Consider the following 43,942-nt stretch of genomic DNA (forward strand, 5'->3'; position numbering starts at 1 on the left):
GCCTGTGACGGGTACGAACAGCATGAAGAAGTGCAACCAACGTTTGTTGGAGAACGCAATTCCGAAGATTTGCGACCAAAAACGGTTAGCTGTAACCATTGAATAGGTTTCTTCGGACTGAGTTGGGTTAAAAGCTGGGAAAGTGTTAGCACCTTCGCCATCTTCAAACAGGGTGTTTTCCACGGTGGCACCGTGGATAGCGCACAGCAGCGCACCGCCCAAGATGCCTGCAACGCCCATCATGTGGAAGGGGTTGAGCGTCCAGTTGTGGAAGCCTTGCAGGAATAGCAGGAAGCGGAAAATTGCTGCGACGCCGAAGCTGGGTGCGAAGAACCAGCCTGATTGACCCAAGGGGTAGAGCAGGAACACCGACACAAACACGGCGATGGGGCCTGTGAATGCGAGGGCGTTGTAGGGACGGATGCCGACTAAACGGGCGATTTCGATCTGACGCAGGCAGAAGCCGATCAGTGCGAAGGCGCCGTGGAGGGCGACAAATGCCCACAGGCCACCGAGTTGGAACCAGCGGGTGAAGTCCCACTGTGCTTCGGGGCCCCACAGGAACAGCAGGGAGTGTCCGAGGCTGTTGGCTGGGGTGGAGACTGCTACGGTGAGGAAGTTGGCTCCTTCGAGGTAGGAACTTGCCAAACCGTGGGTGTACCAAGAGGTAACGAAGGTGGTGCCGGTTAACCAGCCACCGATTGCCATGTAAGCGCAGGGGAATAGCAGGATGCCAGACCAGCCTACGAAGACGAAACGATCGCGCTTGAGCCAGTCGTCGAGTACATCAAAGATGCCTCTTTCGTTCTCGGCGCGTCCGACTGCGATTGTCATTACGCTAATCTCCAAATAGATATAATTACGACGGATTTGTCTCTAGTCATTATTGCCCAAATGTTGATCTGCTTAACAGAAAATGGGTTGAATTATGAACAGAGTTTACTTTTCTTTACCGTATTTAAGATTATAGGGGTAATTCTTTACAATGGCAAGCATTTCTTCAAGAAGTTCGGGATCTTGACTGGTTCGGGAAGTCCTCTAAGTTCTCGAATAAACCCGGAATCCTTGCCGGCACGGGGACAGCGCCCTTACAGCAAGCGATGTTTTTTACCGCAATACTTTGTTACAGCCCGTCGGAAAAGTAAAAAACCGGGTTTTTTGAGTCTTGATGCGTAAGTCCTGTCCTAAGTCCTGTCCTATATATATACTGAGGGTAGAGTTCCAAACTTAGGTTTTTAAGACTATATGTTCAGCATTGACATGATTGTGAAGAACACGCCCGTCTCGCTGTCGGTGCAGCGGAAATCGGTGGAGGACGCTGAGGCTGTTTACCAGCAGGTTTTAGAGGCAATGCGTAACTCCCAACCGCAAATTTTGGAACTTACTTGTGAGAAAAATACTGAGAAAAAGGTAGCTGTTCTCAGCAGCGAGATTTCTGGGGTGGTGATTTCTCAGAAATCGGGAAGTGCTTCTACGGGAAGAGCACCGGGTTTTGTTTCGATGACTTTGGCAGAATGAGGGCTGGGGGTGTGGGCGCCGATATGAGCCAGTCAGCGGTTGCTGTGCGGGATTTGGGTTTTTGCTGGCCGTCGGGCGATCGAGTTTTGCAAGGTTGCTCTCTGGATGTACCCAAGGGTGAGTTTTGGATGCTTTTGGGTACTAACGGTAGCGGCAAATCTACGCTGCTGAGGCTGATGGCTGGGCTGCTGCACCCCCAATCGGGCGAAATTGATCTGGGCGGGCGCGTGGGTTTTGTGTTCCAAAATCCCGATCACCAGTTGGTAATGCCGACGGTGGGTGCGGATGTGGCTTTTGGTTTGGTTGAGGAAAGGCTTTCTAATCTTCAGGTGCGCCAGAGGGTGGCTGAGGCTTTGGAGGCGGTGAATTTGCTGGATTTACAACGGCGGCCGATTTATGCTTTGAGTGGGGGCCAGAAGCAGCGGATTGCTTTGGCTGGGGCGATCGCCCGTCATTGCGAAATTTTGCTGTTGGATGAACCTACGGCTTTGTTAGATCCTGATTCTCAGTTGGATTTGGTGGCGGCGGTGCAGCGGTTGGTGAAAAATCGCGGGATTACGGCTTTGTGGGTGACTCACCGTTTGGATGAGTTGAATTATTGTGATGGGGCTTTTTTGTTGGAAAAAGGCCAAGTTGTCGATCGGGGAGATCCGGCGCGTTTGAAGCAGCGGTTGATGCAAAGCCAAGATGTTTAGCGATCGAGCAATTTTAGAATATGGTGTCATTAGAATATGGTGTCATTGTTCTTGAAAATATGTTGTCATTGCGAGCGTCTTAGCGAAGCAATCTCTGGGCTCTGCGATTGCTTCGCTAAGAGCTCGCAATGACATTCAAGGACTCGCAATGATATTCAAGGACTCGCAATGACATTCATCGCAATCCTCGATCGCGCAACCAAGCGTCAGCCCAAATTGTATCAGCCTCTGACAGCGCTGGTATGACTTCCCAGTTACGATAATCTATCTTGAGATCGTAACTTGCTACGTCGTAAATTTCAGTGAATAACTCCTGTAAATTGATTACAGGTTCCGTATCACCCGATCGCAGTGGCAAAGGAAAAGCTGGCATCGGGTTCTGCACGTTAAAAGCGTACAAATCTGCTCTGGGGCGGCGATTTCCCCGACACACCAAAACGCTATAGTGACTTTCAATGTCATTACCAATAACTGGCATTTTTTCACCGCGCCGCAATAAATCTATTTCAATTAAATGAGTGCGGCTACCTAAAATCTCTTCTCGCTTTTTTTCGTACATTTGTCGTCCTTTTCCTGTGCGTTTATTGCTAGGCGAGAGAATTTCAATGAGGGTGATTAATTCTTGGTTTCCCCTTTCTCTAATTTCTAAATAGCCTTCCCGAACCTGGTATGGCATGGGAATATTCACTGTTAATGGTTGTGTTGGTGGATCTGCAACGGCTACGTTTGATGTTATTAATTCGGTTGTGGTTCTTGGCTGAATTACGTTTACATCAGGAATGCCAATTGATAAATTGTCGTCAGCGGTTTCATACATTCTCACTTCTACAGACACTAAATACTTAGGACGTAGTTGTGGAGATAACAATCTGGCAATTTCAATAATTAGCCAGTGGTGTAGGGCAGGCCAGAGTTCTGGATGCTCTAAATACGGATCCATACCGGGAAAGGGAGATGGCATTGATTTGACTCCTTGACTTAAGTCTATTTATAGTTTAGCAAGCTTTTTTGGGGCGCCAATGCTGTAAAAGATTAATCGATCGCACATCTGGCATTTATTGCAGTCCACCGGGAGTTTAAATCTCTGTCTCATGGTTAAAGTCCGTCGGGGGTTTAAACCCCCGTCTCATAGCTAAAGTCGTCCGTCGCCGACTGAAAATGCAAGAAATCGCAACTTCAATCTTTTTTTCAATCCTTTCTTTCTTTAGTCCACAAAGCGTGGACTTTAGCTATGAGGCAGAGGTTTAAACCCCTGCCGGAATATTGCAGCAACAAGTGCCGGAATGTGCCAACAAACGCCATATATAAGTTCGATCGTCCTAACGTTCGATCGACGACAATTGCATCGGAATTGGCACGCTGGTTTCATTTGCCGACAGCGCATTCACAAACACAATTGTATGGGAGACAGCGGGCATTAAGCGGCGGAGTGCATTAAGATAAGATTCCGCATCGGGGCGGCGGGCGAAACGGGCGACTGTTAACCGCTGACACTTGGGGAGGTGGCGAATTATGCACCAAGGTTGAAGTCGATCGCGATATGTGGGTTCTTTTGGTATCATAGGAAAATCCTTCCCACTTTTGTGGGTGGTGAATGAAAAGCGATCGCTCTAGATTTCTCAGGTCACGGGGCGATCGCTGTTAACTATTTATTTAAAGCTATGAGCATAGCTGCTGTCAAGCATAAATGGGATTAATTCGGTTGCGAGTTCGAGAATTCGCTGAGGAGAAGGGTTGGACGCTCAAAGAAGTCTCTGACAGAACGGGAATTCCCTACAGCACTGTTAAAAAATACGCCCAAGCTCCCAAAATGGCAACGGTGGACTATACGGCTTTGCAGAAACTGGCTGAAGTCTTCGATGTGATGGTGGAAGACTTGGTTGAGGTTTTGGAACGGTAAACTGATTTGTCAAGTGCAAGATGGGTCTAATTCGATTGCGGGTTCGAGAATTTGCTCAAGAGAAGGGTTGGACGTTGAAAGAAGTTTCTGAGCGATCGGGCATTCCTTACAGTACCGTTAGAAGCTATGCTCATTCTCCCAAACTGGCAACGGTAGACTATACGGCTTTAAACAAAATGGCTCGGGTGTTCGATATTGCGATCGAGGATTTGGTTGAGATATTAGAACAGTAAACTAATTTTTAGGTGGCAACGTGGAATTAATTCCGTTGCCAGTTATATAATTTGCTCAAGATAACTGTTCAATCTCCGATTCTTCAACTAAATTGATATTGTTTTATTCAGAATCAACACATTTTCCCTCTTCCCTCTGGGTGCATCTCAATGCAAGCGAATATATCCGTAGGGGCGAAGCATGACCGCAGTCAATATGGGATTATAACTAATAACTTATATGCGGTCATGCTTCTTCAGGCTTCAAAAACCAGATGCACCCTTCCCTCTCTTTAACCAAAACTTTTTCGGTTAACTATTTAATTTTTAATTTTTCTCTATCTCATTCAGCTTTTGGGCGACTAGCTTCCTGACTTATGTAAATATTTTCTGCAATTGGCATAGCATCTCTAGTCCATAGAGGTTGCATGATTTTTTATTGCAGACTAGGATAATGCAATAATGCGCGAATAGCTTCCAGTAGCACTTACGCACCATAGCCAGGTGTAAGTCAACGACAGCGGATTGCCCCTTATTTCACCCTATATGTAGGGGCTGTGCCTAAGTCCTGTTCAAGGAGATATTTAATGAATCGTAATAATTGGCGACTACCTGTAACTGGGCTGCGGTTTTTACTTTTTGTGCTGTTGGTGATGGGCATATTTTTTAGAGTTGTCAATATCGATCGCAAATTCTACTGGTTTGATGAAACTTACACTTCCTTGCGAGTGTCTGGCTACTCAGGGAAATCTGTTCAGGAGCAAGTATTCAATGGGCCAGCAGTCACTAGCCAAGATTTATTTAAATATCAGAGCATTAATAATAAAAATAACGAAATCGATACTATTAAGGGTTTAGCAGCAGAAGAAGGTCAACTGCCACCACTCTATTTTCTGATAGCGCGATTTTGGGCTAAATTGTTTGGAACTAGCGTTACAGCCATGAGAAGCTTGCCTGCTGCGATTAGTTTACTACAGTTTCCCTGCGCTTATTGGCTCTGCCTGGAATTGTTTGAGTCTCCCATGGTGGGATGGGTAGCAATGGCATTGATATCGGTTTCGCCCATCCACGTGCTGTACGCTCAGGAAGCACGACCCTATTCTTTGTTGACTGTGTTAACTTTACTATCCAGTGCGGTTTTGCTGCGGGCTATGCGACTTAAAACTAACCTGCAATGGGGAATTTATACAGCAATTACAGTAGTCAGCATTTACACTCATCTTTATGGTTTACTTGTTTTGATAGCACATGGAATCTATCTACTTATAATTGAAAAAGTGAGATTGAGTAAAACCACTTTTTCTTATGCTATCGCCTTTGCAGTCACGCTAATCGCAGGTTTAATCTGGTATTTGACCATCATTTATTGCCGACCTCTGCACGCTAATCCAAGCCTGCTGCAACCAGAACCTAAAATAGCGTTGACATCTTTAATGGCAAGGTGGATCGGGAATAGTAGCAGGATTTTTTTTGATATAAATATTGATGCGATGAGCTCATTCAAAAAGATGCTGCCTGCGATTCCTGTGATTGTATTTTTATTAATTTTAGTGGCATATTCGATTTATTTTGTCTGCCGCCACACTTCCCAACCGATTTACGCTTTCATCTTGGCTTTGATTATTTTTACATCCGTGCCTCTGATGATGGGAGATTTAATTTTAGGTGGACGGCGGCTCTCAGGCTACGCTCGATATCTAATTCCTACTTATCTGGGTTTGCAGTTGGCTGTGGCTTATTTGCTGACTGCGAAAATTACTTCTTCTACTGTTAATACCTGGCGGCAGAAGTTTTGGCAGTTGGTTGCAATAGGAGTGTTTTCGGCTGGAGTCCTGTCTTGCACCCTGAGTTCTCAAGCAGAAGTTTGGTGGAATAAAGGTCTGGATCAAGGCAAATTCACTATTCCTATAGCGCGCATCGTAAATCAAGCTAATTCTCCGCTGTTGATTACTGATACTGCGATCGGTGAACTCATTCCTTTGAGCCGTCGGCTCGATCCGAAAGTGAAAATTCTGTGGGGAGATCGACTTAAGCTTGCTCAGCATCCTAAAAATTACAGCAATTTGTTTGCATTTCTTCCCAGTAAGGAACTCCAAGAGAGGCTTAAAAAAGAATATAAATACAAGTTAAAGCCTGTTTTTCTTAATTCAGAGGTGACTTACGATACGCGGCTTTGGGAACTTATTGATAAGTGAGTGGCTATGGCGCATCTAAGTGCAGTAATCTCAAATGCTGACTTTTTTCATGGGAATTCTCAGGGTATGGCAACTGTAGATTATACGGCTTTGGACAAGATGGCTCGTGGGTTTGAATTTGCGATCGACAATTTAGTCGAAATTCTGGAACAGTAAACTAATTTGTCGATCGCACATTTTGCACTTATTCCAACAGTCCGTCGGGGGTTTAAACCCCCACCGGAATCTGGCAACAAATGCAAGATATCAGTTCGATCGCATTAAACTTCGATCGGCAATTGCATCGGAATTGGCACGCTGTTTTCATCTAACACAGACACCGCATTCACGAAAACAATTGTATGCGGGACTGCGGGCATTAAGCGGCGCAGTGCGTTTAGGTAAGATTCGGCATCGCGGCGACGGGCGAAGCGGGCGACTGTTAACCGCTGACACTTGGGGAGGTGGCGAATTAGATGCCAAGGTTGAAGTCGATCGCGATATGTCGGTTGTTTTGGTATCATAGGAGTATCCTTCCCACTTTTGTGGGTGGTGAATGAAAGGCGATCGCTCTTGATTTATCAGGTCTGAGGGCGATCGCTATTGACTGTATATTCATACAATTACGACTACTCGTAATTGTCAAGGGCCAAATGGGACGAATTAGACTGCGAGTTCGAGAACTTGCTCAAGAAAGGGGTTGGACTCTCAGGGAAGTCTCCAACAGAACAGGCATTCCATATACTACGATCGCCACCTATGCCAGTTCTCCGGGTATGGCAACTGTAGACTACACGGCATTGGACAAATTAGTCCGTGTATTTGAGATTCCGATCGAGGATTTAGTAGAAATTTTGGAATATTAAACTGATTTGTTAGCGGGAAAATGGGGTTAATTCGGTTGCGGGTTCGAGAACTAGCCCAAGAGAAGGGTTGGACGCTTAAAGAGGTTTCTGAGCGATCGGGCATTCCTTACAGTACCGTTAGAAGTTATGCCCATTCTCCCAAGTTGGCAACTGTCGATTATACGGCTTTGAACAAATTGGCCCGTGCGTTCGATATTGCGATCGAAGATTTGGTTGAGATTTTGGAGGAATAAACTGATTTGTCAGCGGGAATATGGGACGAATTAGGCTGCGAGTTCGGGAATTTGCTCAAGAAAAGGGTTGGAATCTGACAGAAGTCTCCAAAAGAACAGGTATTCCCTATAAAAACCCGCTATGGGAAGACCGTAACTTGCAATATAATTCAATCAACAGACTGAACAGAATTTTCTTCCAACCACTTCGCTAACGTATCCTGGGTTTCCCCATCAGATGCTAAGCGTTCCATTATACCCACAACTTCCATCTCAGGAACCTCAAGAGAATATCCATTTACTTCCAGGAAAGTTGCCATCACAGCAAACGCTGTTCTTTTATTTCCGTCAATAAAGGGGTGATTCTTTGTCAAGCCATAGCCATAGGCTGCTGCTAAATCAAACAAAGTCGGTTCACCATAGCCAAATAGATGCCTCGGTCTGGCTAAACTACCTGAGAGAAGATTGTCGTCTCTAATTCCCGGACTACCCCCATGCTGAGCAATTTGATCTGCATGAATGATTGTTGCTATTTCTTCTCCCATCCAAAATGGTTCGCTCATTTAGCAAGTTCCCGCAGCGCATTTTTATACTTTTCGCTGACTTTCCTATAAGCTTTCATTGCTTTATCGATTTGAGGATTGCAGGTAGTGAGTTGAATTCCATCAGGAGTTTCTGTGAGGAAAAGATTATCTCCCTCACCGATTTTGAGTTGTTGCAATACTTCTTCAGGCAGAGTTATGACTAAAGACTCTCCAACTTTTTGAATTTTGACCGCGTACATAGCATTACCTAAAAAGATTACTTACCTAATATAAACCTATTCGATCGCCCTCATTCCCAGAAACCGGGTTTTTTCCAGCATATTCGCCGCAGTGCAAAGACTCAGAAAAAACCCGGTTTCTCTGCCGCAACGCGTAAGTGTCGATCGCACTTAATTCCGCAAATCCTCAAAATCTCCAAAATCCTCAATTCCGGCACGAATTGCCAAAAGTGCGTGAAGCGTAGCTATCCCGCAGGGAATCGACCCTGCCAATCTTGATGAAAACCCGCTAGTTGATGCTAAAAATTGGGCGATCGCACTTATCAGAGCCTCAATTTCTTTTTCTAAGTTTTCCTGCAACTTCTGTTCCACTTCTAATTCAATTTGCGATCGAAGTTTAGCCTCAATTTCCCGTTCTAATGTTTGGCGTAATCGATATTCCTGTGCTTTTTCCCGTTGTTGTTGTTTTTCGCGATCGATTTCAACTCTTTGCTTAATTGCTTCCTCAGCGATGCGAATATTTTCTTCAATGGGTAAACCTTCAGGAGTAGTCATCGGCCCGTACCATGTCGCTTTTGAATCTGGGGGATTGCGACGACCAAAAAATATCCGAATCGCTTCATCATCATCCCGATGCGATAGGACATAAGCTTTTAATTCGGATCTGCTCATTTCATCAAAGTTCGGTTTCATCCAAAAACCTCCAAAATCCATTACTAGATACGATTACTTGCAGCTCATCACTTACGAAAATATATACTTCTCTGGTTCGAGCATTAAAACGGAATAGTTGAATATCTCGGTAGTAGCTAGAGAACATCTGGCAGACGCGCAGACAGGCTTGGGCTTGTTCGTCAGTAGGATTAATCGATCGTTCCTCAATTGTGACACAAACTTTAGAATATAATATAACTTACGCATAGGAACCCAGAAACCGGGTTTTTACGAGACTAATTCGCGACAGTGCAAAGACTCGGTAAAAACCCGGTTTCTTTGTCGGAGTGCATAAGTCCATGTGAAATAGTAGGTTACGCAACCTCTTCTAACTCAGGAATATGTTCAGCTTCATAGTTTTCAATTAAGACACTAATAACGTCCATCATCGAAGCAAGGGGATGGCTTTCATCCTCGCCGATTCGATCGATTAGACTATCTAGAAGCTCGACTAAATGCTCGTATTCTTCTTCCGTGCAAGGGACAAAAACCGTTTTAGCAATAGATGACCAAGCAGCAATTGTTCGATCGATATCAAGATTTTGCATCATTCTTTCCACCTCTCTTCATCATATTCTGCATGAGTTAATACAGCCCGAATGTAGACTTTGTTCCGATTGTAATGAATAGCAGCAATGAGTCGAACTTTATTTCCTCCTAGGTTGAATACAGTTAATTTCCCTACTCGATCGGCAGACGGAAATAGTTCGCGGAGTTCAACGAAGGTCGCAAATTCATTTTGTTTGACAAGTTTGTACCACTGAACCAAGGCATTTTGTGTATCTGGATGAAGTTTAGCAAACTCATTAAGCCGTTTGCGGGTAATTACGTGCATATTAATTTGCTCATGCCTCCTCCTCTTTAATTCTTGGCGTTTTACTCAGCATGACATATACGCTTTGTGTAATTCCAGTTTATCAAATTCCAGAAAAAAAGGGAGAAATTCTCACTCTCCCCTTCTCCCCGCGCCGGATACGGCATTGCCGTTTCCCTACTTCATCTCATATCCAAACAAATTCGGATCGACTTCACCCAAATTCAAATCAGCCAAACCATACTCAGCCCAACGCCGCTGAACCATCGCCGCCATATCCGGATCGGATTCCAAAGGTTTACCCCATTCGTGCTCGGTTTCTGGCGGCATCTTCGTAGTAGCATCAATCCCCATTCTGCCTCCCAAACCAAGTTTTTCACTAGCAAAATCTAACGTGTCAAAAGGCGTATTCGGCAAGATAAATACATCTCGAACTGGATCGACTTTAGAACTAATTGCCCATACTACTTGACGCGGGTCGCGAATGTTGATACTTTTATCGACAACAATCACAAACTTGGTGTAAGTAAACTGCGGCAATGCACTCCAAAATGCTAAAGCAGCTCTTCGCGCTTGACCGGGATAAGCTTTATCGATCGAGATAATTGCAGCTTTATAACTCAGCGCTTCCATTGGTAGGAAGAAATCGACAATTTCCGATACTTGTTGCCGCAAAATAGGAGTGTAAATGCGATTCAGCGCGATCGCCATCATAGCCTCTTCTTTCGGTGGCCGCCCGCTAAATGTCGTTAAATAAATCGGATCTTTGCGGTGCGTCATGCAGTTAAAGCGAACCAGCGGCGAATCTTCCACACCGCCGTAATAACCCATGTGGTCGCCAAAAGGCCCGTCGGGTAACACTTCCCCCGGTGTAATCGTTCCTTCTAACACGATTTCCGAGTCTGCGGGTACTTCCAAATCTACGGTTTTGCACTTCGCTAAACTTACGCCGGAACCGCCGTAAAGTCCGGCAAATAACCATTCGGATAAATCTACAGGAATCGGTGTTGCTGCTGCGAGGATGATTAAAGGATCGACTCCCAGGGCGATCGCAACTTCCAACTTTTTACCAGCTTGTGCAGCTTTCCGCAAGTGCCGCGCCCCGCCACGGACAGATAACCAGTGTACAGTCATCGTGTTTTTTGACTGCAACTGCAACCGATAAACGCCCACATTCGGCGTACCGGTTTCGCAATCCTTGGTAATTACCAAACCGAGGGTGATAATTTTGCCCGCATCTCCCGGATAGGGGCGAATCATCGGGATTTTGTTCAAATCGACGCCTTCTCCCTCAAATACCACTTGCTGACAAGCTGGGAAGAAGTCGCGGCCTGGTTTGGCTTTCACTACGTCGAACAGCACTTTGCCAAATTCGATCGCCTGGGAAATCTTTTTCGGCGGTTTGGGCTGTTGTAGCATACCTAATTTTTTGCCGAGTTCTTCAAGTTCGATCGGCTTTTCCATGTTCATCGCCCAGCAAACCCGTTCTTCCGTGCCCAACAGGTTAATGGCGACGGGGAATTCTGCCCCTTTGACGTTCTCAAACAGCAATCCGGGGCCGCCTTTGACTAGCATTTGATTGGAAATTTCGGCAATTTCGAGGTCGGAATCGACTAAAGCGCTGATCCGGCGCAGTTGTCCTCTGTCTTCTAGCAGTTTGAGGAAGCCTCGCAAGTCTCTAGCCATTTTTTTTAAGATTTGTTAACGTTATTTATTTATTATGATGGCCGTCGGGCTGTTTGGGATCGAGTCGCAAATGCGCGGAAAGTACGCACGGTGTCCCCAAACGGTAGCTATCCCGTCAGGAATTGTCCAAAGGTATGTAGTTGCGCTTCAGCGCTCTTTGATATAGAAAAGAGCGCTGAAGCGCAACTACATACCTAAAAATTAACCCGTATCAGAATGCCAGTTGCGTCCAGGATGGTCGAAATTTCAAATTTTGTGACATTGAACTGCGATCGACACCTAAGGTTAAGAAAATAATAAGGGCGATCGAAGAGCGATCCTCTTCCATGGCTTCGCTAACGCTACTTCCTAATCTTTTTAATCTAATGTTAACCAGAGATTAAGGAAAGATTATTGTTATTGCTCTCATTTTTGAATCATAAAAAGCTTAACCTAACTTTAATCATAATTTAAAACAAGCTTATTATAGTAGCTGTTTTTACTGGGAAATTCAGTCTATCCTAGGTCATAGATTTGCAAAGTCTGCTATCTAATTATTTAAGGACGAGGAGTTATGGTTTTCTTCACTAAAGGCTGGCGACGTGGCTTTATCGTTACCCTAGCAGTAGCAACATTTTCCCTAAGTTTGATTACTTCCGCTGTAGCTGCGGTAACATTAAACGGTTCGGGAGCAACTTTCCCTAAACCTTTGTACGATCGCTACTTCTCTCAGATGAGAAGCGCCAATCAAATTACTGTCAACTATGAAGGAACAGGCAGTGGTGCTGGTATCAAAGCGTTGATTGCTGGTAATGTTGACTTCGCAGGTAGCGACGCGCTGATGACTTCTGCACAAATCTCTCAGGTAAAGCGTGGCGTCATGGCAATTCCGACAGCCGGCGGCGCGGTTGCAGTTGTCTACAACTTGCCCGGAGTTAGCAATGTCAAGCTGAGTGCCGATGCGATGAAAGGCATCTTTGAAGGCAAAATTACCCGCTGGAATGATGCGAAAATCGCAGGGATTTCTGGACAAGCTAAAAATTTGCCAAATACTGCAATTCGAGTAGTTGTGCGGGCAGACAGCAGCGGTACAACCTTTATTTTTGCTAATCACTTGCAGGCGATCGGCAGCAGCATCAAAGCAGCAGCTCAACCGAGTTGGCCTGGTAGCCCCCTCAGCGGCCCAGGCAATCCCGGCGTAGCAGGTTTGGTTAAACAAACACCCGGTGCAATTGGCTACGTTCAAGATACTTACGCTCGCCAAAACAATCTGCAAACAGCGTTTATTCAAAATAAAGCTGGCAGATTTGTAGACGCTAACTTGGCAGAAGCCGAAAAAGCTTTAGCAGGGGAAACATACCCGGCAGACTTCCGCTTGGTTGAAGGAAATCCTAATGATGGATATCCGATTGTTGGCTTGACTTGGTTGTTAATCTACAAACAGTATCCTGCTGCGAAAGCAGATGCTATTAAAAAGATGGTTAATTGGGTGATGACTACAGGTCAAGGTTTGAACAAACAATTAGAGTTTACCTCGATTCCGCAAGCTACAGCTCAAAAGGTGATTCAAGCAGTGAATCAGAGTGTGGTTGCTAAAGGTTAATTAAAATATTTTCAGGGAGTTATGAGTTTTGAGTTAATTGTATGGCTCAAAACTCATACATTGCATTTATTAAGGTGCAGGCACTATGCTATCTATTTCATTAATCAAAGATTTCGCTGTTTACGCCATAACTTGGGTATGACCAATTATTCAAAGAAATCGAAAAAATCAACTCGGAAGTCTGCTGGAATCACCACCCACGTAGACTTGACTGATACGAAGGGTGAAGGTTTATGGCTGGAGTCGGGATTTACAGGATTTGTATGGGCTTTTGCTATAGCCACGGCGGGTACGCTCTTCTGGATGAGCGAGATAATTTTTAAGGATGCTTGGCCGGCTATTAGCAAATTTGGACTGGAGTTTTTGTGGAATCCCAAATGGGATATCGGTGAGTTGCAGTTTGGGGCTCTGCCGTTTATTTACGGTACGGTAGTTAGTTCTGCGATCGCCATTATCATAGCAATTCCTCTAGGACTTGCAGTCGCGATCGTTACCAGCGAGAACTTTTTGCCTGCTTGGGTGCGATCGCCCTTAGGATTCATGGTTGAATTAATCTCAGCCATTCCCAGCGTCATCGTTGGCCTGTGGGGCATCTTCGTCTTAATTCCCTTCCTGCTGCCTTTACAGCAGTCGCTGTTCAACAATTTTAGCTGGTTTCCCCTATTCAGCAGCGAACCTTTTGGGCCGGGAATGCTGCCCGCCGGCATACTTTTATCGATTATGATTTTGCCGACAGTCGCCGCCATCAGCCGCGATGTCTTGATGGCAGTTCCCGTAGATTTGCGAAGTGCTTCAATGTCACTGGGCGCTACCCGCTGGGAAACCATATTTAAGCTGTTATTACCAGCAGCAAGTTCGGGAATTATCGGAGCGACTATCTTAGCATTGGGACGCGCATTGGGCGAAACCATGGCAGTCACAATGGTAATCGGCAACTCGATTCAAATCAACCAATCTATATTAGCTCCCGGCTACTCAATCCCCGCTGTTTTAGCAAGTCAATTTCGGGAAGCTCAAGAAGAACTGCACATCGGCTCTTTAATGTATTTAGCCCTAATTCTATTTGTGATTACCCTATTGGTGAACGCAGTCGCAGTATTGCTGGTGCAGCTAATCGGCGTTAAGGGAGCTAAGAATTAACCATGACTCAAACACAAAAGTCCCACAATATTCTAGATGTAGAAATCAACAATTCGCTGTCGCTGAGCCGAAATTTGTTCAGCCGGGGAATGACAGTTATAGCATTCTCTCTCACAGGTCTGGCTCTGCTGCCTTTGTTCGCTATTTTGTACAAAATCTTGGGCGAGGGACTGACACATTTGAGTTGGGAAGTGCTAGTGTCTCTACCCGCACCCGTCGGAGTTGAAGACCAGCCCAACGGCTTTGCAAATGCGATTCTTGGTACAGCTTTAATGGTAGGAATTGCCACATTATTGAGCGTGCCAATCGGCGTAATGACCGGAATATTTCTGTCAGAGTTTGGCAGAGACAATAAAGCTATAGCAAATACTATCCGCTTTATCACCGTCATTCTAAGTAGCGTTCCCTCAATTGTTGTCGGCGTGTTTGCTTACGCTTTAATTGTTGTGACAACTAAGTCATTCTCAGGATTGGCCGGCGGTTTCGCGCTGGGGATTATCATGCTGCCGGTTGTAGCGCTGACAACAGAACAAGCATTAAAATTAGTGCCTGCTTCTTACCGCCTCGCTTCTGCTGGTTTGGGAGGCGGACGCTTTCAAACAATGTTTCGGATTATTATTCCCTCAGCACTTCCAACTATTACCACAGGCATTTTACTCGCAGCTTCCCGCGCCGCCGGCGAAACTGCACCGCTAATCGTAACTGCCTTGTCCAGCCAATTTTGGCCTCCTTTAGTTGAGAAATTGGGCGAGATAGTTCAGTCTCCCGTCGGCGCAGAAACCATGGCAAAAATCCAAGAAATTCCCGAGACACTGCTAACTCCGACTCCTTCTATGTCTGTATTAATATACAGTTACGCCAGCTCTCCTTACAAGGAGCAGAACGAATTGGCGTGGACTGCTGCTTCTGTCCTTTTGGGTATGGTTTTGCTCACCAGCTTAGCTTCTCGTGCCGTCACTCGCAAACGCTTGCAAAATCGGTAAATTGCTTGAGAAGGAAGTTCGGCAACCGTATGGGATGTAATGTATTTAACGGATTAATGTTAGACAAGATTGCATTCATTCTCTTTCCTCTCTTCAAAATATCTGCGTTTATCTCTGTTTATCTGCCTTAAATCTGCGGTTTATGTATCAATATATCCGTGATTTACGAAACAAGTGCATAGATAGAACACCTAACTAAATAAAGCCATCAGGCCATATTCTGCATCTACTAAAAATCTACTGCTCACACTAGAAAAACTCCAAATAATGAAATCCAAAAGTAACTTAAAAGCTGAAAAATATAGCGACCAATTCCTCGAAGATACGACTCCTGAAATCGACCCCAATGCTATGCCAGCATTGCGGGTTCAGGACTTGAGCTTTTACTACGGCACTCACAAAGTTCTCGAAAATCTATCGATGAATATCCCTCACCCGCAAGTGACGGCGATTATCGGCCCTTCAGGTTGTGGCAAATCAACTTTTCTGAAAGCTCTCAACCGCATCGGCGAATTGGAGGGAAAAGTTCAAATCAAAGGCAGGGTTGAGTTTTTTGGACAGGATATTTACAGTCCTAAGGTAAATATTAATAGTTTGCGCCGCCAAATTGGCATGGTGTTTCAAAGACCGAATCCTTTTCCGCTGAGCATTTACGATAACATTGCTTACGGAGTCCGCATTTTTGGTCGAAAAAGCAAAGCAGAGTTAGACGAAATTGTGGAATCTGCCCTGAAAAGTGCGGCGCTTTGGGATGAGGTGAAAGATAATTTGAAGAAGTCGGCTCAGGGAATTTCGGGCGGACAGCAACAGCGACTTTGTATTGCTCGCGCTTTGGCTGTTAAACCGAAAATTTTACTGATGGATGAGCCTTGTTCTGCTCTCGATCCGATTTCTACTATGAAGATTGAGGAGTTGTTTCAAACTCTGCGGGAACAGTTAACTGTGGTGATTGTAACGCACAATATGCAGCAGGCGGCTCGGGTTTCTGATTATACGGCTTTCTTTAATACTGATGAAAGTCGCATCGGCCGCTTGGTGGAATTTGGGCCGACAAGCCGGATTTTCACTTCTGCCAGTAATTCTAGTACGAGGGATTACATTCAAGGTCGCTTCGGTTGATACTTAAATTGGAGCATCTCTGTTTTGGATGGGAGCATCTCATTTTTGTAAAAAGCATTTTTTATTATAGTGCTGTCCCCGCTCGCGTAGTGTAAAATACGCGAGCGGGGACAGCACTATAATAAATGCAAAACTGAGATGCTTCCGTTTTGCATTTTATAGTGCGAGTTCGCAATTTTTCGCTTGCTTTTATTATCTGGCAAGCATTTGCGAACTCACACTAAAAGAAAAAATACTTTTTGCAAAAGTGAGATGCAGTATACCCCTATTCTGGAAGCACTCCCGAAAAACAACAGGTTTCTCGGTACTTGTGCGGATATTCAACTAGCTGTAAATAGCTACAATTGATGTTATTGAAGCTCTCACTTCTCCTCGCTACTCCAAGACAACAGTAACCAATGGCCAGCTTGGTCGAGCAATTTAATTAGATTTTCAAACCTCCATTTACTTGTTGGACAACCAAACCTTAGCGCCACGGGCGGCATTTGCCACATCGCGGACTAAGGGTACGTAGTCATACCAGGCACTCGCATTGATGTCGCTGCGAGAACTGCGTTGCCAGCCTAAATTTGGTTCTGCAATCAGCGTCGTGATATCTGGGTTTTGGGCACGGAAGGTCGAATAGGCGCCGTCTACGTGCATGGGCCCGCCATCGGGATGTCCGCTGGGACGCTGTTGCACTTGTTCTAGAAAAGCTATCAGCCGATCGAGAATTTGTCCGTTTACACCATAGAAATGGGTGGTTTGAATCGCCCGAGTGTATGGTTTTAACAGCACTGCTGCTTCGGACGATCGCCCATTCGGATCTACCTTGGGTAAATTACTATCCGTCAAATAATGCCCCAAGTAGACCATCCCCCAATCCTGCCCTTGCAGTTGTTCGATTAACGCCGATTGCTGAGCGATTAGGGTTGGAGAAATTGCTAAATCATCTTCCATGACCAAAACGTTGGACAAGTTTTGCTGTCTGGCGTGTTTCAAAATGCTCAAGTGGCTCAGGAAGCAGCCCCACGCTCCGATACTAGGGAATTCACCCGCCGTCTCTGGACGACTCGCTGGGAAAATCTCAACACTATTAGTTGCCAAGGAAATCCCCACATTGGCAAGTTCCTTGGTAATGTCACGGCGGCGATCCTGGCGCTCTGGCAAATTCACCACGTAAGTCCGTTCAAAAAAATCCGTCAGTTTCATAAATTATGATTCTGTTAACCGTTACTATGATGTCGGACATCTTTACATATCCTAAACGCTAAGTACAAAATATCTTGTTCACCACAAGCGATCAACGGTGATTTCCTACATGATTCCCAAGTAAAATCACCACGACAATGCTGGAATGATGAGCTATTTTATACCAAGAATTAGGACGTTTAAAAGTTTTGCAGCCACCCAAATTGTTCGCAAGGCTTACAGATAACTATTAAGTTTGGTAACGAGCTATCCAGAAAGAAACTCGGTTTCCGAACCCCGCAGGAAAGTCCTGAACAATAAGCATGATGGTGTCTCCAGGCACATATTTGTATTAAACTAACCCTAGTGTAATTATGTCTCCCTCTCTGTTAAAGCGAGAATTAGGTGTTTTCGGTGCAACTCTCATGGGCCTCGGCTCGATTGTGGGCACGGGAGTATTTGTGAGTATCGGGATAGCTACGGAAATTGCGGGGCCGGGAGTGATTTGGGCTGTGACTGTTGCTGCTTTAGTTGCTGTTTGCAATGGTCTTAACAGCGCTCAGTTGGCGGCGAATCATCCTGTTAGCGGCGGTACTTATGAATATGGTTACAAATATCTCAATCCTTGGCTGGGTTTTACTGCCGGCTGGATGTTTCTTGTAGCTAAAACGGCTTCGGCTGCTACTGCTGCTTTGGGTTTTGCGGGGTATTTTTTAAGTGCACTTGGTGTAGCCGATCGCACTTATCTCATCCTAACGGCATTAATTGCCCTGGCCGCCCTAACTTTAATTGTCTTGACCGGCATCAGGCGATCGAATATCGCGAATACTGCCATAGTCTCAGTTACACTTTTATCTCTGACTGTCTTTATTGCTGCGGGTTTGCCAGAGGTCAGGTGGGAAATGCCGACGCTACAGAACGATAGCGCGATCGGCTCCATCCTCCACGCCACGGCCCTGATGTTTGTCGCCTACACCGGTTACGGTCGCATCGCCACCATGGGCGAGGAAGTGCGGGAACCGAGCAAAACCATTCCCAAAGCCATAATTTTCAGTTTAGTGCTGACAATGGTGCTTTACGTGGCGGTAGCGGTAGTTGTTGCAGGTGCGGGGGGAGCCGATAAATTGTCCCTGCAAGCAGCAACCACTGCTGCACCCTTGGAAGTCATCGCCCGCAGTTTTCCAATTCCCGGAGTTTCCCAACTGCTAGCCGTCGGCGCCATTACTGCCATGCTAGGAGTCTTGTTGAACTTAATTTTAGGCTTGTCGCGCGTGTGGCTGGCGATGGGGCGACGGTTGGATATGCCGAGAGTCCTGGCGCGTCTCAATCCTGCGGGGACAACTCCCTATGTGGCTGTCGTGGTTGTCGAAATTACGATCGCACTTTTAATCCTCATCGGCGATGTCAAAACCACTTGGTCGTTCAGTGCCTTTAGCGTTTTGATCTACTACGCTATCACCAACGCAGCCGCGCTACAACTGTCCCCCGCCGAAAGGCTTTACCCGCAATGGTTGGCTTGGGTGGGCTTGGCTTCATGTCTGTTTCTAGCTTTCTGGGTGGAGAGGCAAATTTGGTTGACAGGCTTGGGTTTAATTATCGCCGGTTTAATTTGGCGGGCGATCGTCCGGCTCCTAGCGAGAAACTAACACTATGATAGATTGAGACACCATCCCGCATTGTAGAGGGCCATGCCCGATCGAACTCCCTTGCTGGCGACTCAAGAATCAGTCGCAGTCAGCGCCATCAGTCGTTATATCGCTCAAACACTAATATCCATCCAGGAAAAGCATCCCGAATGGATAGCTGAAAAATACAGGAAAACCCCCTGGGCCAAACCTGCTTTTCAGTCAGTTTTGATTGGAAAATTAACAAAAAATTTTAAAGTAGCCAGCGATACAGATTTGCTGCTGCTGACGGCAAAAAAATATCTCCAAATTCTGCTGGTTCCCGAATTCATCAATTCACCTCAATTCAGCAAATTATTTGCCAAAATTCAGCAGCTAGCCGTACCCCAAACACCACCAGCCCAATCACAAAACTCAGTTTCAGCAAAACCTCCAACTCCCACCGCCCACCAAACAAATTCGCTTCCTGTCGGCATTGCTATCTTGCTGCTAGATGTCGAAAACTTGCAACTCAACATCGAAACCGAAAAATTCCTCGAAGGAATTTCTCACTATCCCATCCAAATCAAAGTAGCCTTTGCCAACTGGCGCAGCATGGGCAAAAAAGATGCCGAATTTCACCAGCGCGGCTATCAACTGATTCACGTTCCCCCCGGCAAAGACAGCGCCGACTTGAAAATGGCAACAGTAGGCGCCTCAATTTTCGTACATTATCCCACAGCCAAGGAGATTTTTGTCTGTTCGTCCGATCGCGCCCTCACCCACCTCAGCAACACACTGCAAGCCCACGGACTAACCGTCTTTCAAGTCCGCAAGCAAATAGATAAAATCATAATTTTAAACAGCAAAACCGGACAAATGGAAACCTATTCCCTCGTAACAGTACCGGAAATTACACCTGTAGAACAATTAGTTATTCAGCTAAAAGAATTAATTAAAAAAGAGCAACAACGTACCTCATCTCAGTGGATAAAAATTTCTACACTTTCAGCTTTGTATCGGGAAAATTACGGCTTAGTCCTCAATCAAGTTGTTGCCAATCATTCCTTAGGTACTAAAACTAGGGATATATTTCTCAAATATCCCACAGATTTCGTTCTCCACAAACCCTCAGAAGCATCTCAAACTTATGTCACTCTTTTTGAAGTTAAATTATCGCCCCCACCCCCAATACTCAACAAAGAAAATCTCAATCACAACCAAGCAGCATCAGCAAGTTTGACAGATATCAATTCCTTAGAAGATTTGGAAAAAGCTCTGGTCAAAATAGTTGGCGACTTAACCGACAACTCTCCTCACAATTCTGTATTTCTCTCAAATGTTGGCAGCGAATTTCACAAACAATACGGCAAACAAATCACCCAAATAATTAAAGAGTTTAATCTCGGTAGAAAGTTTCCTAAATTTTTACAATCCTGCACTTCTCTCGAATTAAAAAAAACCGAAAAAGGTTGGCAAGTTTCCCTAAATTAATTATTGGTTATTGGTTATTGGTTATTGGTTATTGGTTATTTGTTTTCCATGCCCAATTGCCAATTGCCAATTGCCAATTGCCAATTCCCAATTGCCAATTCCCAATTCCCCATTCCCAATTCCCCATTCCCAATTCCCAATTCCCAATTCCCAATTCCCCATGCCCCATGCCCCATGCCCCATTCCCCATCCCTCCGCTTCGCTTCGCCCAATTCCCATAACTTGAGTTATCATACAATCTGGACGTAAAGAAATGTAAAGGGATATGCAGGACAAAGTTGTAGTTGTGGTGGGTGCGACTGGCGGCATCGGTTCAGCAGTAGCCCGAAAACTCGCCGACGCGGGTGCGACGCTAGTGCTCGCCGCCAGAGACAGCACCAAATTAGACGCTTTAGCCAGCGAAATTTCGACAACAGAGGTACTGTGTGTACCGACAGATATCACCGATTTGTCGCAAGTCGAGACGCTGATGCAGAAAGCTGCGGGGCATTTCGGGCAAATTGATGCCCTCGTAAACGCTGCCGGTGCGGGAATTCTCAAGCAGTGGAACAAGTTAGAACCCGCTGATTTAGATGCGATGCTTGACTTGAACTTGAAAGGCAGTTTTTACACATCTCAAGCAGCCGCAAATGTGATGAAAGACCGCAAATCCGGTCACATCTGCAATGTCATCGGGATTTTGGGCAAGCATTCGATGGCGATGGGAACGGCCTATTGTGCTTCAAAGTTTGGGGTAGTTGGTTTTAGCAAGTGCATGGCAGATGAGCTGCGACGCTACGGCATTAAGTTTACGCTATTCTATTTTGGTGGGGTGGATTCTCCGTTTTGGGATAATGTGAGTTTGAAGGTAGATAGGTCAAAAATGCTGAGTACCGAAACCGCTGCCAATGCAATTATGTTTGCTCTTGCTTCTGACCCGCAAGCTGTGCCACTAGAAATTAATATTCAGCCAGAAAGTCATTTGTTCTTTTAGTAATTTGTTTGGTGTTCCACACGCAAAAAATGAGTTTGTATGGTGCTTTCATAGCACTGATTTACCCAACTCGATACTTCCCAGATTTTAGAAAAAAGTTCAATCTTCGAGATTTATCTGTGGAGTAAATCTCATGGCTGATTCCTTCTAGTATCCCACAGACGATTTACCAGAAATAATTGGTTGAAAGCCTCTGGGTTTGGCGTAAAAATTAAAATTAGAGGATTCATTACTCCAATCTTCAGACTTTCATGTAGAGGTTGCCCTCTGGCTGTCCCAGGTCAACTGTCAACTGTCAACTGTCAACTGAATGAAGTAGTAGGGTGCGTCAGTCACTTCTGGTTCCCCACCTGAAAATTAGACTAATCGCTGACGCACCCTACAATATCGCAAGCGATCGCTCGTACTGTCAACTGTCAACTGTCAACTGTCAACTGTCAAAGTCATCCCAAACACCGTCTTTCTTTTAAGTGCCGATGTATTTCTGCCTTCAGAGGGAGCTAAGATATTCAATTTTTGGGTTATTATTAAGCGATTAGACAAAAAAACAATGAAAAATCTCCATTTCTCAGTCTCTCCCTTGCCATTTAACCGTGAAAATCAGCCGATTTTCAACTTTTCACGTTCCATTTTCAATTATTGATTATGGAGTTTGACCGCATTCAGTTTTACGTTGAAAATGCTCGAGTATCCCGCGACTGGTTTGTCAGCCACTTAGGCTTTCAATCAATAGCAGGTTATGCCAACAGCGACACTCGCACTGAGGTTGTCAGCAGCGGCAATATATGTTTTGTTTTATCTTCGCCTCTGACACCCGCTAGTCCCGCTGCTACTTGGTTGGAGTTTCATCCTCCGGGGATTGCCGATGTGGGCTTTCGGGTTAAAAATATCGAATTAGCGATCGCTAGAGCGCAGGTGGCAGGTGCTAAAATCCTGAAACCGATTCAAGAAGATCTAAAGGCAGGAGGCGGTTTTAAACTCGCACAAATCTCTGGCTGGGGAGATTTAAGCCACACGCTTGTTGAGCGAATTGGCGAGAATTCACTGCTGCGTGCTTCTTCTGGGCCGCCACTGTTGACTCTGATCGATCATGTAGTGTTAAATGTTGAATCTGGCGATTTGTCAAGTGCGGTTAGTTGGTATCAAAAAATATTAGGTTTTGAGCCGCAGCAAAATTTTGATATTCAGACTGAGAAGTCTGCTTTGCGAAGCCAAGTTATGGTACACGCTGAAGGTGGGGTGCAATTCCCGATTAATGAACCGGCATCATCTAATTCTCAAATTCAAGAGTTTTTGAGTGCAAATCGAGGGCCGGGAATTCAGCACATGGCTTTGCAAACGGATCGCATTGTGCAGGTTGTTGCCGATTTGCGATCGCGCGGTTTGCCTTTTTTGCCAGTTCCTCCAACATATTACTCGCAATTGCGGCGGCGGCAAAACTATTTGCCCGCAGATTGGCAAGCAATTGCAGCTTCCGAAGTTTTGGCAGATTGGCAAGAAGATACTCCCGCTGCGATGCTGCTGCAAATCTTTACCCAGCCAATTTTTGCCGAACCGACTTTCTTTTTCGAGATTATTGAGCGTCGAGTTACTTTAGTTAATGACAAACTGGTGCAAGCTGGAGGTTTTGGGGCGGGTAATTTTAGAGCTTTGTTTGAGGCAATTGAACGGGAACAAATGAAGCGGGGAAGCTTGATCGATGATTGATAAAACTTCCACTTTTGAGTTCATGCAGCCTTGTCGAGCAGCAGTGCAATATCCGTCCACCCGTAAGCAATTTCTTTGACTAAAACTCCAGCTCTACTTGTCTGTTGTTCCTCCACTTTTTTGCCTCCTAAAAATTCATAAAACCTGCAAGCAGAATTGTCTCCCAGTACCCAAGCCAGCATCGAGTTCAAACTTAATTCTGCCAATTTTGTGGCAACCGATCGCACGAGTTGTCGCCCAATTCCTTGACGCTGATATTCCTCCAAAATATAGATGGCAAATAATTCTCCTCGATAAACATATTTGCCCGTGCGCTCGCAACCGCCGGCAGCAAAACCTACAACTTGTCCCGAGTTATTTTCAGCAACGCAGACATAATCGCCAGTATTTTTGACGTTTGACAGGATTTCTTGCCAATTGTTTTCTCGTTTTTCATAGGACAGCTTGGCGAGGTAATCTGCCGGTATGATGTTTCGGTAAGCTGTCCGCCAAGTGTCGAGATTAACCTGTGCAATTGCAGGTGCATCAGCGATTTTAGCTTCTCTCACAATCATCAGAAAAAACTCCTTTCTCGCCCTGGCATCGTATTTGAGAATCTACGCAAACAATCCGATCGCGCCCTTCTAGTTTAGCTCGATACAGCGCGCGATCGGCCTCCCCAATCAACCACTCCAAAGATTGTTCAGCAGCGGGCACAGCACTAGCTGCGCCCATACTCGCCGTCACAGACTCACTTACCTTTGAAGCTTCGTGGGGAATTGCCATAGCATTCAAATCGCTGCGAATTGATTCAGCTACCCGCATTGCTCCCTTAGCATCAGTCCCGGACAAAATTACTGCAAATTCTTCCCCACCGTAGCGAGCCGCTAAATCACCTCCCCGGTGAGCGTTTCTGTCTAAAATTTCAGCAACTTTTTTGAGACATTCATCGCCTCCTTGATGCCCGTAGCGATCGTTGTAAAGCTTAAAAAAATCTAAATCGATCAAAATTAAAGACACTGGCTGTTTCTCTCTAGTCATCCGCTGCCATTCTGATTGCAATGTTTTGTCAAAACAGCGACGGTTAGCAATCTGAGTCAAGCCGTCCACAGATGCGAGTCTGTGCAATGCCTGATTAGCAGATTCTAATTCTAATTTAGCCTGTTCTAATGCTACATTTTGCTGAGCCAATTTTTCACTTTGCTGTTTTTCTTGCTCGTACAAAAACCGGATGGAAGCTTCAGCTTCTTGCAATTCTTGCTCCGCATATTTGCGCTTGACAAACTGTCCTAATTGGGAACCTATTGCCGCCATCATTTGCAGTAAGTCTTCATCCGACGGCTGTTTTTCCCGGCAGAAAAAAGTCATTACCCCTACAACTTGACCGCTAGCACGAATTGGGAAACCGAAGGCCGATCGCAATCCTGCTTTAGCAGCTAAGTGCGATCGCATAAAATTGCCATCCTTAAGAAGATCCGTAATCCATTGCGGATAACCGGTGTTCCACACTATTCCCGGTAAACCCGTACCAGGCTCTAGGGTAATCTGCTGGCAATTTTCCACAAACTCCCCAACTTCACTTCCCCGCCGCCAAACTCCCACTCGAAGCAAAAAAGGGAGAATATCTTCAACGTTACTATCTGGTGCAGCAAACAAAAATGGTATTCGATCGTGCGTATCTTCGGCATCAAACTTAGTATGTTTTTCATCCACAGGCGTCCAAAGTTCACCGATATCCCACCCCAAACTTTCACAAATAGCTTGCATAATTTTCGGAGTGGCGCTCTCTAAAGAACCAGATTCTGACATGATGCGAGCTACTGCATATTGTGCTGCTTGACGCTTTTTTGTCCGTTGTTGCTCGGTGATATCTCTGCCCACATAGACAAAATCTTGTATAGTTTTGTTGTCTGAGTGCTTGCTTTCTATACTTGTCTCAATAGTAGAGCAGGAAAATGCAACTGTCAGCTTTGAACCTTTTTTAGTTGTACAAGCTACTTTTACTTGATGCCAAGATTCATTTTTTAGTTCAAGAGGTAGCTGACTGACTTGACGCAATAATTCCTCGTCCGCCGTAATCATCGAGATTGGTTGACCGATTAATTGTGATTCGGTATATCCAAACAATAGTTGGGTGGATTGATTGACCTTTTTGATTTCTCCCGCTTGCGTTGTCACCAATAAAATATCATTTATGGAGTTAAGAATTTTATCAATATAGTCGCGAGCGTTAGCCAAGTAATCGACTTTAATACTGTTTTCGTTGGCTGCTTGAACCATACTTTGCTGAAGAGCAGCAGTGTCTGTTACATCTTCGCAGAAAATAATTAATCTCTCAGGATTGAGCTGCTCTTTCTGACCAAAAATATACAAATCTAGATAAAAATAAGAGCCATCATTTAAAACTCTGGTAACAGATTTTAATTGGAAACTTGGCTGTCGTTGTTCTAGAATATCGTCTAGCAGTTCTTCAATTCCGATCAGTTCGGGAAAACTATCGCGCACATCTTTGCCTTGTTCCAATTCATCAGGAATTTGGGCAAAATCTTGTACGTTCAAGGATGTTTCTTGAATCTTCAGTTCCCGATCGACTGCAAGGTATTCAATGCGACGCAAGGATAACAATTTGTCAAGCAGATTGTTAATGTTTTGGGAGCTAATCTGTAAACTTAATTTGGGAAGCATCTCGTTATTATAAACCATCAGACTCTAGGGTTAGCAGATAAAATTAGTTGTTGTTTTGGTGCTTGCTATTTCTCATAGAAATTTTGATTCTGCTGGATGCCAGCAACTATTCTCGCTGGCTAATTTATCGACACAATAAATTTGGGATTCTCCAAGCTTTTTTTTATTTAAAATTATTACTTAGACCAACTTTTTTGTGAGCAAGCGCAGTCAAAATCAGCCTCTATTGAGGTTTGGATTTATTAACAATACCTAGCGGTTGGCCGTATTTGTACAGCAAATTTTAAATTGTAGATTCCCTGATAATAGGGAGCATCTCATTTTGGCAAAAAGCTTTTTTTTGTTGTAGTGAGAGCTTAAGAGCTCGCTTTGTTTTAACAGCAAGCGAGCGGGGACAGCACTACAAAATCAAAACTGAGATGCTCCCTGATAATATTTGTTACAACCGCTACAGTTGATGATTGGCACAGTTGAATTAAACTATTGCCTTTAATTAGCACCATTCCTATAGACACTACCTCCCCTGGGTATTTGTGTCAAGTTTTGTAAAGGATCTGTGACATTAAAGTGATATAATCTCTAACAATTTGTATAAAATTTTCAAAATACTCTGCTCAATGCTGAGACTTATCACCGACTTTGACGGCCCGATTATGGACGTGTCCGATCGCTATTACGGAGTTTACCAGCAGTGTCTGGCCGAGACTCAGCGTGAGGGCCAAACAGTGCACGAACTCCCAAAAGCCGAGTTTTGGGACATGAAGCGGGCGCGGGTTCCCGAAACCGAAATCGGCATTCTCTCAGGATTAGACGCAGCCCAAGCCCTCGAATTTGCCCAGAAACGGCGTCAAACTGTCCACACGCTGCCGTTCCTGATTTACGATAAACCAGCCCCTGGAGCCGTGGAAACCCTGGAAAAGGTGCAGCGCGCTGGAATAGACTTGGCGGTGATGACTATGCGTCGCGTCAGGGAACTAGACGAGGCTTTCAACCGCTGCAATTTAGGGCATTTTTTCCCAGAAAACCGTCGCTATTGCCTCCCCAACGATTACGTCAAAACCGGGGATGTCAAAGATAAGCCCCTGCTGATGGCAAAAGCTCTCGCTGAACTGCCGCCTGCTTCTGAGCTTTGGATGGTGGGGGATACGGAGGCGGATATTATAGCAGCAAAAACTCACGGTGTCAAGGTAATTGGTGTTTTGTGCGGCATTCGCGATCGCACCCAACTAGAAATGCACCAACCGGATTTAATTGCTAACAATTTGAGCGAAGCTGTTGAGATTATTTTAGGATAGTTATTAGTCAGTTGTCAGTTGTCAACAGTTATCAATCATTAGTCAACAGTCAATAGTCATTAGTTATTGTTAATTAGTAATTGGTAATTGGTAATTGGTAATTGGTAATTGGTAATTGGTAATTGGTAATTGGTAATTGGTAATTGGTAACAATCAACTAACTACTAACACCTAAGAGCTACGAACCAACCAATAACAATTAACCAATAACAATAATTAACAACTGCCAACTGTCAACTGCCAATTGTCAACTGTCAACTGACAACCGACTATCGCAGAAAACTGCTGACCAGCCAAAGAATTAAAAACGTAAACAAAGCGATAAATTTCTCTGTTGTGATAAATGCCGTACTGAGCAAAGGGCCCATAAGACCTCCCAGCACCAAGCCTATAACCAAGCCAGCCACAGTCAGCAGCACAGCCCGACCAAATTTTTGTTCCTTGCGATTAAGAAAATAAAGACAAGAGCCGACCCCAAGAGCCAGAGTCAACTGTAGTAAAGAATCGTTAGCCGCTGGATAAATACTCAGTCCGCCCAATCCCACATAAACTCCAGCCGGCCACAAAATATCGGCTCGACTAGGAGTATCGATCAGGCGCTGCAACCAAGCTGGGCTGCCGGACGGAGCAGATGGAGTAAAGCTGGCGGGTGGGGGAGCCACTCGTTCGGGAAAGCGGATGCGTTCGGGTACTTTTATTTTCCCTTCCTGTCGCTGGCGGAGGCGATCCATGAGGATCGCGTCGTAAGCAACTTCGATCGATTCCAAACGTTTCTTGTCGCCGCTGTGCTGCTCGGCTAGACGGGTGCGGGCCTCTTGCACTTCATCAAAGGAAGCATCTTCATCGACTTCAAGCAGTTGATAGGGAGTTTGCTCACTCATAAAAACACTCGGTAAGTGGGAAACTCAGCGACTTTAGTCCTGAGAGGGAAACGGCTCGGCGATTTCAATCGCCTTAAATCTTTCTTTATCCATTACCGCCTTGGAGTTGCTCGACTTGGTGTACTTTTGTAATGTACTTTCGATGGGACAATTACCATCTCAAATTTTACAACCCTGTACGCATAATGTTTGCTCTTTTGGAGCCTCCCTTACGGGGTAATGTTCGTGCAGACCTGGTTATAAAGGCTTGTTAGACCTGCAACACTGTAAAGCGTGACTTTAAAACTGTTTAATTGCAGATGACAGAGCCCGTCTGGTCAGAACAGCTTGCAATTTCTTACAAGCGAGCGTGGCGTTGACTCCCTGAGTTCCTGACAAAACTTTTTGGTATGCGGAAAACTCAGCGTCTTGAGACCTGAGAGGGCTGCAACGAAACGAGGCTAGAAGGTAGAAGGCATTCGGCATTCCGAAATAAAAATTTGTCAATCCAAAGATTGTTATTTAGATTGTGATTTTTTAAGCCGGCAATCTTAAATTTTACCTTGTGCCGAATGCTTTTAGCAGGAACTTGTGTTAGATGTGCTGACAATTCCCGACCACTGGATTTTTTTTAGTCGATCGCGGCGGTAGGAAAAAAAGCGAGCCGAGTCAGAATAAGTACAGAAAGGAGCGATCGCCACTTGAGAAGAATTAATTCCCAACTGCTGCAATTGCAGAGCATTGCAGAGGCGAACATCCAACCGTACCTTTCCCGGTTCTGGATCGGTCAACACAGGTGATTCGGGTAGTTGGTGTAAAAATTCCAGAATGCCGTCGGCTGTTGCACCAACTGCATTCTGAGGAGTAATCGTGGCTCCCAATTGGGCTGCCACTTCCACAGATACCTGGTAAACCTCTCCACCGATCGCCGGCCCGAGAGCAATCTTCAGATTTTCTAATTGACTGCCTTGTGCCACAAGTTGAGCGATCGCCTCTGGTAATATCTTAGCAGCAGTCCCGCGCCAACCAGCGTGAACGGCGGCCGCGAGTCCCGTGCCGCTATCAGCAATTAGCGCCGGTACGCAGTCAGCCGAGCAAACCCACAGCGCCTCAAAATCTCGCGATGCTACCAAGCCATCGGCCTGGGCATAGGTGGGGGTAGCTGTTTCCGGGTCTAGAGCCACAACTGGGGGCAATAGATCGGTTTTGAGTACGACATTGCCGTGTACCTGTTGGAGACGGTAAACGGGAGATCCTGGTGCTAAAACTTCCGTGAGATCGATCGGGCCGCGCGGCGAGAAATCGCGAGTAAAAAAGCCGTGAGACCATCGATCGAGCAAGCTGCAAGTCAGATAGGGCAAGCCTTCGGCACTCTGCTGCCACTGCCAGCTAATACCGTCAGGTTGTCCGGTACGTTCAGAGTCAGGAAAATTTGTCAAGCGATCGCCAGCTAAAGCCATGAAACTTATCCTTCCCCAAGTGAGTCATTTCCTTTGTATTTTAGACAATTAACAATTTTGCTACTTAGTTTAAATGGGCGATCGGCAAAAATTGGGGGAGATGGGGAGATGGGGAGATGGGGAGATGGGGAGATGGGGAGATGGGGAGATGGGGAGATGGGGAGATGGGGAGATGGGGGAGCTTAATTCACAGACACGAACGCCAAAGCGCTATTATCAATGTGGCCGTCACAGGCTAGTTGGCAGTGCAATGATTGGGATCGGAAAAACCAGGGTATCGATCGCGAATCGACACAGCATTCGAGCTGTTCGACGCGAAAAAAAATTGCCTTAAGCCCGTTCAATAGTTGACAGTTGACAGTTGACAGTTGACAGTTTGAGAGCGACCTCTACCTAGAAGAAAGAGGATTGGAGTAATGAATAGTCTGATTTTCATTTCTCCCGAGCAGGGTTCCGGCTTTCAACCAATTACTTCTGGTAAAATCAGTTAAGTCTGTATAAAGATAAGGATTGCCATACACTTCGATCCAGACCCTGCCAAAAAACAGATACTTGCTTTCCGACTCCTGTCGCCAGCAGCCCAAAACTTTAGACTAAGATTCCTCCTCCCAGAATTCAAAGCTGCGAGTAAATCTAAAATCTAAAATCTAAAATCTAAAATCGACTAATCTTCTTGCGCCCCCCTGTTGAGTTGGGAAAAAAAAATCGTGAAACCAGTTCCAGACAAGCAAATAACAGCCCAGTTGAACACCAAACAGCAAAAAAATCACCCCACAGGCGCCCGGACTCGATCGCGCCTTTTGTCCGAACGCTCAATGCTGGTGGGACTAGGTTGCCTTGCCAGTCTGGGACTGCTGAGCAAAGGCATAGTTTGGGCCCAAACTGAAACTCCGCCAGCAGAACAAGCCGTCCCCGGCGCAGCAGAACTTCAGCCACTATTTGAAGCACCTCTGGCGCCCCCGGAACCCGAAGCCCAAGTGCAGCGAGAACCAGATCCCGAACCCCAGGCAGAAGTTCGGGCCCCATCGCCAGATTACGTCACCGAACAACCTCCGGCCCAATATTATCTACCGGAACCCGCACTGATTCCCTTGCCAGAAGCGACGGCCCAGGAACCTCCTTTTGAAGCACCAGTTAACCCAGAAGCCCGCGCTGCCACCGACCAAACAGACTACAGTGTTGGCGCTACCAGCCAATACGAAGCGCCTACAACGATCGAGTTTGCAGAAAGATCGACAGGCTGCGAAGGTTCCGTGTCAGCAGGACAAGGAGTTGGCGGTTTGTGCGGGCCTGCCGCTGTTCCCGAACCCGTGACAGCAGAAGCAGCCCCTCCCAGTTACAGCCCAGAAAGGCCGATCGCCGGAGGGCCCAACTACAACCCGCAAACTCCCAGCACAATTGGCCCTTATATTGCCACCCCTCCTTCTCGAAATCTGCCACAAAGCCCCGGGACTGTTCCGAACCTTCCGGGCAATGTTCGGGGAACTGTCGCCGGAAATAATAGCGGAAATCCTATCAGTAAAGTAGGTCAGGCCGCTCAACAAGTAGGCAACCAGCTTTGGGGACAGGGCAACCAGTCGGAATCTGCTTACACACCTCCGGGCTACTCAGCAGACAGCGGATACCCAGCTAACCCCGGATACTCAGCAGATGCTGGATACTCGATTAACACGGCAGCCTACGCCGCTGGCCCACCCGAACCCAGCATGGGACTAGGGCCAGTGCAAGTCGGCGCGATTAGTGTCAGCAGCGGCAGCAATACAGGTTTTGCTTACTACAATCTCACGCCGCGTCCCTTGGGCCGGCCTGGAAATGGCAACACCAGCCTGCTGTTTCCGCTATCGATTGCTGCGGAAATTACTTCACCCTTTGGGTGGCGGACTCATCCGGTTATGGGCTACGGTAGGTTTCACACCGGAACGGACTTGGGAGCCCCGATGGGAACGCCCGTACTGGCCGCTTATGCGGGTCAAGTGGCGATCGCCGATTGGTTGGGCGGCTACGGTTTGACGGTGGTTCTCAACCACAGCAAACAGTCTCAGGAAACTCTCTACGGACACCTTTCAGAACTGTTTGTCAAACCAGGAGAGTGGGTGAAACAGGGTGATACGATCGGGCGTGTCGGCAGTACAGGAATGTCTACAGGGCCTCACCTCCACTTCGAGGTTCGGCAAATGACTGCTCAGGGTTGGGTGGCGATCGACCCCGGTGCTCAGCTAGAATTCGCTGTAGCAAAAATGATCGGCACTTTGGAAACCGCCAAAATACCCCAAATGCCAAAATTTGTGGAAACACAAAGCGCTAGTGCACTCAAGGATTTGGAAAACGATCTGCCCCAGCTTCCACCTCTGCCGCTGGGAATGGACATCGAAGTTCACAACCTCCAGCCGCCATTCCCAGAATTGTTAAAAACTGACACTTCTGCATCCAAGGATAAAGAAGCCTCCAAACCCAAAATTCAGAAGCAAGCTAGCAGATAGGTTTTTTATCAGGCAATACGCTTGAGTTAACACTGTTTCTTGCCCGGAGATCCCCCTAAATCCCCCTTAAGAAGGGGGACTTTGATCGAGTTCTTGTCCCCCCCCTTTTTTAGGGGGGTTAGGGTGGATCAGCCTTAACCCAAGCGTATTGTTTTATAAGCACTCAAAGTACACACTACAAACAATCAAATAGGTTCGTAGTGAGGACTTTAGTCCGCATCCATAGAAGGACTAAAGTCCTCACTACAAACAATCAGCAAGAGCCTCCCATAAAAATTGGTAAATAGTAGCTTATGCTAATAGCGCAGTATTTGTGGGAATTAATTTTATTTCTGATTATTATAGTCGGGCCGATTCCCCTAAGCTTGTCTCTGGCCTTCGAGAATCACAAGGAAAACAGTAACTATTCATTTCCTCATTTTCTCCTCGTACTTTTGACGGGATGGAGTCTTGCACAAATTTGTATAGGTTTGATTTTAGGAAGTGCCGATCGCCTAAATCTTGCTGCGGTCATTATAGCAGAAATGCTGATTTGTGCGATCGGCTTAATTCTGATTTATGCCAAAAACCAGAAATCTTTTAGCTTCTCGCAGTGGCAGATTCCCCAACTCAAGCAACCTCTGATCCCATCCGAACTCCTAATCATTGGTGCCACCGCATTTGCAGGATTTGTGTTGTGGGAAACCCTAGCAACTAAACCCACAACAAATTATGACTCATTGTGGTTTCACCTACCTGTAATTGCCAGATGGTATCAAACCCACTCATTTACATTCTTAGATGCCGCCGGAAATTGGATTTTTGAACACGAGCAAGCCCGAGTATATCCCTACAATTGGCACGTCTTGTCTGCTTTGTGCGTACTCCCCTTCAAAGAAGATTTTCTCACAGCTTTTCCCATGCTAATTGCCTGGGTACTTGAAGGAATTGCAGTCTATCTATTGAGTATAAAATTTGGAGCAACGAGATTTTATGGCATGGCAGCAGCATCTTTAGTATTGACAGTACCGATGATGCTCAACCAAGTTAACACCATTCACCCAGACTTACCGCTAGCTGCGATATTTACAGTTGCTTTATATTTAGGTTTATCCTATCACAGCAGCCGATCGCAATCCGAGCTATCCCTATTTTTGGCATCTGTAGGAATGATAGCCGGAATTAAAATCACTGCCCTAGTCTATGCAGCCTCACTTTTAGGAGGATTAGCAATATTAGAAATTAAAAGATTCATCGTTAATAAAAATTCTACACGAACTAATTTTAGAATTCGCCACATCAAACCAGTCTTGGTGTGCGGCATACTTTGCTGCTTGTTTTTAGGAGGTTTTTGGTATGCGAGAAACTTGCTGCATATCAATTATCCTGTTGGTGATTCCCGCGAGATTAACATTCCCTTACAGCCTGTTGCCCCACCGTCTCCAGTAGCATCCCCAAAACCTCCAGTAGCATCCCCAAAACCTCCGGTAGCGTCTCCAAAACCTCCGGTACCTGGGCCAAAACCTCCGGTAGCGTCACCAAAACCTCCCGTACAGCAGCCAACACCTACCATACCTGCGCCTTCAGCTTCGCCACTTTTGAAGATTTGGCAAAGCACTTTAGCCGCTCAATTTAATCCCAGTAATATTTCCCACTGGCAAATGTTCGGCTTGCAAGTCCTCATTAGATTGCAACTGCCATTTCTGGCGATCGCACTTCAGGTATTAGCAGCACCTCTGGCTGCGATCCAAGGTAAAACCAGAATAATCAATCAAAACAATATCATTTTAACCGTAGTTCTCGCCAGCACCGGAATTCTGTACGTCATTACACCTTACACCTCCGGGACTGCCGGAGAGGCGATCGGTCAACTCAGTCCTTTACTCGGTTTTAATCTCAGATACGGCTTTCCCTTTTTAAGCTTACTGGCGATCGCAGCAGCAGCAACCGCAACTCTGCTCAAAACTCGCAAGCAAGTAATTGTAGCAGTTGTTTTAATTAGCAGTATTTCCGGCATTATTAGCAACACAATTTTTGACCTAATTAAAAATGCTTCTTTTACCGGAAAGAGTATTGTTTGGGGAAGTTGGTTGATTGACAGATTTAAATCTCATTTTGCCGAAGCCATCAATCTGGTAATAAAAATATTAGCGCCCCGTTGGCCAGATTTAGGAATATACCCATTGATTTATGTTGGATTACTGCTACTAGCTGGGATTCTATTTAAGCGCAATCCTAGTTTAATTGGCTTGAAAAATCTACTCGCTAGCTTGAAAAAATCAAGTTACATAATGATAATTTGTGTCTGCATAGCATTGATGGTAAGTGCTACTTGGGTGGCGAGGGAAAAGCGAGATGTTGCTCGCGCCGAACTGTATCGCGGCATTTACGAATATATTGACAAAAATACAGTACCCAATGAAAAAATCGGCTTCTTTTTAAGTTACCGCAGCTACCTGTTTTACGGGAAAAATTTGGACAGACAAGTTTTATATGTGCCGTTTAGAGCCGATCGACTTCCGGCATGGATGGACAACCTCCACAAAAATAACATTAAGATGGTAGGATTCGGGCCCCTGACTGAGATGGACGAATACACCAAACTAGCTTTATCTTGGCTGACAAGTCCCGAGGGCCCGCTGCAACCAGTTTTCGGCAAAGATTTTAATACTGAGTCGGTACTGTATCGCTTAAAATATTAAAATATATGAGTTAGAATGAACACAACTAAAACTCTATTTTCAATTATAGTTCCGACTTACAATCGCCCCGAGAAATTAGCGCAGTGTCTTCAGTCTTTTGTGGAACTAGAATATCCGCGCGATAAGTTTCAGGTGATTGTCGTCAACGACAGCACCGAAATATCTGTAGAAAATACAATATCCCCTTTTCAAAATGGGTTAAATCTCACACTTTTGACACAACCCAACTCAGGCCCCGCAACGGCGCGAAATACTGGGGCTTTTGCAGCCGAGGGTAAATTTTTAGTGTTTACAGACGATGACTGTACTGTGGCGGCAGATTGGCTGCAAAATCTAGAAAAGCGATTTGTGGAAACACCAGACTGTTTGATCGGAGGTCGAACTGTCAACGCGCTGCCGGATAATATCTATTCTACTGCCAGCCAGCAACTGATCGATTACCTTTACAGTTATTACAATGCTATTGGCGATCGCGCGCAATTTTTCACTTCTAACAATTTTGCCCTTCCCGCTGAGGCTTTCCAGAAAATTGGCGGGTTTGACACGACTTTTTCGCTAGCGGCTGGAGAAGATAGGGAATTTTGCTTTCGCTGGCTCAATTTGGGAGGCCGCGCGGTCTATGCTCCCGAAGTTACAGTCTATCATTCCCACGCACTAACTCTGCGGAAATTTTGGCGGCAGCAATTCAATTACGGTAGAGGTGCTTTTTTGTTTGGGGAAATTATCTCGAAAAGTGGGGCTAAGGGGAAACGGCAACATCCGTCATTTTATCTGAATTTGCTAACTTATCCATTTTCCCAGGGATCGGGTATTCAAAAGCTATTAATTGCTGCTTTGTTTTTGGTTTCTCAGGCGGGAATTGCGGCGGGGTTGTTTTGGGAGAAAAATGTTTTTGTTGAGAAAGAGTTTGTCGATAGGGGGCGTCAGTTTTGAGCAGATGCAGACGGCGGTTGAAACCGCTTTTGACCTCTTACTCGTAGGCGAAGCCAGCGCGAAGCGCTTATGTGGCGAAGCGCCCGTCATCCGAGTAAGAGGTCAAACTACAAAAACGTAGGCGTTAGCCTTCCCGAAGGATAGTCTGCCTCCGCAGACTAAAGAGAATAACATAATGTTCGCCGCTCGTTCTTCAACCTGCGGAGGCAGGTTTTGTTTTTATAGACGCGGTTTCAACCGCCGGGTATTTTATGATTAAATACTCCGCGTACACCCGAAGATTACATAAATCCGTGTTCTGCTAAGAATTCAGGTGTAATTGTTCCCAAACTGTTCATGGCGGGGGTTTCTTCCCAGGGTTCGGGATGGGCTTCCCGGCCGCCGCTGCGGAGAAATTTGGCTACATATTTGCCGAGTATATCTGCTTCTAAATTGACTAAACTTCCCGGCTGCAAATAGCTGAGGTTTGTCTCGGAAAAACTGTGCGGAATTACGGCAACTTCAAACCAATTTCCGTCTGCATCGCAATCTGCTACGGTGAGGCTGATGCCGTTGACGGCGATGCTGCCCTTGGAAACGATGTATGGCGCAATTTGACGCTGCCATCCCGAATTGGCTGTTGGTGGGGCTGTAAACCTCATCTCCCAAGCGTTGGCGGTTTGGGTGGATGTCGCTAAGGTGCCGATCGCATCTACGTGTCCCGTCACAAAATGTCCGCCCAATTTGCTACCGGCGCGCAGCGAGGTTTCTAGGTTCACCCAAGCATCGGGGAATGCTCCCAAATTAGTGCGGCGCAAGGTTTCTGGGGAAGCGATGGCGACAAAACCTTGGGGCAGAACTTCCACCACTGTCAAACAAACTCCATCCACTGCTACGCTGTCGCCAATGGCTAAATCTTGTAAAATCTGATAGGAGTTGCTTGAGGTGCAGGAAATTTGGAAGTAATCGTTGCCTAGCGATTTCAGCTTTCCGAGAGATTGAATTAGTCCTGTAAACATAGTTATTTTTTGGTAGTCGATCGCTTATTTAAATCAAACCACAGTCACAAACCAGACGGAGGAGCTTTTGCCATCCCCTCTATCCCTATTGTCAATGGAAAATCTAAAATCTAAAATCGACAGTCCCAGATCGGTTGCAGATTCAGGCGAAGATCGAGTCATACTGGATTTAGGTGATCTTTATGTCCAAATTCTCCACCGCCTTGCAGTTTCTTAATTCTATGAGGCCGATCGAATGATTGAAATGAAAGTCGCTGGAATTGCCTTAGATGCAGCCACGCGCAGCCCTATTGTCCTATTGAGAGACGCTACTGAGCGTCGCGCTTTGCCTATTTATATCGGTCAGGAGCAAGCAAAGGCTATTATTAGTGCTCTGGAAGGCCACAAGCCTCCTCGACCTTTAACTCACGATTTGATGGTCAATTTCCTAGAGGCCTGGAGTCTTACCTTGGAGCGGATAGTGATTCACTCGCTGCAAGATAACACGTTCTATGCCGTGCTGATTGTCCGTCAGGGTGAAGTGAAAAAAGAGATCGATGCCCGTCCCAGCGACGCGATCGCCATAGCTCTGCGGACGAATAGCCCCATCTGGGTGATGGAAGAAGTCGTCGCCGATGCTTCTATACCGGTCGATCGAGATGCTGATGAGGCCGAACGCCGGGCCTTTCGCGAATTTATCTCAAACCTCCGCCCGGAGGATTTGATCAAGAGAAGCGGCTTGGGCCAAAGCGAAACTTCCTCCTAACAGATATGCGCTATCGACGGTTTGGCAAAACTAACTTGCACCTGTCCGTATTTTCCTTGGGAACCATGCGTTATTTGGCTTCTGAGGAAATTGCCTTTCAGACTGTACAACAAGCTGTATCTCAGGGAATCAATCACCTGGAAACGGCGGCGGGTTACGGTTGCAGCGAGGAATATCTAGGCGCGGCCCTCGCATCTGGTTTGTCTGTCGATCGATCGCGCTTCCACGTCACCACGAAAATCCCCCCAACGGACGATGCTGCTGCCACGGAACGCTGCATCGACTCGTCTCTCAAACGTCTAAATCTAGACTATATCGATTGTCTGGCAATTCATGGTTTGAATGCTTGGGAACATTTGGCTTGGGTGCGATCGCCCACAGGCTGCATGGAAGCTGTACGCAAAGCCTTGGCTGATGGCCGAATTCGGCACGTCGGTTTCTCGACTCACGGGCCTCTGGATCTGATTTTGGCTGCTATAAATACAGATTTATTTGAATTTGTCAATCTGCATTATTACTATTTTTTTCAGCGCAACGCCCCGGCAGTTGAACTCGCCAAGCACAAAGATATGGGCGTTTTCATCATTTCTCCGGCAGACAAAGGAGGGCAACTCTACACGCCCCCAGAAACTCTCGCACAATTGTGCTCGCCTTTCTCGCCTTTGGAGTTGAACTATCGGTTTTTACTGAGCGATACTAGAATTGGAACTCTGAGTGTGGGGCCTGCAAATCCGACAGAATTAGAGCAACCTCTAAAATATGCCGATCGCGACTTTCCCCTCACCCAGGCCGAAATTGCTGCGTTTGTGAGGATTGAATCGGTGATTGCCGATCGTTTGAAAACTGACAAATGCAGCCAGTGCTACGCCTGTTTGCCTTGCCCGGAAAACATCAACATTCCCGAAGTATTGCGGCTGCGGAATCTCGCTGTCGGGTGCGACATGACTGAGTTTGGCAAATACCGTTATGCTATGTTTGAAAATGCCGGACATTGGTTTCCTGGAAGCAAAGGCAACCGCTGCACCGATTGCGGCGAATGTTTGCCCAGGTGTCCCGAAGAGTTGGACATCCCAACTTTGCTCAAAGACACTCACCAGCGACTGAATGGCAAAGCGGGCAGGCGGTTGTGGGATTGAAACACAAGGTGACAGTTGACAGTTGACAGTTGACAGTTGACAGTTGACAGCAAAGTCTACCTGGAAGGAAGAGGATTGGAGTAATGAATCGTCTTCTTTTAATTTCTCCGCGGGTTCCAGCTTTAAACCAATTCTTTCTGGTAAAAAAACTAAATAACAAAATCTGGTTGAAGAGCCAGAAACTTTATTTCTATGACAATACCCCAGTTATTTTATGACTTTCTTCGACCCAGCGAGAGCCAACATTTTTCTGATGGGTGATTAACGGAACTCTCTCTAAAATCTCAACTTCCAAATCTCAACTTGATACTTCCAGATTAATATCCCGTGTCATCTACAAACGATTTAGCATCTACTACTATGGCTCAAACTCAGTTAAACGACAGCCAGCAAAACTGTTCGCAGCCTACTAATTTTGCGACTTCCGAAAGAAGATTGAAAGCAGTTTTCAGACCTGCCACCTACAACTTGTCTGTCACCAGAAAACAATTAATTGGATTGCTGGCTTTACAAATCATCTTGCCAGTCGGATTAACGGGAGCAGCACTTTGGCTAACATCAACTGTTGGAAGCAGCGAACTGCAAAATCAAGCTAAATCTGAACTGAGCCTTAGTGAAAGTAACTACAATCTTAAACTCGATCGCGCTGCATTCAGTTTGCAAAACTCCTCTGACAGCAAAACGATCGCCCAAATAGCCTCAGCTTATAACAGCGGCAAGAATATATCAAATTTGCGACAATCTGTCAAGGATATTTTGGAAACCCAAGTTAAAACAGGGGAAATAGACAGTGCTGTCTTAGTGGGAAAAAACGGGCAGATTGTAGTTAGCGTCAACCCCAACATCAAGGAAAAAAGTGTTAACCTGCAAAAAATAGTCGATCGAGTATTCGCTGCCAAAAAGCCAATAACCGCCAGCAAAATTATTGCCAAATCGGAACTTCAGAAACAATTGGTATCTTTGCCGCGCGCTGCGGGAGACGGTAGCGTTCTCATCCGCTACATAGCAACTCCTGTAAACGATCCCAAAACTAAGACGGTGATTGGTGTCTTAGTGTTAGAAAAAATTTTGAGCCAAACGACGGCAGTTGCTAGCAGCGAAACCATCAATTTACAAAGTGGCGGATATCGCGCTATCTACTCCGTCCCAACTGACGGCAAATTTGTGTTGGCAAGTTCGCAAATATTTACCAAAAATCAAAAGTTGCCAGATTTGCTGGCAGACAAATCGCTGCTGAAATCGGCACTCGCAGCCGCCGGCAAGCCTGTCGCTCAGGAAATGCGAACAGGCAGTAAAACTTATACAGTAGCTGCTCAATCCCTGGACAATTTAGCCGGAAAACCCGCAGCAATTTTAGTGCGGGGAATGCCACAAACTGATCTCGCATCCTGGTGGGGCAATAATTGGCTGCTAGCACTGTCTGTGGCTGCCGCCGCACCCCTGGCCTTAGCAGTAGGAGTCACCCGCCTCCTGGCCAAACCAGCTAACTCAGATTTATTAACAGCAGACGGGAATTTACGCTCTAACTCCACCGCCGAAGCGCACCCGCAATCGGGGAAGTGTGTTAGCGAAGCCAACGAAAAGGATCGCACTTCTGACAATTTATCGGAAAATTTATCTGACAATTTATCTGACAATTTAAATTTGGGCGAACTCCCCGGTTTATTCCTGAAACAACCTAATTTAGACAGTCAATTAGCGATGGATTTTGAGTATGGAAATTGTGCGGGCGATCGCGCGCAAATCACAAATCCCGAAATCTCGCTAACTGTCCCAACCCTAGAATTGGCCGCCAACTGGGGTTCAAACCACCCACAGCCGACAAATACAGAACCAGCAAAAAGCTCGATCGCCTTAAATCAAGTCCAGGAAGCTTGGCAAGACTTAAATCGCCTCAACTTGGAATTGCAGCGAGAAATACTCGAACGTCAAAAGGTTCAAACAGCCCTGCGGAAGAGCGAAGAACTGCTGCAAGCGATTTTAGACAACTCCACAGCAATGATTCACATCAAAGATGCTGACGGAAAATACCTGCTTACAAACAGCCATTTTGACAATTTGTTCCATATGGCAAAAGAACAAATAACTGGTAAAACCGACGGCGATATTTTTCCTCAAGACAAAGCATCAGTCTTGCGAGAAAACGACCTAAAAGTGATTGAAACCTGTTCGCCCCTAAGCATTGAAGAAGTCATCCCTCAAGACGACGGGCCGCACACTTATCTGTCTCTCAAATTTCCCCTCTGCAACTCCGAAGGCACAGCTTATGCAGTCGGTACAATTTCTACAGATGTGAGCGATCGCAAAAAAGCCGAACTCACCCTAGAAAAAGCCAAAGTAGAACTAGAAATAGAAGTCGAACAGCGCACGGCATTCCTCAAACAAGCCAACCAACTCTTGCAGTTTGAACTCGCCGCCCGAGTCCGCGGCGCCATTACCGTCAGACAAATGACGGCTCAAGTAGCCCGACACGCCAGAACAGTTGACGGCATTCTCGGCGCTTCCCTCGACCTAATTTTTCTAGTGGATCAGTCGGGAAGGTACACTTACGTCAGTCGCACCGCCGCCCAAGCTGCCGGCATGAACCCCAGAGAAATGATTCGCAAAACCTGGCAGGAATTAGGCTGGCCTCCAAACATTATGGAGCGGGTTCACCAACAGTGCGATCGCATATTTGTCACAGCCGAACCCGCCAAAGGCGAAGTAATCGTCCCCACCGCAGCCTGGGGAACCCGCGACTACGAGTACATTCTCAGCCCGGTGTGTGCGACAGACGGTAGCGTGGAAGCGGTGGTAGCCACGCTGCGGGATATCACAGAGCGCAAAGACGCCGAGGAAGCGTGGCAGTTGGCAAAAGAAGCCGCCGAACTCGCCAACCGCGCCAAGAGTGCTTTTCTGGCAAACATGAGCCACGAGTTGCGGACTCCCCTAAACGCAATTATCGGCTACAGCGATCTGCTGGTGGAAGATGCCGAGGAGGTGGGCAACTTAGAGGTAGTTTCGGATTTAGACAAAATTCGGACTGCTGGGAAACACTTGCTGCAACTGATTGACGACATTCTCGACATTTCCAAAATTGAAGCTGACAAGATGGAGATTTATCTCGAAAGCTTCGATGTTGGCGGCCTGATCGAGGAGGTGGCGACAACCATCAAACCGTTAATTGAGAAAAACGGCAATACCTTGCAAGTATTGAGTGCCGAGAATATCGGCGCCATGCACGGCGATTTGATGAAAGTGCGGCAGATAATCCTGAATTTGCTGAGCAATGCTGCTAAGTTTTCTGAGAATGGGGCGATCGTACTTACTGTCGAAAGAATTACCAGTGAAGAATTAAAAAATAAATATCAACCGCGAGTTGTTCAAATGTTAATTTTGGATGCTGAATATTTAGTTTTCCGAGTGACAGATACGGGGATCGGCATGACACAAGAACAGCAAGAGCGACTGTTCCAACCTTTCACCCAAGCGGACAATTCAACTACTCGCAAGTACGGCGGTACAGGTTTGGGATTGACTATCAGCCAGCGTTTTTGTCAGATGATGGGCGGTGATATTGAAGTTACCAGCGAGTTAGATTGTGGTTCTACTTTTACGGCTTTTCTGCCTGCTTCGTTGTTTAGGCGATCGGAATTTCAATAATTTTGTCGCAATAAATTATGATGAATCACCACAAATTCAGCCACCAAAATCAAGTTTTCCGGCGCAGACCTAGCATTTTGACAAAAAGTTTATGTTTGTTCCTAATTGCGAGTTCTACGTGCATCACAGCCTTGCTGTGGGGACAATATGCGGCGTTTTCCCAGCAACCAGTCTGCCCGAGTGGAGACGCTGCCAATTTCCCGTCGCCGCCGCTTTCGCAAGCCGAAAAGAGCACGCCGAGTCTGTGGTTGGCTCAAAAACAGTTTGGCGGCAAATTGCTCGATCGCTGGTTTGTCGATCGCAGCAACACATGGGTTATCATCATCGTCAACCGCCAACTGTGGAGTTTGCTCGATTATATGGAACGCTATCAGTTTGTCAACCGCTTCGGCGCTGCTTCTAGCGAGTACGGTTACAACCTGCGAGTTTGCAACCGTCAGGGGACTGCTTTGGCGGTTTATGCGTGCAAGGGCGATCGGCTAAGCTGTAAAATAGATTTAGAATCTCTGTCAAATCCGGGTCTTCGAGGCAAAATCAAAGCTTTTTAGTAGGGTGCGCCAGCAGCGAGAGATTTTCGGGATAATCGATAAATCAAGAGGTGACGCACCGTGCATTTGAGCTAATAAATGCGGTTTATAATACGTCGTATAAAAACATGAAAACAAACCTTGAGCTTCCTGCTGAATTAGAACCTTTTCGTCAAGAAATTGAAAGTTCAGAAAAGCCTGTTATTAAAATCACTTACGAACGCAGGGCGACTGATTTCTGGTCAAGCAAATTTGGCGGAGTGCCTTACTTGCCGAAAGGTTACGATTTCCCCACAGATAGTGAGGGAAAATATATGCACCTTTTGGCACAACTCAATTTTGAGGAAATCTTTGCCCAAGTGCCATATTTAGCGCTTTTCCCCCAAAAAGGAATTTTGCAGTTTTATATCGGTGACACAGATTTGTATGGTATGGATTTAGACAATTTGGACAATCAAAAAGATTTTAAACTATTGTATTTTCCCGAAATTGACACAAATAATTGTCAAACAGATATTGTTTTTTTGTTGAATCAAGAAGTTAAGGGATTTTCACCTTTAAACTATAAATACGTGAATAATCCGCAAGAATGTTTGGCTTTACAGTTTAGTCCTGACAATGAGTGGGTTTGCCCAGAAGACTATCAAATTAATAACATTTTTGAAGCACAAAAAGTTAAACAATTCTTTGAGGTAATCAATGCAGATTATTACAAATTATTTGATTGGTATTATGCTAATTTATACGAAATTCACCATAAAATAGGGGGATACGCCTACTTTACGCAAACTGACCCTCGTGAGTATAGTCCGCAATACAAAGACCATAAAATTGTACTCTTACACATGATTAGTGATGATGAATTTCGTTGGGGTGATGATGGAGTAGGCAACTTTTTGATTCGTGCTGAGGACTTAGAAAAATTAGATTTTTCTCAGGTGATTTATACTTACGATTGTTGTTAAAATTAAAATACTAACTCTTCAACTCGCGCTATTTTTTTATTGTTCTAAGGTACGTTGTTGCGCTTCAGCGCTCTTTGGGGGACAGCATTATAAATGCAAAACTGCGATGCTCCCCACTATTTCATAGATTAAAAGAGCGCTGAAGCGCAACTACGTACCTCAACACGTACTTAACTTTTTACTGCTTGTTTTTTAGATCTATGAAAGAGCGCTGAAGCGCAACTACGTAC

42 protein-coding genes and 1 pseudogene are annotated in these 43,942 nt (G+C 45.8%); 26 read left to right on the forward strand and 17 right to left on the reverse strand.

The features are described from left to right. On the reverse strand, positions 1–834 hold an 834-nt coding region (locus tag JGK36_RS21760; protein WP_293186092.1), incomplete at its 3' end, for a photosystem II D2 protein (photosystem q(a) protein). 411 nt (positions 835–1,245) lie between these two features. Here JGK36_RS21760 and JGK36_RS21765 point away from each other — a divergent pair. Then, entirely contained in the window at positions 1,246–1,518 is a 273-nt protein-coding gene (locus JGK36_RS21765) for a hypothetical protein (RefSeq protein WP_293157255.1), read from the forward strand. 23 nt (positions 1,519–1,541) lie between these two features. After that, a complete protein-coding gene (locus tag JGK36_RS21770; RefSeq protein ID WP_293198005.1) occupies positions 1,542–2,213 on the forward strand; it encodes an energy-coupling factor ABC transporter ATP-binding protein in 672 nt (223 codons plus the stop codon). Between the two features lie 175 nt (positions 2,214–2,388). Here JGK36_RS21770 and JGK36_RS21775 read toward each other — a convergent pair whose 3' ends face one another. After that, positions 2,389–3,174 carry a DUF4058 family protein gene (locus JGK36_RS21775; RefSeq protein ID WP_293186091.1) on the reverse strand — a complete coding sequence of 262 codons (786 nt, stop codon included), beginning with the start codon at positions 3,172–3,174 and terminating at the stop codon, positions 2,389–2,391. A gap of 358 nt (positions 3,175–3,532) precedes the next feature. Further along, the gene (locus tag JGK36_RS21780) at positions 3,533–3,775 is read right to left on the reverse strand and encodes a hypothetical protein (protein ID WP_293186089.1); all 243 of its coding nucleotides are present in this window, start codon (positions 3,773–3,775) and stop codon (positions 3,533–3,535) included. Between the two features lie 125 nt (positions 3,776–3,900). Between JGK36_RS21780 and JGK36_RS21785 the strand changes: the two genes are divergently transcribed. The 4 genes from JGK36_RS21785 (at position 3,901) to JGK36_RS21800 (ending at position 6,676) form a co-directional block, all read left to right on the forward strand. After that, positions 3,901–4,113 carry a helix-turn-helix transcriptional regulator gene (locus tag JGK36_RS21785; RefSeq protein ID WP_293186087.1) on the forward strand — a complete coding sequence of 71 codons (213 nt, stop codon included), beginning with the start codon at positions 3,901–3,903 and terminating at the stop codon, positions 4,111–4,113. A gap of 20 nt (positions 4,114–4,133) precedes the next feature. Beyond that, entirely contained in the window at positions 4,134–4,346 is a 213-nt protein-coding gene (locus tag JGK36_RS21790) for a helix-turn-helix transcriptional regulator (RefSeq protein ID WP_293186085.1), read from the forward strand. Between the two features lie 566 nt (positions 4,347–4,912). Further along, the gene (locus JGK36_RS21795) at positions 4,913–6,520 is read left to right on the forward strand and encodes a glycosyltransferase family 39 protein (protein ID WP_293198008.1); all 1,608 of its coding nucleotides are present in this window, start codon (positions 4,913–4,915) and stop codon (positions 6,518–6,520) included. A gap of 6 nt (positions 6,521–6,526) precedes the next feature. Beyond that, complete coding sequence (locus tag JGK36_RS21800) at positions 6,527–6,676, forward strand: hypothetical protein (protein ID WP_293198011.1); 150 nt, start codon at positions 6,527–6,529, stop codon at positions 6,674–6,676. Between the two features lie 104 nt (positions 6,677–6,780). Here the strand turns inward: JGK36_RS21800 and JGK36_RS21805 are convergent, their stop codons facing one another. Next, on the reverse strand, positions 6,781–7,023 hold the full coding sequence (locus tag JGK36_RS21805) for a hypothetical protein (protein WP_293186082.1): 243 nt from the start codon (positions 7,021–7,023) through the stop codon (positions 6,781–6,783). Positions 7,024–7,152: 129 nt separating this feature from the next. Here JGK36_RS21805 and JGK36_RS21810 point away from each other — a divergent pair, with 129 nt between their 5' ends. From JGK36_RS21810 to JGK36_RS21820, 3 genes and pseudogenes are all read left to right on the forward strand, one after another. After that, positions 7,153–7,365, forward strand: coding sequence for a helix-turn-helix transcriptional regulator (locus JGK36_RS21810; RefSeq protein WP_293186081.1), 213 nt, complete (start codon positions 7,153–7,155; stop codon positions 7,363–7,365). 20 nt (positions 7,366–7,385) lie between these two features. Further along, a complete protein-coding gene (locus tag JGK36_RS21815; RefSeq protein ID WP_293186079.1) occupies positions 7,386–7,598 on the forward strand; it encodes a helix-turn-helix transcriptional regulator in 213 nt (70 codons plus the stop codon). Positions 7,599–7,618: 20 nt separating this feature from the next. After that, a pseudogene (locus tag JGK36_RS21820) lies at positions 7,619–7,708 on the forward strand (XRE family transcriptional regulator); the annotation flags it as partial. Between the two features lie 39 nt (positions 7,709–7,747). Here JGK36_RS21820 and JGK36_RS21825 read toward each other — a convergent pair. The 6 genes from JGK36_RS21825 to JGK36_RS21850 form a co-directional block, all read right to left on the reverse strand. Beyond that, entirely contained in the window at positions 7,748–8,140 is a 393-nt protein-coding gene (locus tag JGK36_RS21825) for a type II toxin-antitoxin system death-on-curing family toxin (RefSeq protein ID WP_293186077.1), read from the reverse strand. Continuing rightward, entirely contained in the window at positions 8,137–8,361 is a 225-nt protein-coding gene (locus JGK36_RS21830) for an AbrB/MazE/SpoVT family DNA-binding domain-containing protein (protein ID WP_293186075.1), read from the reverse strand. Before JGK36_RS21830 ends, JGK36_RS21825 begins: the two co-directional genes overlap by 4 nt. Before the next feature lie 150 nt (positions 8,362–8,511). Next, positions 8,512–9,033, reverse strand: a complete 522-nt coding sequence (locus tag JGK36_RS21835) for a hypothetical protein (RefSeq protein ID WP_293186073.1) — start codon at positions 9,031–9,033, stop codon at positions 8,512–8,514. A gap of 335 nt (positions 9,034–9,368) precedes the next feature. Further along, a complete protein-coding gene (locus JGK36_RS21840; RefSeq protein ID WP_293186071.1) occupies positions 9,369–9,605 on the reverse strand; it encodes a hypothetical protein in 237 nt (78 codons plus the stop codon). After that, positions 9,602–9,889, reverse strand: a complete 288-nt coding sequence (locus tag JGK36_RS21845; RefSeq protein ID WP_293186069.1) for a type II toxin-antitoxin system HigB family toxin — start codon at positions 9,887–9,889, stop codon at positions 9,602–9,604. The genes JGK36_RS21840 and JGK36_RS21845 overlap by 4 nt, the downstream gene beginning before the upstream one ends. A gap of 156 nt (positions 9,890–10,045) precedes the next feature. Beyond that, complete coding sequence (locus JGK36_RS21850; protein ID WP_293186068.1) at positions 10,046–11,554, reverse strand: UbiD family decarboxylase; 1,509 nt, start codon at positions 11,552–11,554, stop codon at positions 10,046–10,048. Positions 11,555–12,107: 553 nt separating this feature from the next. Between JGK36_RS21850 and pstS the strand changes: the two genes are divergently transcribed. From pstS to pstB, 4 genes are all read left to right on the forward strand, one after another. Next, positions 12,108–13,136, forward strand: coding sequence for a phosphate ABC transporter substrate-binding protein PstS (gene pstS / locus JGK36_RS21855; RefSeq protein WP_293198013.1), 1,029 nt, complete (start codon positions 12,108–12,110; stop codon positions 13,134–13,136). Positions 13,137–13,274: 138 nt separating this feature from the next. After that, the gene (gene pstC / locus JGK36_RS21860; RefSeq protein ID WP_293192732.1) at positions 13,275–14,276 is read left to right on the forward strand and encodes a phosphate ABC transporter permease subunit PstC; all 1,002 of its coding nucleotides are present in this window, start codon (positions 13,275–13,277) and stop codon (positions 14,274–14,276) included. 2 nt (positions 14,277–14,278) lie between these two features. Next, entirely contained in the window at positions 14,279–15,259 is a 981-nt protein-coding gene (pstA, locus tag JGK36_RS21865) for a phosphate ABC transporter permease PstA (RefSeq protein WP_293186063.1), read from the forward strand. Between the two features lie 267 nt (positions 15,260–15,526). Further along, complete coding sequence (gene pstB / locus JGK36_RS21870; protein ID WP_293186062.1) at positions 15,527–16,378, forward strand: phosphate ABC transporter ATP-binding protein PstB; 852 nt, start codon at positions 15,527–15,529, stop codon at positions 16,376–16,378. A 444-nt stretch (positions 16,379–16,822) separates the two neighbouring features. On the opposite strand, the gene JGK36_RS21875 is transcribed toward pstB, so the two are convergent. Continuing rightward, positions 16,823–17,569, reverse strand: a complete 747-nt coding sequence (locus tag JGK36_RS21875) for a glycosyltransferase family 25 protein (RefSeq protein WP_293186060.1) — start codon at positions 17,567–17,569, stop codon at positions 16,823–16,825. A gap of 353 nt (positions 17,570–17,922) precedes the next feature. Here JGK36_RS21875 and JGK36_RS21880 point away from each other — a divergent pair, with 353 nt between their 5' ends. After that, positions 17,923–19,194 (forward strand): APC family permease, encoded by a 1,272-nt coding sequence (locus JGK36_RS21880; protein ID WP_293192730.1) that lies wholly within the window; start codon positions 17,923–17,925, stop codon positions 19,192–19,194. A gap of 42 nt (positions 19,195–19,236) precedes the next feature. Further along, positions 19,237–20,646 carry an NYN domain-containing protein gene (locus JGK36_RS21885; protein ID WP_293184847.1) on the forward strand — a complete coding sequence of 470 codons (1,410 nt, stop codon included), beginning with the start codon at positions 19,237–19,239 and terminating at the stop codon, positions 20,644–20,646. Positions 20,647–20,667: 21 nt separating this feature from the next. On the opposite strand, the gene JGK36_RS21890 is transcribed toward JGK36_RS21885, so the two are convergent. Then, positions 20,668–20,880 (reverse strand): hypothetical protein, encoded by a 213-nt coding sequence (locus JGK36_RS21890; protein WP_293192728.1) that lies wholly within the window; start codon positions 20,878–20,880, stop codon positions 20,668–20,670. Between the two features lie 31 nt (positions 20,881–20,911). Here JGK36_RS21890 and JGK36_RS21895 point away from each other — a divergent pair, with 31 nt between their 5' ends. Both JGK36_RS21895 and hppD read left to right on the forward strand, forming a co-directional pair. After that, positions 20,912–21,619 (forward strand): SDR family oxidoreductase, encoded by a 708-nt coding sequence (locus tag JGK36_RS21895; protein ID WP_293184845.1) that lies wholly within the window; start codon positions 20,912–20,914, stop codon positions 21,617–21,619. Between the two features lie 645 nt (positions 21,620–22,264). Next, the gene (gene hppD, locus JGK36_RS21900) at positions 22,265–23,326 is read left to right on the forward strand and encodes a 4-hydroxyphenylpyruvate dioxygenase (RefSeq protein ID WP_293192726.1); all 1,062 of its coding nucleotides are present in this window, start codon (positions 22,265–22,267) and stop codon (positions 23,324–23,326) included. 20 nt (positions 23,327–23,346) lie between these two features. Here the strand turns inward: hppD and JGK36_RS21905 are convergent, their stop codons facing one another. Continuing rightward, complete coding sequence (locus JGK36_RS21905) at positions 23,347–23,880, reverse strand: GNAT family N-acetyltransferase (RefSeq protein WP_293192724.1); 534 nt, start codon at positions 23,878–23,880, stop codon at positions 23,347–23,349. Then, positions 23,861–25,990: a diguanylate cyclase gene (locus JGK36_RS21910; RefSeq protein ID WP_293198015.1), complete on the reverse strand. Its 2,130-nt coding sequence runs from the start codon at positions 25,988–25,990 to the stop codon at positions 23,861–23,863. Before JGK36_RS21910 ends, JGK36_RS21905 begins: the two co-directional genes overlap by 20 nt. 617 nt (positions 25,991–26,607) lie before the next feature. Between JGK36_RS21910 and JGK36_RS21915 the strand changes: the two genes are divergently transcribed. Then, on the forward strand, positions 26,608–27,285 hold the full coding sequence (locus tag JGK36_RS21915) for an HAD family hydrolase (protein ID WP_293184838.1): 678 nt from the start codon (positions 26,608–26,610) through the stop codon (positions 27,283–27,285). 269 nt (positions 27,286–27,554) lie between these two features. On the opposite strand, the gene JGK36_RS21920 is transcribed toward JGK36_RS21915, so the two are convergent. Both JGK36_RS21920 and pgeF read right to left on the reverse strand, forming a co-directional pair. Continuing rightward, on the reverse strand, positions 27,555–28,166 hold the full coding sequence (locus JGK36_RS21920; protein ID WP_293184837.1) for a CPP1-like family protein: 612 nt from the start codon (positions 28,164–28,166) through the stop codon (positions 27,555–27,557). Positions 28,167–28,723: 557 nt separating this feature from the next. After that, a complete protein-coding gene (gene pgeF, locus JGK36_RS21925) occupies positions 28,724–29,605 on the reverse strand; it encodes a peptidoglycan editing factor PgeF (RefSeq protein ID WP_293184835.1) in 882 nt (293 codons plus the stop codon). A 707-nt stretch (positions 29,606–30,312) separates the two neighbouring features. Between pgeF and JGK36_RS21930 the strand changes: the two genes are divergently transcribed. From JGK36_RS21930 to JGK36_RS21940, 3 genes are all read left to right on the forward strand, one after another. Beyond that, positions 30,313–32,085, forward strand: a complete 1,773-nt coding sequence (locus tag JGK36_RS21930) for a M23 family metallopeptidase (protein WP_293192721.1) — start codon at positions 30,313–30,315, stop codon at positions 32,083–32,085. 293 nt (positions 32,086–32,378) lie between these two features. After that, positions 32,379–34,766: a hypothetical protein gene (locus JGK36_RS21935; RefSeq protein WP_293198017.1), complete on the forward strand. Its 2,388-nt coding sequence runs from the start codon at positions 32,379–32,381 to the stop codon at positions 34,764–34,766. Between the two features lie 15 nt (positions 34,767–34,781). Beyond that, on the forward strand, positions 34,782–35,699 hold the full coding sequence (locus JGK36_RS21940; protein ID WP_293184831.1) for a glycosyltransferase: 918 nt from the start codon (positions 34,782–34,784) through the stop codon (positions 35,697–35,699). 281 nt (positions 35,700–35,980) lie between these two features. On the opposite strand, the gene ribE is transcribed toward JGK36_RS21940, so the two are convergent. Then, positions 35,981–36,697: a riboflavin synthase gene (gene ribE / locus JGK36_RS21945; RefSeq protein WP_293184828.1), complete on the reverse strand. Its 717-nt coding sequence runs from the start codon at positions 36,695–36,697 to the stop codon at positions 35,981–35,983. A 235-nt stretch (positions 36,698–36,932) separates the two neighbouring features. On the opposite strand from ribE, the gene JGK36_RS21950 reads away from it, so the two are divergent. The 5 genes from JGK36_RS21950 (at position 36,933) to JGK36_RS21970 (ending at position 43,712) form a co-directional block, all read left to right on the forward strand. After that, positions 36,933–37,442 (forward strand): bifunctional nuclease family protein, encoded by a 510-nt coding sequence (locus JGK36_RS21950; protein ID WP_293184826.1) that lies wholly within the window; start codon positions 36,933–36,935, stop codon positions 37,440–37,442. Positions 37,443–37,447: 5 nt separating this feature from the next. After that, on the forward strand, positions 37,448–38,578 hold the full coding sequence (locus JGK36_RS21955; protein ID WP_293198021.1) for an aldo/keto reductase: 1,131 nt from the start codon (positions 37,448–37,450) through the stop codon (positions 38,576–38,578). A 327-nt stretch (positions 38,579–38,905) separates the two neighbouring features. Then, a complete protein-coding gene (locus JGK36_RS21960) occupies positions 38,906–42,220 on the forward strand; it encodes a PAS domain-containing protein (RefSeq protein WP_293198022.1) in 3,315 nt (1,104 codons plus the stop codon). Positions 42,221–42,237: 17 nt separating this feature from the next. After that, complete coding sequence (locus JGK36_RS21965) at positions 42,238–42,768, forward strand: hypothetical protein (protein ID WP_293184820.1); 531 nt, start codon at positions 42,238–42,240, stop codon at positions 42,766–42,768. 107 nt (positions 42,769–42,875) lie between these two features. After that, positions 42,876–43,712: a DUF1963 domain-containing protein gene (locus JGK36_RS21970; RefSeq protein WP_293184818.1), complete on the forward strand. Its 837-nt coding sequence runs from the start codon at positions 42,876–42,878 to the stop codon at positions 43,710–43,712. The last annotated feature ends 230 nt before the right edge of the window (positions 43,713–43,942 follow it).

Origin of the sequence: Microcoleus sp. PH2017_35_SFW_U_B (genome assembly GCF_020737865.1) — a bacterium.
Classification (GTDB): domain Bacteria; phylum Cyanobacteriota; class Cyanobacteriia; order Cyanobacteriales; family Microcoleaceae; genus Microcoleus.

Excerpts from the sequence above, each read along its gene's own strand:
- JGK36_RS21905 (WP_293192724.1), bottom strand. The coding sequence starts at position 23,880 with ATGATTGTGAGAGAAGCTAAAATCGCTGATGCACCTGCAATTGCACAG.
- pstB (WP_293186062.1), top strand. The coding sequence starts at position 15,527 with ATGAAATCCAAAAGTAACTTAAAAGCTGAAAAATATAGCGACCAATTC.
- JGK36_RS21910 (WP_293198015.1), bottom strand. The coding sequence starts at position 25,990 with ATGCTTCCCAAATTAAGTTTACAGATTAGCTCCCAAAACATTAACAAT.
- JGK36_RS21875 (WP_293186060.1), bottom strand. The coding sequence starts at position 17,569 with ATGAAACTGACGGATTTTTTTGAACGGACTTACGTGGTGAATTTGCCA.
- JGK36_RS21965 (WP_293184820.1), top strand. The coding sequence starts at position 42,238 with ATGATGAATCACCACAAATTCAGCCACCAAAATCAAGTTTTCCGGCGC.
- pstC (WP_293192732.1), top strand. The coding sequence starts at position 13,275 with ATGACCAATTATTCAAAGAAATCGAAAAAATCAACTCGGAAGTCTGCT.
- JGK36_RS21920 (WP_293184837.1), bottom strand. The coding sequence starts at position 28,166 with ATGAGTGAGCAAACTCCCTATCAACTGCTTGAAGTCGATGAAGATGCT.
- JGK36_RS21955 (WP_293198021.1), top strand. The coding sequence starts at position 37,448 with ATGCGCTATCGACGGTTTGGCAAAACTAACTTGCACCTGTCCGTATTT.
- JGK36_RS21790 (WP_293186085.1), top strand. The coding sequence starts at position 4,134 with ATGGGTCTAATTCGATTGCGGGTTCGAGAATTTGCTCAAGAGAAGGGT.
- pstA (WP_293186063.1), top strand. The coding sequence starts at position 14,279 with ATGACTCAAACACAAAAGTCCCACAATATTCTAGATGTAGAAATCAAC.
- JGK36_RS21795 (WP_293198008.1), top strand. The coding sequence starts at position 4,913 with ATGAATCGTAATAATTGGCGACTACCTGTAACTGGGCTGCGGTTTTTA.
- JGK36_RS21770 (WP_293198005.1), top strand. The coding sequence starts at position 1,542 with ATGAGCCAGTCAGCGGTTGCTGTGCGGGATTTGGGTTTTTGCTGGCCG.
- JGK36_RS21825 (WP_293186077.1), bottom strand. The coding sequence starts at position 8,140 with ATGAGCGAACCATTTTGGATGGGAGAAGAAATAGCAACAATCATTCAT.
- JGK36_RS21780 (WP_293186089.1), bottom strand. The coding sequence starts at position 3,775 with ATGATACCAAAAGAACCCACATATCGCGATCGACTTCAACCTTGGTGC.
- JGK36_RS21815 (WP_293186079.1), top strand. The coding sequence starts at position 7,386 with ATGGGGTTAATTCGGTTGCGGGTTCGAGAACTAGCCCAAGAGAAGGGT.
- hppD (WP_293192726.1), top strand. The coding sequence starts at position 22,265 with ATGGAGTTTGACCGCATTCAGTTTTACGTTGAAAATGCTCGAGTATCC.
- JGK36_RS21830 (WP_293186075.1), bottom strand. The coding sequence starts at position 8,361 with ATGTACGCGGTCAAAATTCAAAAAGTTGGAGAGTCTTTAGTCATAACT.
- JGK36_RS21805 (WP_293186082.1), bottom strand. The coding sequence starts at position 7,023 with ATGATACCAAAACAACCGACATATCGCGATCGACTTCAACCTTGGCAT.
- JGK36_RS21785 (WP_293186087.1), top strand. The coding sequence starts at position 3,901 with ATGGGATTAATTCGGTTGCGAGTTCGAGAATTCGCTGAGGAGAAGGGT.
- ribE (WP_293184828.1), bottom strand. The coding sequence starts at position 36,697 with ATGTTTACAGGACTAATTCAATCTCTCGGAAAGCTGAAATCGCTAGGC.
- JGK36_RS21800 (WP_293198011.1), top strand. The coding sequence starts at position 6,527 with ATGGCGCATCTAAGTGCAGTAATCTCAAATGCTGACTTTTTTCATGGG.
- JGK36_RS21935 (WP_293198017.1), top strand. The coding sequence starts at position 32,379 with ATGCTAATAGCGCAGTATTTGTGGGAATTAATTTTATTTCTGATTATT.
- JGK36_RS21890 (WP_293192728.1), bottom strand. The coding sequence starts at position 20,880 with ATGATAACTCAAGTTATGGGAATTGGGCGAAGCGAAGCGGAGGGATGG.
- JGK36_RS21840 (WP_293186071.1), bottom strand. The coding sequence starts at position 9,605 with ATGATGCAAAATCTTGATATCGATCGAACAATTGCTGCTTGGTCATCT.
- JGK36_RS21940 (WP_293184831.1), top strand. The coding sequence starts at position 34,782 with ATGAACACAACTAAAACTCTATTTTCAATTATAGTTCCGACTTACAAT.
- JGK36_RS21850 (WP_293186068.1), bottom strand. The coding sequence starts at position 11,554 with ATGGCTAGAGACTTGCGAGGCTTCCTCAAACTGCTAGAAGACAGAGGA.
- JGK36_RS21970 (WP_293184818.1), top strand. The coding sequence starts at position 42,876 with ATGAAAACAAACCTTGAGCTTCCTGCTGAATTAGAACCTTTTCGTCAA.
- JGK36_RS21950 (WP_293184826.1), top strand. The coding sequence starts at position 36,933 with ATGATTGAAATGAAAGTCGCTGGAATTGCCTTAGATGCAGCCACGCGC.
- JGK36_RS21835 (WP_293186073.1), bottom strand. The coding sequence starts at position 9,033 with ATGAAACCGAACTTTGATGAAATGAGCAGATCCGAATTAAAAGCTTAT.
- JGK36_RS21880 (WP_293192730.1), top strand. The coding sequence starts at position 17,923 with ATGTCTCCCTCTCTGTTAAAGCGAGAATTAGGTGTTTTCGGTGCAACT.
- JGK36_RS21885 (WP_293184847.1), top strand. The coding sequence starts at position 19,237 with ATGCCCGATCGAACTCCCTTGCTGGCGACTCAAGAATCAGTCGCAGTC.
- pgeF (WP_293184835.1), bottom strand. The coding sequence starts at position 29,605 with ATGGCTTTAGCTGGCGATCGCTTGACAAATTTTCCTGACTCTGAACGT.
- JGK36_RS21810 (WP_293186081.1), top strand. The coding sequence starts at position 7,153 with ATGGGACGAATTAGACTGCGAGTTCGAGAACTTGCTCAAGAAAGGGGT.
- JGK36_RS21845 (WP_293186069.1), bottom strand. The coding sequence starts at position 9,889 with ATGCACGTAATTACCCGCAAACGGCTTAATGAGTTTGCTAAACTTCAT.
- JGK36_RS21765 (WP_293157255.1), top strand. The coding sequence starts at position 1,246 with ATGTTCAGCATTGACATGATTGTGAAGAACACGCCCGTCTCGCTGTCG.
- pstS (WP_293198013.1), top strand. The coding sequence starts at position 12,108 with ATGGTTTTCTTCACTAAAGGCTGGCGACGTGGCTTTATCGTTACCCTA.
- JGK36_RS21915 (WP_293184838.1), top strand. The coding sequence starts at position 26,608 with ATGCTGAGACTTATCACCGACTTTGACGGCCCGATTATGGACGTGTCC.
- JGK36_RS21775 (WP_293186091.1), bottom strand. The coding sequence starts at position 3,174 with ATGCCATCTCCCTTTCCCGGTATGGATCCGTATTTAGAGCATCCAGAA.
- JGK36_RS21895 (WP_293184845.1), top strand. The coding sequence starts at position 20,912 with ATGCAGGACAAAGTTGTAGTTGTGGTGGGTGCGACTGGCGGCATCGGT.